This is a genomic window from Anaerococcus sp. Marseille-P9784, from assembly GCF_902500265.1.
Taxonomy (GTDB): Bacteria; Bacillota; Clostridia; order Tissierellales; family Peptoniphilaceae; genus Anaerococcus.
Genome location: NZ_CABVOZ010000003.1, coordinates 1 through 57,671, shown reverse-complemented (window position 1 = coordinate 57,671; position 57,671 = coordinate 1). Strand labels below are relative to the sequence as shown.

53 protein-coding genes, 1 tRNA gene and 1 pseudogene (1 of these 55 running past the window's edge) are annotated in these 57,671 nt (G+C 30.7%); 2 read left to right on the top strand and 53 right to left on the bottom strand.

The window, feature by feature from the left end; genetic code table 11:
• Positions 1 to 1,159 carry the 5' portion of a hypothetical protein gene (locus GAN53_RS06875; protein WP_151410374.1) on the bottom strand. The gene continues 38 nt to the left of window position 1, outside the view, so only the first 1,159 of its 1,197 coding nucleotides appear in the window; the start codon lies at positions 1,157 to 1,159; the stop codon falls past the left edge of the window.
• Positions 1,160 to 1,256: 97 nt separating this feature from the next.
• Between GAN53_RS06875 and GAN53_RS06870 the strand changes: the two genes are divergently transcribed.
• Positions 1,257 to 1,332: transfer RNA gene (locus GAN53_RS06870), tRNA-Thr, on the top strand.
• A 103-nt stretch (positions 1,333 to 1,435) separates the two neighbouring features.
• Here GAN53_RS06870 and GAN53_RS06865 read toward each other — a convergent pair.
• The 24 genes from GAN53_RS06865 to GAN53_RS06755 all read right to left on the bottom strand — a co-directional run bounded on the left by GAN53_RS06865 (position 1,436) and on the right by GAN53_RS06755 (position 23,609).
• Positions 1,436 to 1,744: a DUF4298 domain-containing protein gene (locus tag GAN53_RS06865; RefSeq protein WP_099320822.1), complete on the bottom strand. Its 309-nt coding sequence runs from the start codon at positions 1,742 to 1,744 to the stop codon at positions 1,436 to 1,438.
• 1 nt (position 1,745) lies between these two features.
• Complete coding sequence (locus GAN53_RS06860) at positions 1,746 to 2,696, bottom strand: serine hydrolase domain-containing protein (RefSeq protein ID WP_151410373.1); 951 nt, start codon at positions 2,694 to 2,696, stop codon at positions 1,746 to 1,748.
• 15 nt (positions 2,697 to 2,711) lie between these two features.
• Positions 2,712 to 3,884: an iron-containing alcohol dehydrogenase gene (locus tag GAN53_RS06855; RefSeq protein ID WP_151410371.1), complete on the bottom strand. Its 1,173-nt coding sequence runs from the start codon at positions 3,882 to 3,884 to the stop codon at positions 2,712 to 2,714.
• 203 nt (positions 3,885 to 4,087) lie between these two features.
• The gene (locus tag GAN53_RS06850) at positions 4,088 to 4,522 is read right to left on the bottom strand and encodes a hypothetical protein (RefSeq protein ID WP_151410369.1); all 435 of its coding nucleotides are present in this window, start codon (positions 4,520 to 4,522) and stop codon (positions 4,088 to 4,090) included.
• A 223-nt stretch (positions 4,523 to 4,745) separates the two neighbouring features.
• Positions 4,746 to 5,309 carry an alpha/beta hydrolase fold domain-containing protein gene (locus GAN53_RS09875; RefSeq protein ID WP_412835131.1) on the bottom strand — a complete coding sequence of 188 codons (564 nt, stop codon included), beginning with the start codon at positions 5,307 to 5,309 and terminating at the stop codon, positions 4,746 to 4,748.
• Between the two features lie 36 nt (positions 5,310 to 5,345).
• Positions 5,346 to 5,684 (bottom strand): hypothetical protein, encoded by a 339-nt coding sequence (locus GAN53_RS09870; RefSeq protein WP_225791845.1) that lies wholly within the window; start codon positions 5,682 to 5,684, stop codon positions 5,346 to 5,348.
• A gap of 68 nt (positions 5,685 to 5,752) precedes the next feature.
• On the bottom strand, positions 5,753 to 6,379 hold the full coding sequence (locus GAN53_RS06840) for an L-2-amino-thiazoline-4-carboxylic acid hydrolase (protein WP_151410368.1): 627 nt from the start codon (positions 6,377 to 6,379) through the stop codon (positions 5,753 to 5,755).
• Between the two features lie 27 nt (positions 6,380 to 6,406).
• Positions 6,407 to 7,015, bottom strand: a complete 609-nt coding sequence (locus tag GAN53_RS06835) for a class I SAM-dependent methyltransferase (protein ID WP_151410366.1) — start codon at positions 7,013 to 7,015, stop codon at positions 6,407 to 6,409.
• 423 nt (positions 7,016 to 7,438) lie between these two features.
• A complete protein-coding gene (locus tag GAN53_RS06830) occupies positions 7,439 to 7,690 on the bottom strand; it encodes a hypothetical protein (RefSeq protein ID WP_151410364.1) in 252 nt (83 codons plus the stop codon).
• A 697-nt stretch (positions 7,691 to 8,387) separates the two neighbouring features.
• Entirely contained in the window at positions 8,388 to 9,557 is a 1,170-nt protein-coding gene (locus GAN53_RS06825; RefSeq protein WP_151410362.1) for a M20 metallopeptidase family protein, read from the bottom strand.
• 662 nt (positions 9,558 to 10,219) lie between these two features.
• The gene (locus GAN53_RS06815) at positions 10,220 to 10,420 is read right to left on the bottom strand and encodes a helix-turn-helix transcriptional regulator (protein WP_151410361.1); all 201 of its coding nucleotides are present in this window, start codon (positions 10,418 to 10,420) and stop codon (positions 10,220 to 10,222) included.
• Positions 10,413 to 10,769: a DUF3796 domain-containing protein gene (locus GAN53_RS06810; protein ID WP_151410359.1), complete on the bottom strand. Its 357-nt coding sequence runs from the start codon at positions 10,767 to 10,769 to the stop codon at positions 10,413 to 10,415. Before GAN53_RS06810 ends, GAN53_RS06815 begins: the two co-directional genes overlap by 8 nt.
• Positions 10,770 to 11,337: 568 nt before the next feature.
• Positions 11,338 to 11,823 (bottom strand): NUDIX hydrolase, encoded by a 486-nt coding sequence (locus tag GAN53_RS06805; RefSeq protein ID WP_151410357.1) that lies wholly within the window; start codon positions 11,821 to 11,823, stop codon positions 11,338 to 11,340.
• A gap of 41 nt (positions 11,824 to 11,864) precedes the next feature.
• On the bottom strand, positions 11,865 to 12,284 hold the full coding sequence (locus GAN53_RS06800; protein ID WP_151410355.1) for a GNAT family N-acetyltransferase: 420 nt from the start codon (positions 12,282 to 12,284) through the stop codon (positions 11,865 to 11,867).
• Positions 12,285 to 12,500: 216 nt separating this feature from the next.
• Entirely contained in the window at positions 12,501 to 13,529 is a 1,029-nt protein-coding gene (locus GAN53_RS06795) for a S66 peptidase family protein (RefSeq protein ID WP_151410353.1), read from the bottom strand.
• 173 nt (positions 13,530 to 13,702) lie between these two features.
• Positions 13,703 to 14,443 (bottom strand): hypothetical protein, encoded by a 741-nt coding sequence (locus tag GAN53_RS06790; RefSeq protein WP_192574101.1) that lies wholly within the window; start codon positions 14,441 to 14,443, stop codon positions 13,703 to 13,705.
• A gap of 52 nt (positions 14,444 to 14,495) precedes the next feature.
• Positions 14,496 to 16,325, bottom strand: a complete 1,830-nt coding sequence (locus GAN53_RS06785; RefSeq protein WP_151410349.1) for a recombinase family protein — start codon at positions 16,323 to 16,325, stop codon at positions 14,496 to 14,498.
• 55 nt (positions 16,326 to 16,380) lie between these two features.
• The gene (locus tag GAN53_RS09940) at positions 16,381 to 16,515 is read right to left on the bottom strand and encodes a hypothetical protein (protein WP_263969952.1); all 135 of its coding nucleotides are present in this window, start codon (positions 16,513 to 16,515) and stop codon (positions 16,381 to 16,383) included.
• 304 nt (positions 16,516 to 16,819) lie between these two features.
• Positions 16,820 to 18,556 carry an ABC transporter ATP-binding protein gene (locus GAN53_RS06780; protein WP_151410347.1) on the bottom strand — a complete coding sequence of 579 codons (1,737 nt, stop codon included), beginning with the start codon at positions 18,554 to 18,556 and terminating at the stop codon, positions 16,820 to 16,822.
• A gap of 10 nt (positions 18,557 to 18,566) precedes the next feature.
• On the bottom strand, positions 18,567 to 20,282 hold the full coding sequence (locus GAN53_RS06775) for an ABC transporter ATP-binding protein (protein WP_151410345.1): 1,716 nt from the start codon (positions 20,280 to 20,282) through the stop codon (positions 18,567 to 18,569).
• Positions 20,283 to 20,306: 24 nt separating this feature from the next.
• Positions 20,307 to 21,698 carry an ATP-binding cassette domain-containing protein gene (locus GAN53_RS06770; protein ID WP_151410344.1) on the bottom strand — a complete coding sequence of 464 codons (1,392 nt, stop codon included), beginning with the start codon at positions 21,696 to 21,698 and terminating at the stop codon, positions 20,307 to 20,309.
• Positions 21,691 to 22,392 carry an energy-coupling factor transporter transmembrane component T gene (locus tag GAN53_RS06765; RefSeq protein WP_151410342.1) on the bottom strand — a complete coding sequence of 234 codons (702 nt, stop codon included), beginning with the start codon at positions 22,390 to 22,392 and terminating at the stop codon, positions 21,691 to 21,693. Before GAN53_RS06765 ends, GAN53_RS06770 begins: the two co-directional genes overlap by 8 nt.
• 24 nt (positions 22,393 to 22,416) lie before the next feature.
• Positions 22,417 to 22,998: an MptD family putative ECF transporter S component gene (locus GAN53_RS06760; protein ID WP_002841816.1), complete on the bottom strand. Its 582-nt coding sequence runs from the start codon at positions 22,996 to 22,998 to the stop codon at positions 22,417 to 22,419.
• A 17-nt stretch (positions 22,999 to 23,015) separates the two neighbouring features.
• Positions 23,016 to 23,609 (bottom strand): TetR/AcrR family transcriptional regulator, encoded by a 594-nt coding sequence (locus GAN53_RS06755; protein ID WP_151410339.1) that lies wholly within the window; start codon positions 23,607 to 23,609, stop codon positions 23,016 to 23,018.
• A 332-nt stretch (positions 23,610 to 23,941) separates the two neighbouring features.
• Between GAN53_RS06755 and GAN53_RS06750 the strand changes: the two genes are divergently transcribed.
• Entirely contained in the window at positions 23,942 to 24,283 is a 342-nt protein-coding gene (locus tag GAN53_RS06750; protein WP_151410337.1) for a plasmid mobilization protein, read from the top strand.
• Between the two features lie 321 nt (positions 24,284 to 24,604).
• Here GAN53_RS06750 and GAN53_RS06745 read toward each other — a convergent pair whose 3' ends face one another.
• From GAN53_RS06745 to GAN53_RS06605, 28 genes and pseudogenes are all read right to left on the bottom strand, one after another.
• On the bottom strand, positions 24,605 to 26,509 hold the full coding sequence (locus tag GAN53_RS06745; protein WP_148473912.1) for a UvrD-helicase domain-containing protein: 1,905 nt from the start codon (positions 26,507 to 26,509) through the stop codon (positions 24,605 to 24,607).
• Entirely contained in the window at positions 26,497 to 28,587 is a 2,091-nt protein-coding gene (locus GAN53_RS06740; protein WP_151410334.1) for an ATP-dependent nuclease, read from the bottom strand. Before GAN53_RS06740 ends, GAN53_RS06745 begins: the two co-directional genes overlap by 13 nt.
• Before the next feature lie 76 nt (positions 28,588 to 28,663).
• A complete protein-coding gene (locus tag GAN53_RS06735; protein ID WP_151410331.1) occupies positions 28,664 to 29,500 on the bottom strand; it encodes a nucleotidyl transferase AbiEii/AbiGii toxin family protein in 837 nt (278 codons plus the stop codon).
• Positions 29,497 to 30,084 carry a type IV toxin-antitoxin system AbiEi family antitoxin domain-containing protein gene (locus tag GAN53_RS06730; RefSeq protein ID WP_151410328.1) on the bottom strand — a complete coding sequence of 196 codons (588 nt, stop codon included), beginning with the start codon at positions 30,082 to 30,084 and terminating at the stop codon, positions 29,497 to 29,499. Before GAN53_RS06730 ends, GAN53_RS06735 begins: the two co-directional genes overlap by 4 nt.
• 372 nt (positions 30,085 to 30,456) lie before the next feature.
• A complete protein-coding gene (locus GAN53_RS06720) occupies positions 30,457 to 30,657 on the bottom strand; it encodes a hypothetical protein (RefSeq protein ID WP_151410325.1) in 201 nt (66 codons plus the stop codon).
• Between the two features lie 136 nt (positions 30,658 to 30,793).
• Positions 30,794 to 31,209 (bottom strand): annotated as a pseudogene (locus GAN53_RS06715) (sigma-70 family RNA polymerase sigma factor).
• A gap of 311 nt (positions 31,210 to 31,520) precedes the next feature.
• Positions 31,521 to 32,873, bottom strand: a complete 1,353-nt coding sequence (locus tag GAN53_RS06710) for an MATE family efflux transporter (RefSeq protein ID WP_019125103.1) — start codon at positions 32,871 to 32,873, stop codon at positions 31,521 to 31,523.
• A 26-nt stretch (positions 32,874 to 32,899) separates the two neighbouring features.
• Complete coding sequence (locus GAN53_RS06705) at positions 32,900 to 34,645, bottom strand: ABC transporter ATP-binding protein (protein WP_151410322.1); 1,746 nt, start codon at positions 34,643 to 34,645, stop codon at positions 32,900 to 32,902.
• Positions 34,638 to 36,428 (bottom strand): ABC transporter ATP-binding protein, encoded by a 1,791-nt coding sequence (locus GAN53_RS06700; protein WP_151410317.1) that lies wholly within the window; start codon positions 36,426 to 36,428, stop codon positions 34,638 to 34,640. Before GAN53_RS06700 ends, GAN53_RS06705 begins: the two co-directional genes overlap by 8 nt.
• The gene (locus GAN53_RS06695) at positions 36,418 to 37,887 is read right to left on the bottom strand and encodes an ABC transporter ATP-binding protein (protein ID WP_151410315.1); all 1,470 of its coding nucleotides are present in this window, start codon (positions 37,885 to 37,887) and stop codon (positions 36,418 to 36,420) included. Before GAN53_RS06695 ends, GAN53_RS06700 begins: the two co-directional genes overlap by 11 nt.
• Entirely contained in the window at positions 37,872 to 38,585 is a 714-nt protein-coding gene (locus tag GAN53_RS06690; protein ID WP_034439161.1) for an energy-coupling factor transporter transmembrane component T family protein, read from the bottom strand. Before GAN53_RS06690 ends, GAN53_RS06695 begins: the two co-directional genes overlap by 16 nt.
• Positions 38,575 to 39,171: an MptD family putative ECF transporter S component gene (locus GAN53_RS06685; RefSeq protein ID WP_019125108.1), complete on the bottom strand. Its 597-nt coding sequence runs from the start codon at positions 39,169 to 39,171 to the stop codon at positions 38,575 to 38,577. Before GAN53_RS06685 ends, GAN53_RS06690 begins: the two co-directional genes overlap by 11 nt.
• Positions 39,172 to 39,293: 122 nt before the next feature.
• A complete protein-coding gene (locus GAN53_RS06680) occupies positions 39,294 to 39,932 on the bottom strand; it encodes a TetR/AcrR family transcriptional regulator (protein WP_004835143.1) in 639 nt (212 codons plus the stop codon).
• A gap of 71 nt (positions 39,933 to 40,003) precedes the next feature.
• Positions 40,004 to 41,566: a recombinase family protein gene (locus tag GAN53_RS06675; RefSeq protein ID WP_151410761.1), complete on the bottom strand. Its 1,563-nt coding sequence runs from the start codon at positions 41,564 to 41,566 to the stop codon at positions 40,004 to 40,006.
• Positions 41,559 to 41,975, bottom strand: coding sequence for a recombinase family protein (locus GAN53_RS06670; protein WP_151410312.1), 417 nt, complete (start codon positions 41,973 to 41,975; stop codon positions 41,559 to 41,561). Before GAN53_RS06670 ends, GAN53_RS06675 begins: the two co-directional genes overlap by 8 nt.
• The gene (locus tag GAN53_RS06665) at positions 41,968 to 43,530 is read right to left on the bottom strand and encodes a recombinase family protein (RefSeq protein WP_151410309.1); all 1,563 of its coding nucleotides are present in this window, start codon (positions 43,528 to 43,530) and stop codon (positions 41,968 to 41,970) included. The genes GAN53_RS06670 and GAN53_RS06665 overlap by 8 nt, the downstream gene beginning before the upstream one ends.
• 59 nt (positions 43,531 to 43,589) lie before the next feature.
• Positions 43,590 to 43,799, bottom strand: a complete 210-nt coding sequence (locus GAN53_RS06660; RefSeq protein ID WP_151410305.1) for an SHOCT domain-containing protein — start codon at positions 43,797 to 43,799, stop codon at positions 43,590 to 43,592.
• 609 nt (positions 43,800 to 44,408) lie between these two features.
• Positions 44,409 to 45,773, bottom strand: coding sequence for an MATE family efflux transporter (locus GAN53_RS06655; protein WP_060458958.1), 1,365 nt, complete (start codon positions 45,771 to 45,773; stop codon positions 44,409 to 44,411).
• Positions 45,774 to 45,815: 42 nt separating this feature from the next.
• Positions 45,816 to 47,279, bottom strand: a complete 1,464-nt coding sequence (locus GAN53_RS06650) for an ABC transporter ATP-binding protein (RefSeq protein ID WP_151410301.1) — start codon at positions 47,277 to 47,279, stop codon at positions 45,816 to 45,818.
• A 2-nt stretch (positions 47,280 to 47,281) separates the two neighbouring features.
• Complete coding sequence (locus GAN53_RS06645) at positions 47,282 to 48,016, bottom strand: energy-coupling factor transporter transmembrane component T (protein WP_151410298.1); 735 nt, start codon at positions 48,014 to 48,016, stop codon at positions 47,282 to 47,284.
• The gene (locus GAN53_RS06640) at positions 48,016 to 48,597 is read right to left on the bottom strand and encodes an MptD family putative ECF transporter S component (protein ID WP_047199841.1); all 582 of its coding nucleotides are present in this window, start codon (positions 48,595 to 48,597) and stop codon (positions 48,016 to 48,018) included. Before GAN53_RS06640 ends, GAN53_RS06645 begins: the two co-directional genes overlap by 1 nt.
• An 80-nt stretch (positions 48,598 to 48,677) precedes the next feature.
• Entirely contained in the window at positions 48,678 to 50,411 is a 1,734-nt protein-coding gene (locus GAN53_RS06635; RefSeq protein WP_004838467.1) for an ABC transporter ATP-binding protein, read from the bottom strand.
• A complete protein-coding gene (locus tag GAN53_RS06630; RefSeq protein ID WP_000810928.1) occupies positions 50,405 to 52,150 on the bottom strand; it encodes an ABC transporter ATP-binding protein in 1,746 nt (581 codons plus the stop codon). The genes GAN53_RS06635 and GAN53_RS06630 overlap by 7 nt, the downstream gene beginning before the upstream one ends.
• A gap of 93 nt (positions 52,151 to 52,243) precedes the next feature.
• The gene (locus GAN53_RS06625) at positions 52,244 to 52,867 is read right to left on the bottom strand and encodes a TetR/AcrR family transcriptional regulator (RefSeq protein ID WP_010815642.1); all 624 of its coding nucleotides are present in this window, start codon (positions 52,865 to 52,867) and stop codon (positions 52,244 to 52,246) included.
• Positions 52,868 to 53,389: 522 nt separating this feature from the next.
• The gene (locus tag GAN53_RS06620) at positions 53,390 to 54,199 is read right to left on the bottom strand and encodes an N-acetylmuramoyl-L-alanine amidase (RefSeq protein WP_151410295.1); all 810 of its coding nucleotides are present in this window, start codon (positions 54,197 to 54,199) and stop codon (positions 53,390 to 53,392) included.
• Complete coding sequence (locus GAN53_RS06615; RefSeq protein ID WP_049690784.1) at positions 54,200 to 54,601, bottom strand: holin family protein; 402 nt, start codon at positions 54,599 to 54,601, stop codon at positions 54,200 to 54,202. It lies immediately after the preceding gene.
• A 1-nt stretch (position 54,602) separates the two neighbouring features.
• On the bottom strand, positions 54,603 to 55,979 hold the full coding sequence (locus GAN53_RS06610; protein WP_019125118.1) for a hypothetical protein: 1,377 nt from the start codon (positions 55,977 to 55,979) through the stop codon (positions 54,603 to 54,605).
• The coding region (locus tag GAN53_RS06605) for a hypothetical protein (protein ID WP_151410291.1) at positions 55,966 to 57,671 on the bottom strand (1,706 nt) is incomplete at its 5' end. The genes GAN53_RS06605 and GAN53_RS06610, both read right to left, overlap by 14 nt.

Here is a 57,671-nt window from a genome sequence, read left to right as displayed (position 1 = left end):
AATTCATGCTTATGTTCTTACCACCAACATTTGCATAATCCATTTGATCGATATCAAAAATATTTGATGGATCAAAAAATACAACTTTGCTAAAAGGTTTAGTTTTTGGCGAAATTTCTAGTTCAAACTTATAAGCATCTTTATCTTTGGCATATTCTATCAAGATGTCAATAAATCTACCATAATCGTATTCATTAAAAGTTTTAAATTCCAAGTCGATTTTGTATTGATCATTTTCTTGGATCTTAAATTTAGCCTTATCACTAGTATAAGAAAGTTTTTCTTTAGTAGATAAATTGGTAATTGTCATTGTTGTTAGATTAACGTACTGATCTGAATCCATAGAAATTATCTTTAGTAAATCAGTATTTGATAATTTGTTAATAAATTCATCTTCCTTAATTTTATTAATAGGAACTTCTATTTTTTCTTCTTCGTCGTCAATTTTTGATTTTAGGAGTTCTTCCTTGATTTTTTTACTGTCTATGGTATCTGTTGGATCATCGTCATTTTTGCTAAATTCGCTTTTTCTAATTCTCCTACCTTGATTTTTGGACTGATTAGAAGATTTTTTTTCTTTTTCATCTTCATTTAAGAAATCTTTGATCTCTTTAAAATTCATTTTTTCATTAATTAGTATATTATCCTTGCTTGATAAATATTTATAAGTAGAGTAAGTGGTTTTGAAAACCATATACAAAAAACTTAAAGACGTTGCTATTCTTATAATATCTTTGGGAATAAAATTCTTGTAATTTAAAATATTTATCACAAGCATTAGCATAAAAGGTGAGATTCCAGAGAAATTCAAAAAGTCCTTAAGCTTTGATTTTTTTACTTCTTCTTTTTCTTCACTAAGACTTTCTTTTTTTACTAGCATTTTAAATACTTTTACAAAAAATACTAGAAATCCTAAAACATAAAGTACAGTCACAGCATTATAAACTTGTGGATAATTATCATAGATATTAAAAGGTAATTTTTTTATAGTATAATCGATCCCAAAGGCAAAAATTAGCAGTAAAAGTCCTGTTTTTCTAAAGGTTTTTGATATCAAAAATATAAGCAAAAATAAGATAATTAAGCCCAATCCTATGTAAATCATATAATCATTAGCAGGTATTGCTTGTAATTGTCTTAAAATAAAAGAATAATCCATAATAACTCCTTGTATAATTATATCAAATTCGTTTAAGCTTACAAATTTATTTTAATATTTTTGGATTAATTATAAAAGAAAGTATAATAAAAAATATGCTTCAATAGCTCAATTGGCAGAGCAACGGTATCGTAAACCGTAGGTTGCAGGTTCAATTCCTGTTTGAAGCTCCAAAATCCAAAAGACCTAGATCTTATTTAATCTAGGTCTTTATTGTTTTAAAAACAATTTCATTTTGAATTTTTAAAGTCTTAGTATTTATTATTAAATCTTTTCCTAATTATCCTTATCTTGTATTATATAATTTGCCAAATCAAGCAAATCTTTTGCCATATAATAATTATCGCCCAAAAGATCGTAAATTGCATCTTCTGTTAAAATTCCTTGGTTTATATCTTCTGGAATTTTACCTTCGTTTGAAGCATCAAAATCATCCATAAAATCCTTAGAATAATAATATTTTTCCAATTTTTCTAATTCTTTTTGGTGGTTTTTAAATTTTTCCAAGGCTTGTCTTAAATTTTCTGTGATTTTGATATGGTCTTCGTAGATTTTTGTATAATCTTTAATGTGTTCGTAATTCATTTTATCCTCTTATTTCGTAAATTTTTTCTATTATTTGGTCAATATCTTCTTTTATCTTATGAGCTTTGCTCAAAGATCCACTATTTGTGGCAACAATTATTATATCCAAATTTTTCAAAAAAACAATTAATTGTCCACCAGTTCCTGATGCAAAAATAGTATTTTTATCAGAAATCCAAAGCCCCAAGCCATAATAATCTTCTGACAAAAATTTTCTTTGATTTTCATTGGTATTTTTTTCTATTGGCTTTTGCATTAGATCTACATATGATTTATCAATAATTTTTCTACCATTAAATATTCCATTATTTGCTATAAGCTTGCCAATTTTTAGCATGTCATAGGCGTTTAATTTTATTTTTGTAGCACCTGCTAGATATTTTCCATATTTTCCCCAAGATCTATCTTTTATATCCAAGGGAACAAGCAAATCCTCATTTATAAAATCAAAAAGATCATATTCTAAATATTCTTCCATAGTTGCGGAAAGCAAATAATATCCAGCATTAGAATACAAAAATTCCTTTCCAGGCTTAAAATAAAGTGGATAGTTAATGCAATAGTCAAAAAGATTATCATAGTCACTTTCTTTTAAATCCTTGGAAAAAAGCAGCAAATCTCTATATCCAGTAGTATGTGTCAGTAAGTGTTTTACTTTGACTTCTTTGAGATTTTTTAAATTTTTCTTATTGGTTAAATTGATTTTATCTTTAATAATAGGAAAAATTTCAGTTTCCAATGAAAATTCACCAAAAGTTTCATCAATTAATATCCCACATGCTAAAGAGAGGACAGTTTTTGATATAGATCTAACATCAAAGACCTTATCATTTGCTAAATCTAGAATATAGTCTGAATTATTATTATATATTATCAAACTTTCTGCTGAATTTTTATTTTCAATTATTTTATTTGCAAATTTTTCAATATTTTCCATAATTTCTAAATTCAAAATTTATCCAAATTGTTAAAAGGCTTTTTTATAGATATTTAAGACATCTTCTTCTACTAAATGTTTAAATCCGTTTATTTCTGGAGTTTTTCTATTATTCATGCAATTTTTTGCCATGGTTGGTAAATCTTCTTCGCTAAATGATTCATCTCTAAGCTTTGTAGGGATTCCAATAGATGAGAAAAATTCTCTTAGAGCTTCTATGGCTTTTTTTGCATCTTCATTGGTAGATTCGCTTTTTTCTAAGTTAAATACATTGTAGCCAAATTCCGCGATTTTTTCACTAGTTTCATCGTCTAAACAATATTCCAACCAATATGGAGTTAAAATTGCTAGTCCTACTCCGTGGGTTATATCTCTTAGTGCTGATAATTCATGTTCCATCGCATGAACTGACCAAGCAGTTGATTTTCCAGCATCCAACAAGCCATTTATAGCCCAGGAATTTGCCCACATCAAATTAGCGCGAGCTTCGTAATTTTCTGGATCTTTTATTGCTATCGGCCCATATTTTATACAAGTTTTTAAAATCCCTTCAGAAAATCTATCTTGCAAATAACATCCGTCATTTAAGGAAAAATAATTTTCCATAGTGTGACTCATAATATCAGCTGTTCCAGCAGCTGTATGGTAAGAATTTACAGTATAAGTGTACTCTGGATTCATAATTGCAAATTTTGGTCTTACAAATTCTGAACCCCAACCCAATTTTTGTGAAGTTTCTTCATTGGTTATTACAGAAGATGTATCCATCTCAGAACCTGTTGCTGCAAGTGTTAGGATACTGCCTATAGGAAGTGCGTTTTCTACTTTTGCTTTGCCAATTACAATATCCCAAGGGTCATTTTCAATTAAAGCTCCAGCTGCAACAAGTTTTGCAGTATCGATTACAGAACCACCACCGACAGCAAGTATGAAGTCGATTTTATTTTCCTTTGCAATCTTTACTCCCATACGAACTTTGTCTATTCTTGGATTTGGAACTATTCCTTGCAATTCGAAAGATTCAATCGAATTTTCAGAAAATATTTTTATTATTTGATCATAAAGACCAATTTTTTTTATGCTTTTTTGTCCATATATTAAAAGCACTTTGCTTCCGTATTTTTTTATCTCTCCTGCTAAATTTTTAAGTTGATCTTTGCCAAATAAAATCTTTGTTGAAATGTCAAATGTAAAATCTTTCATAAACTCTCCTTAATTGTAAAATTACCTTTATCTTTTAATTTCTACCCTACTTTCAATAATAATAAGCAAAAAATAAAAAAGCATGGATCTTTCTATATATGAGATTTCCCATGCTCATAGGTTAAAATTAATTTTCTAATCAAATATAAAATCTCTCTTATACATATGAAAGTAATTTTATTAAAATTAAATCGAAATTTATCTTAACTATTTATTATTTTAAGTATTTCATCTTTTTTGGTTTTGCTATAAGTTTGAGTAAACTCATTGCCAAAGACTCTTATTTTTATCTTAAATGAATTTTCATCTTTGCTATTATCGGTAAATATTTCTTTGATTTCACTAAGTTCTACTAGTTTTAATAATGGAGTAGAACCCATAAAAATAAGTACCTTCCCATTAGCAATTCCAGGAAAAAAGACAATTGAATATACAAGTAAAATTGTTGAAATGGCAAGAGTATATCCAATAAAATTATTATAATATCTATAGGCCATATAAAGAACAATTACTGCATAAAAAACTAATATACCAATAATAATAGGCTCTTTTTCCACATAATAAGTTACTTTTCTTTTCAAATTATAGTTATAAATAAAGGCAGAAATAAATACTAATAATAAAATAATTTTCGCCACAAAATCTCCTAACTTAATTTCTAAACTTCTTTTATTGGAAACAAAAACTTTTTAAGTGTATTATCTTTTGAAATTGCTTAATAATTTCAATATCTTCTATATTATATCAACTTCCTTCTATTATCCCAAAATTTTATGCTTGTGTTATTGGATCGTCTCTAAATTTCCAGTAGAGAAAGTGATTAAAAATAAGTAATTTAATAAAATATAAGTTATTTTAATACTATTGTTTTAACAATTCAATAATTTCATCTTGTGCATTTCTTCCTTCTCTAAAAAATCTTACCAATGGATAACAATGACACATTCCCTTGCCTACAATAATTTCATATGGAACATGATATTTTTCCATTGCTTTTTTAAATTCGTCAGCAAAGGCATAGAGGCATTCATTTTCGCCGTAATAAAAATATGTTTTCGGAAAGTCGGTATAATCTCCAACCGTTCCGTCTAGCATATATTCAGGTATGTCTTTATCTCCTTTTGAGATTTCTCTTGCAGTTTTAATATACGTAGGTTCAATCATTATGTCATTGTGGTTAAGTTCTTTTAATTTCTCCCAAATTTCTTTGTTCTCATCGACAGTTACATCCGGAATTCCTCCCGGAGAAACTGAAATAATCTTGCCTGGCATTGGAAGCGGTCTTCCTAAAGCATTATTATTTAGAAAAATCCCTAGTGATAGACAAGCTCCCGATGAAAATCCGAGAACACTTATGTTTTCGGCCTTATAAGTTTTGGTCATAAGTCTATAAGTTTCAAAACAAATTTCATATGTCTTATCTATCTTTACATCTTCTGAACAAAGTGGATAAAATAAAAACTATACATCTTTTCCGGTTTGTTGCATTATTCTTTCCGACAAAGCAAAGTCCAATTTGTCCGGTTGTGTTATCATTCCTCCACCAAATAGATAAAGAACTGCGCCTTCTGAAGGAATTTGATTTTTTTGATATGAAATCAGTCTGTAACCCATAACATCCCTGTCATAAAGATAGTAATTTTTTCTCGTAGCTCTTTTCTTTGCCTTTTCTAAATCAAATACTATTTTTGCATTTTCACCTTTTGCATACTCAAGTATCTCTTCCTTGTTCTTTAAAAACATTTTTTTGACTCCGATAAGTCTTACAATTGTCGATGCAATTTTATAAGTTAAGCTCATTTTATTCTACTCCAATAATAATAAATTAATCACAAACTATACCAATTTCTTATTCATATAACATTGGTTCATTCTCTATCACCTGTGATAAAATAATCACAACAATCTGCTCCATTTGCTATCGTGCCTTTTCTATGTAAAACTCCATGTTGAAGACTTATCATAAGCTCATCAAGTTCACAGAATAGCGGCATTAATTCATGTACCCCAAGCTTTTTAGTGTATGTACAAATAGGACAACGAGTAATTCTGTAATAACAAGCGCCCTCATATGGTTCTCCCTCAAAATCGACCTTAAATGATGTGGGATAGAGTTTTTCTTTTTCTTCTGTATACCATTTATAATACTTAACTATATTTTTCTTATTGGCTTCTTTTCCTCTCTTAGTATTTAGATTAGTTAATGAAAAAAACCATTTGACAAAATACAGAGAGCGACGCATCATTTCCTGGATGGTCTCTGGTGCAATTTCTTTTTCGCTTGCTAAATATGGTGCAACAAATACAAGAGCGAACATCTCATTGTATGCCATGGGATTATCATTGCCGATATCATCCGCTTCTTCTACTAGTTTTCGATAAATTATTTTGCTTTTTTTGAGGATATTCTTGGCATACTCCTTTCCATATTTTTCCACCAAAACTTTTTTCATAGGATGTTGAAACTGATAGAAATAAAAACTGTGATATTTCATTTTATCCTTTGCCTTTCTTTATCTTATCTATTTTCTTGCGATGAAAACGACTTGTTTTTTTCTGTCCAAATGATATTGACAATTAAAGCCCAATTTTTCAAGCATTTTTGTTAAGTCGTCGGGTGTGTATACTTCCATTTCTATCATATGCGCTAATTTTTTTACATCTCTTCTTTTCATAGATGATACTTCATTGCATATTAAAAATTGTCCGCCTTTTTTAAGCACACGATAAATTTCTTTAAAACATTCTTCTATTTCATTCCAAAAATATATAGTTTCAAAAGCAGTGACGATATCTATAGATTCATCTTCAAAAGGAAGATTCTTTACATCTCCCAGAAAAATCTCGCATCTTCCTAACTCAATCGCTTCTTTATTTATCTCACTTGACATTTTTACACTTGTTTCTGAATGGTCAATACCGTAAACTTTTTTTGCTTTAGTTAAAAAATATTCTATGTTGGCTCCACCACCACAGCCCAAATCTAATACAGTATAATCTTTATCAATATTTAAGTAAGATCTTCCCCACTTAGCTAATTTCTCATGACCGCTATTCATACTTTTTAACATAAATCTTCCGCCAAAATTGTCTTTAGGCTTTCTAAAATTTTCAAAAAAACTCTTAAACATTTCCTCCTCCCATTGATACTGATTATCATTTAAATTATATCATGTTTACTTTTAAAATTAAATATTTTTAGTAAAAATGTGCACTTTTTATAAATTATCAATATCTAAACACCTTAATGAATTCATATCTATCATTTATAACTCTTATTGTTCTATAAAAGGCTATATTTGTGTCGATTAGCCATTTAAGCTTTAATGAAAAATTTTTTTCTACATTTTTTGTAATCTGAAAATATTCGTATAAAATTATTAACTATCGTCCACTTTTAAAGCTGGAACCTCAAAAGATAATTTTTAAAGACTTGACTGCCTAAATTCTTTTTAGTTAACACATATCACCTATATCTCTGCTTAATGAATTTTACACAAAAGAAAAGCACCTATCATTTTTTGATAGATGCTTAATTAAATCGCATACTTATTTTAGCCACAACAATATCCTATATCACAGGCGATACTCACAATAGGCTCTTCATTAAAATAAGCTAAGGAAATATAAGTACTATAGAATTCAATAGTGTCATCAGCAAGCTTTGAAGAATATTTCCAGGGACATAACATCAACCATCTTTTAATATCAGACTTATATTCTTCTAGAGATTGCCCTTTTTTGAAAACTCTACTACCTACATCTAAAAACTCTAACTCTTCTTTACTTAAATCATTATCTCTCAAGACTTTACTCCTCTTATAGATTAATATTACTATTTGATTTTACTATACCATTAACCTATTTAATAAGAATCCATCAAAATCATCTTGAGTAGCTACTTCTTTGTATTTGTAGTCGTCATTATTCTTTTCTGTAAACATTTCGTTTACTAGTCCAATCGTTAGTAGGGATAAGACAGAATATGTAAAGTTAGCTTATGAGTATTTTATTTTTTTGAAGAATGAAACCTATTTAATAAAAAAAAGAGCAGCCTTTTAAGCTACTCTTGTTGAAAGTACAAATGCAGAATTACTGAGTTTATTTCTTTGGTATCAACGCCATAGTCTCCACATGTCCTGAAATTACAGTATGAATAACTTAAAACATTTTACAGAAGTCTCATATCTGGAATTTATCAATTTTCTATTTTCCTTATAATTAAGCTTTTGCATCCACGAAAGGCATCTAAGTCTTATTTTAATTCATTTTGTTTTTCTTTATTCAGCCAAGATACAAGCTTTAGTTGAAACAAAAAGCTCTTGTGGTCTATTTCATACTTATACTAGAAGCGTTGAAAAGCTATTATTTTAGATACCAGACCTGTGGTTGCAATTTATTGATATCATTGAAAAGTTTTAATGATTTCCTAGCATCAGCTTGTTTCTTTTTCAATTTTAAGCTTGAAATTACTTTATCAACACTTTGATCTGTTGGAGCAAATTAGTTGTTGTTAAGCCAGTTGACAACGGCTGTAAGCATTAGTCCCAGCCCAATCGGCATCATATTCTCGTCAAAATTTACTTTGGGATTGTGATGGCTAAAATTGTTGCCTGGCAATTTACAGTTGACATTGAAATATGCGGTTGGAACTTTTTCAGCTACAAGAGCCATATCTTCGCTTGCCATTACTTGTGTGTCTGGAATGAGCTCGCCATCAAAATCACTATTTTTTATATATCCCACAATTTCTCTTGTGAATTCTGGATCTGAATAAAGACTTGGAACTCCGGTGAAGAAGTCAAGATCTATTTCAGCTTTTGTTGAAATCTTTAAACCTTCGATAATTTCAAGCATTCTTGTTTTTAATTTGTTTCTAACTTCTGGATTGTATGAACGAAGTGTTCCTTGCATTTCAGCAATTTCTGGAATAATATTTGAATTTGAGCCGGCACTTAGCATCCCAAATGTCAATGTGTTCGTTTCTTGAGGTGGAGATTCACGGGCGATTAACTCTAAGAAATTTGTGTAAATATTTACAGCCACATTTATTGGGTCAATTGTAGTGTGAGGATATGCGCCGTGGCCGCCTTTACCTTTAATTGTAATTTTAAAGTTATCTGAGCTTGTAGCAATATAGCCTTCATTGTAACAAATTGAACCTGTTTCTCTGTCAAGAGCGGTGTGAAGTGCAATTGCCCTATCAACTTTAGGATTTTCTAATAATCCATTTTCAATCATCATTCTAGATCCAGCAAAAATTTCTTCAGCTGGTTGGAACATAAATTTAACTGTACCTTTGAAATTTGCCTTTTCTTCTAATAAAATTTTTGCAGCAGTTAGGGCAATAGCAGAGTGAAGGTCGTGTCCACAAGTGTGGGCAGTATTTCCAGTTGAAGCAAATGGCAAACCACTTTCTTCATTCATTGGAAGTGCATCCATGTCTGCCCTAATCATAATGCATTTTCCTTGGCCTTTTTCACCCTGAATAAGGGTAGATAAACCAGAAGAACCGTATTCTTTTACTTTTAGGCCAAGTCCTTCAAGTTCACTCTTTACATATGCTTTTGTTTTTGGTAAATCTAGTCCAACTTCTGGAATTTGGTGTAAGGCTCTTCTTTTTTCAATAAGCTCGCCTTTGTATTCCAAAGCTTTTTTAAAATAATTATTCATAATTCCTCCTTACATAATTATACTATTATTTGTTATATTGCGTTTCTTTGTATATTTTTAGTTAATATTGGAATGACTTTGCTTGTTAGCACCACGCCAAATGAAATTTGTGCAAGCACAACGCTTGCAATTTCACCTACACTCAGGTCAATTGTAGCACTTATAGTAGGTACTCTAACTAATAAGCCTACGATAGATATGATTCCAATATTGTAATTTTATCTTCTTTTAAAACCATTATTTCAAAAATCCAAATTAACAGACCCTAGTGCCTATCAGTCCTTAATACGTGATATCAACACTACACTCTCAACATGGATTGAGTGGTCAGTATGGATAAAATTTAATATTTCAAAAGCCTTGTATGTGGGAATATATCTATATAAATTTTTGATAGTAAATTTATTCTAAAATATTACTCACAATTTGCCCTCTATGAATATATTTGCATTTATACATAGAATAGTCAAAATCTGACTTAATCAGTCTTGAATCATACCTATTATAATCTTCTATTTTATCTACTTTTATGTCTTTAAACTCAATCAGAAGTCCAGCTGATAATACAAAAACTGACTATCAAAAACAAGTCCGAAGAAACCAAATAATCCTATCCATTTAAGATATGATGTTAGTTTAATAAAAATCCTCACAAATATTCCCTATTCATCTATAACGTTAAAAATATCTTCAATACTCACATTAAATATCTTGGCAATATTCCAAGCCAATTCCAAAGATGGGTTATAACGGCCATTCTCTAAATTTCCTATAGTTTCTCTTCTAACACCCACTAATTTCGCCAAATCAGCTTGTGTAAAATTATACTTTGCCCTATATTCTTTTATTCTATTTTTAATCATAGTTAATCCCTTTGGATTCTTTCCATTCAAAGTATGCGATAGCTATTGTGAATACAAATATTCCAATTGAGAAGCAAAATCCAAATGCAATCTCAATATAGTTTTTATATCCGATAATACCTAGGATAAATAATGATGGAATAAGAGATATCATTTGGCTAAAAAAAGCTAATGCTGCAGATTTTTCCACATATCTAATAAAAGATTCATCAGGTAAGATCCAAAAGTATCTTAAATAATATAGAAATCCCAAAAATCCAATCCATCCAGTATTATTTGTAATAAAAGCTAACACTGAAATTATAGAGAGCAGTGATAAGAATCCTAAAAAATTTATTCTTCTTTCCATATAAATCCTCCTTTATGTGATTTATTTCTATCATTATGATAAAGTTATACCACATCCGCGAATGTAAGACAATTAAAATCATCCTCTTTATAGTTCAATTAATCTAAGACCTAATAAAAATTAATAATAATATAAATTTTAATATGTTTAGCTCCATAAATCATTCTGAGCATAAAAATAGTCTTTTAGATTTTAAAATCAAACCCTAAAAGACTATAATTTCACTGCATCTTCTTTCTATTTATATTTAAATAAAAATCATCTATTTTCTATTCATACTATCCCATGCCTTTAAGCAAATTAGATAAATCATCAAATCTAATTTATGAGATCATATTTTATTCTATTCTATAAAACAATAAATTTATTACTTGCTTGCATTTGTGGGATATTAATGAGGTTTCCTCACATTATTTCTCCTTATAATCAAATGACCCGACTTGGTCCGCATTATATTAAGAGGCGTGTCGGGTACTGTTAATTATCATAATATGCCATTGGCGGTTATTTGTCAATTTTTATGAAATAACATTTATGGAACAATCTCTTGCCATAATAGTGGGATTAATTAATATCTTTCATCTGAAATTATATGCTCTATTCCACTATGCTCCGATTTAAGATATTCTTTCATAAATGTCGGGTATGCTTTGCATTTATCGAGCCCATCTATCGGCACCCAATGCATTGTCTCTTTAGCGCCTGATGCTGTAGTGCTTTTGCTCGTAAAATTTCTTTTGCCCATGGGCTTCATTATGTAGTAGAGTGTAAGCTCATGAAAGTCCACTCCTTTTATGCCAGAGCTGCCGATGAAGAAGTTCTCGTGTATCAAGGCAAGTTGATCGACTTCGTAATTAAAACCTGTCTCTTCAAATACTTCTCTCTTGACTGCTTCTTCTGATGTCTCGCCCATGTGAACCGCTCCGCCAACCGAGTAGTAATAGTCGTCCTCATCATTTCTTGCAAGAAGCACAGAGTCCTCTTCGACTATGATGGCTGCTGCTCTATATCTAAATGCTTTTTTATCGTTAATAATAGCGCAATTATGCTCCATAGTTTTCTCCTTTATATACTTTCTCATCTAAGAACCGTAACTTATGGTTCAAATGCAAACAGGTTTCCAAGCTGAATTGAAAATCCAAGTGATTTATACATTTGTATATCGCATTGTGCACAAGCAACAGTCATTGAACTTATAGCACTTGACCTATATGCAAATTGGACTAGCTGGCGTGCTATTCCTTTATGACGAAAGTCAGGACATATGAAAAAATCTTCAAATATTCCACTTGGCATATAGTCAAAAGTTGAAAAACCAACTGTTATTGAACAGCAGCCTACCAACGCATCACCTTCCCATGCTCCGAAAAATAATATTTCCCCTTTGCTGATTGCATCTTTCAGACGTTTCTTGGATATATCATTCGGTATATCCTCTCCTATTTCTGCTTTATATTGCTTTTGAAGTTCCCACAAAAGATCAATTTGTGAAGCGTATATTTCCTTGTAATCCATTCATAACCTCCAGATAAACTCCTATTATATTATAAATTCAAATTCTTATTTTCTTGTACAATAATGCTATAGTCTACACATGGCTTGGTGGTCAGTATTGATAAAACTAACAAATTTTAAAAGCCTTATATGTGGATGCCAATCAATAAACATCATATAATTAACTATATCATTCTAAAGAAGAAAAAAACAGCTCATGGCTTAGCTCAATTTTGTTTAATAATTAAAGGAGATTGTTTGTTTGCTTACATGTACTTCTGCTTCTACCCCAAAAGGAATTATACATCTTGGAGTTGAGTGTCCAATATTTATATTATAGACAATAGGTAAATCTTTATTAGTAATTTCTTCTAATAAAATAGATTTATACTCCTCATAATAGATTTCATTTTGAGGTTTCCCTACTAGTATTCCCGATAATATATCAAACAAGCCGTAATCTTTTAGAGCAAGTATCATTTTTCTATATAAATCTGGTTTTGTTTTTTCTTCACTTGATTCTATAAGTAAAATCTTATTCTTCCATGCCTCAAGGCTTGGAAATAAATCATATTTGCTGCAAATTTCTACTGTATCTTCAAATCTAGAATTATCGAACATATCATATATTGATTCTATGCATCCGCCTAAAATTTCTCCACTAAATAAAGGATTTCCTCTTAAAAGCTCAAAGCCAGTATTAGTATGACTTTTCATTTCTACTCCAATAGCCTTCTCGCTAAAATCTTCCCTTGCCTCATACCAAACTTCACTTGGATGTATCTCTTTTATTTTCCCCGTTTTTATAAGCTCTAAAAAGTATTTTTCTGTATAAGCTAACATATTATCAGATAGTTCGCATACATCCGACAAGAAAGCCTGACCATAAAATGTTTTTATGCCAAGCTTATTTAGCATAAAGTGATTTATTGTTGAGTCAGAAAAGCCTAAAAAAAGTTTTTGATTAACAATATTTTTTAATCTATCTCCTTCGAACAGATAAGGCGCTAATCTATAAGTATCTTCTCCACCAATAGCACATAAAATCATATCAATAGTGTCATCTTCAAAAGCAAGTAGCAAATCATCTGCCCTAGCTTCTGGATGATTTTTTAAAAAATCAATGCCTTTCAGAGAATTAGGTAAAAACTCTATCTCTACTCCTAGCTTATTTAATCTATCTAATCCTATTTTTACTTCATGCTGAATAAAACTTTCCCCCAAAATTCCACTGGATAAACTAACAATTCCTATTTTCTTTATCATTATTTCCTCCAAATTCTTAAATAAAAATAAATACCTTATAAATTTTGTATTCTTATTTCCTTGTCATAAATACTAAAGTCTCGACATGGAACTAGTGAACACTAAGTACGTCAAGGAGTTCTGTCTGTTGTAGAATATAATTCTGATTATTTAAACAAACCGAGTATTCTAAACTACAAAATCTTTGACATTAAATGTAACTTGCAATAATCATCTTCAAACACAATTGCTTCATCTTTATAATTATTCTTAAGAAAGAAGTCTAAATTTCCATTTGGAAAAATCCCAATTTCATCTGAAATTACAAGTACTTTTTTATACTTATTTTTTAAATAATCTTCTAAAGCCATTAATGGTGCAGACTTATAATCATAATCTTCATTTGATAAATAAATACATGTTATAAATACTGTTTCGCCACTTCTAGGAATGTCGTAAGGTACTAGATTAGACGGAACAAATTCAACCCCACCAAGTAAGCTATTACCATTAACATTCATAAATCCATATATACCTTCATTTATTGAATCATACATTTTAATCTTCATTTCACACCCCAGACAATTGACCCTAGATGTGCATTGAGACGCAATATTGTAATTTTCTTTTGTAATTGCTTTTATAGTTTTTGTCACACTTTCAGTGCCTAGTTTAGGAATATATGGCTTTTCTACTGGGATTATCCCTGAAGCAAGCTCTTCCATAAATTTATCATTAATTGGCCCATAATATCTATTAATATCATTAATTATAGTTAAGAATGGAAAATATATTTTTTTATTTTTACAAGCTGATAAATCATTAGATATTTCATAAGTATTTATATTAACTTTAGCTTTATATCTATTAATCACATCTAATATTTCTGCACTAATTGGGCACATACTCACCCAATAATAGAAATCTATTTTCATTTGGGCACCTCCACAAGTTTCTAAATTATACTAATTTAATAAATAACAATTTTTAAGCCAAAAATAGTTGGAGATATAACAAATTTATCATTTCACAATATTGTATCTTATCATCAACACCAATGTCTCCACATGCATTGTCTTTTGCTTGGGAACATAATTTTTTATCCTCGTCATTCTTGTAGGAGCACAATTTATCAATATAATTGTCTTTGGCGTTTTTTCTTTTATCTTTGTAATCATTAGAATTTTGACTATCTTTAATTCCTGTTTTGAAATAGAATGTTAAGTCATAAGGATGAACTGTTCCGTCTTTATCAATTCTACCCACTACGACTTTATCAACTATGCTTTCAAATACTGGTCTATTAAATTCCTCTATAATTTCTCTATTTTCTAAGACCTTTTTAAATTGCTTTAGTCTTTCTTTAATAGAATTTTCATCTTTTATTGTTAGTTCCAGTGTTTTCTTTTCATCAAGTAATTCTTCTTTTTGTTTTGTAAGTTTTTTATACTTTTTAGCATAAACTTCTTCGTCTATACTATCTTCTAAATGAAGATCAACTAACTTTCTTTCTTGACTAATGATTCTATTTAATTGATTTTCTAACTTTTTCAAATCTTTGACTAAAGTATTATCATTTATTTCTTCTTCTACAATTTTTAAAAAGTTATCTATTACTGTTGAATCCGCATGGCATAATTGCCTATAGCTTTCAACAAATGCTTTTTCTATTGCTGCTTCTTGTATTCCTTTTGAATGAGGGCAATATTTTTTACCTTTTTTTGTTGACCTTACACATTGCCAGTTAATTTTTTTATAAATTGAACTTGTGTGCCAAGTTCTTCTTGAAAGTATTTCTCCACAAAATCCACATTCCAGCATACTTGAAAAAGCGTATTGTCTTGATAGTTTTTCTCTTTTTCTATCCTTGTTAGCAATGGTGTTTCTATTTTGTGCTCTCCTTAGTCTAATCTCTTGTGCCTTTTCAAAATCTTCTCTTGATATAATTGGCTCGTGATGATTTTCAATGTGGTATTTATCAGATTCACCAAAGTTTGCTAGTCTTCTTTTTGTTATGGGATCAACTGTAAAGGTCTTTCCCATTAGTATATCACCAATATACTTTTCATTTTTAATTATCCCCAACACTGTAGTGTCAGACCATTTCGTTTTACCTCTAGGAGTGAGATATCCTTGTTCTTCTAATTCCCTGCCAATGACTGAACCACCATTACCCTCTAAATATCTTTTAAAGATATATCTAACAATTTTAGCTTCCTCTTCATTTATAGAGATACTTTTTGTTATAGGATCATAATCATATCCAAGGCAACCTTGAAAACCAATAAGTTCCCCTTTTTCCATTTTCATTTTCAGTCCTTTTTTCACATGGGCTGAGGTATTTTCTACTTCTTGTTGAGCTACTGAACTTAATATTGTTAGTAATAGCTCTCCATCCATTGTCAAAGTATCTATATTTTCTTCTTCAAATACTACACCAACATTATTTTCCTTTAAAAGTCTTACATATTTCAAAGTATCTAATGTGTTTCTAGCAAATCTTGATATAGATTTAGTAATTATCATGTCTATATCCCCATTTTGGCAATCACTAATTAGTCTCATGAAATCCGCTCTTTTAGTGGCAGTTGTTCCTGTTGTTGCTTCATCTGCATATATACCAGCCAGAGTCCAGTTCTTATTATTTTTTATTAGATTTGTGTAATAATCAACTTGCGATTTATATGATTCAAGTTGGTCTTTACTATCTGTACTTACTCGACAATATGCTGCAACTCGTTTTAAATCTAAATGTAGTGCATTTCTATTTCTAGCTCCTGTATTTGAAGCTTTTATTAATTTTACTTTAGTATTCATTTTACCTCCTTCCCATTTTGTATCTTTCTACAGTGTTATTATATCACAAGATTAATTACTTTCTATTCTTCTTATAATCATTTTCTATTCTAGTCTTTATTTTGGTGAATTCTTTATCATTTATTAGTTTGAGTTCATAAATTCTACAGAGCATAGCAACTCTCATGCTATAAATCTTTATTGCTTGCATTTTAACCTCCTATGTAAATTATTTTTTTGCATTGGTAAGTGGATTAAATTTGAAATATACTAATCTCACATAATCAATTTCAACAATATTGGCACTTCAAAGTATTTTGATTTTTATAGAAAGATGACAAAATACCCCTCACTTTATAAAGTGAATTTTGCCCTCTTTGGTAACCAAAATTTTTATTTTTTTAGTATTTTTGAGTTTTAATGATTAATTTGAACATAAAAAGAGGACTTATGCTATTAGCCATAAATCCTCTAATCTAAATTTTCCTGTTCAAAGACTTTAATATTTCTTCCTATCAATTATTTAATTTCCATGATTCTGCCTTAGCTTTTGCATTGATAAGGTCAGAATAAAGTCCATTATTTTTAATCAGTTCTTCATGATTTCCATGTTCTACTATTTCTCCATCTTTTAAGACTAAAATCTGGTCTGCATTTCTAATGGTTTTTAGTCTATGGGCAATCATAATTACTGTCTTATTTTTTGTTAATGATTCTATTGCTTCTTTAAGTTTATCTTCATTTTCTGGGTCTACATTTGCAGTTGCTTCATCAAAGATAATTATATCTGCATCTTTTAGCATGGCTCTGGCTATGGAAATTCTTTGTTTTTCTCCGCCAGATAGACTTGCTCCACCTTCTCCGATGATAGTGTCATATCCTTCAGGTAAAGCTTCTATAAATTCATGGCACCTTGCCTTCTTTGCAGCTTCGACAACTTCTTCATGGCTTGCATTTTGTTTTCCAAATTTTATATTGTTTTCAATTGTATCTTCAAAGAGATATACATCTTGGAAAACTGTACTTATTAATTCCATAAGTGATTCTAACTTATATTTTCTTATATCTATTCCACCTATCTTTATACTTCCTTTATCAACGTCCCAAAACCTGGAAATTAGATTGCACATAGTTGTTTTCCCTGAACCTGAAAGTCCTACAATTGCAGTCATTGTATTTTCTTTAATTTTACAAGATATGTTTTTTAATATTTTTTTATCCTCGTAGGAAAAAGAAACTTCATTAAATTCTATATCACATTTTTCTGGATCTATGTTTTTGCCATCTATATCGATTTTAGGCATACTCATAGTTTTTTCAACTTCTTCAATAGAACTTGTTGCTAGTCTTAAAGTTGCTAATACGCTACCCGTTGATTTTATATGATTAAAAGCTAGAAAGGACATTATTATACCCATTATCCCGTCTGAAATATTCATACTTCCCTTAAAAAATAATTGCAATGATGTTGCTATCATAATAACACTAAAGAAAGCTATAATAATATCTTGAATTATGATATAGGGAGTAAGACTTTCTTCCATATCTAAGTTTACTTTTTCATTCTTAGTAATAGACGATATTATTTCCTTATCTCTTATACCTTCAAGATTAAAAGCTTTTATTACAAAAAGCCCTTGTATATATTCTAAAGTTCTTTGCACAAGTTCTGATTGAGATTTTTGCCTAGCAGCAGAACTGACTCTTGACTTCTTTTCCATATAGGATACGGCGCACAAGTATAATAATGTTCCTATAAAAACAATACATCCTAGTTTAAATTCAAAAATAAAAATCATTAAAGTAAAAACTATTGAATTTATTAAACCACTTAATACACCTACTAGAATAAATGGTGCAGTATTTTCTATATCATCCAATACTGAAGTAGTTATTCCTGTTATATAAGCAGTATTATTTCTATTAAAATATCCCATAGGTACAGTTTTTAAAAGTTTCCCTATTTCTACTCTTTTATTAGCTACCATAAAATATCCTGCGTGTACCTGTTTAAGTTGGGCAAGAGAATTAAAATAGCTTCTTCCAATAATACTTAAAGTTAGTAATATTAAAACTATTAATGAAACTTTCATATTTTTATTATCTGAAAAGATTGAGTTTAATACAATGTAAATTGCTACAATCTGTAACATATTAAATATGGCGTAAATAAACTCAAAGACCACAGAGACATTTAAATTAGATTTCTCAAGATCTGCAAAGTTCCAAATTTTTTTAAGTCCACTAATCATTTTGCACTCCTTATTTTTTTAGATTTGCTCTCCACATATCTTTATAAGTATTGCTTTTATTTAGTAATTCTTCATGATTACCAGCACAAGATATTTTTCCATCTTCAACTAGAAAAATCTTATCTACATCAGTTACAGTAGATAGCCTATGAGCAATAATTATAACAGTTTTCCCCTCTATCAATTTAGAAATTGATTCTTGTAACTTAACTTCATTTTCCGGATCTATATAAGCTGTTGCTTCGTCTAATATAAGAATTGGTGCATTTTTAAGCATAGCTCGAGCTATAGTAATTCTTTGCCTTTCTCCCCCAGATAAATTACTTCCCCCAGAACCTACTATCGTTTGATATCCTTTTTCTAATGACATAATAAATTCATGACAACCCGAAGCTTTTGCCATTTCTATTACTTCATCATCACTAGCATTTACCTTTCCCATTCTTATATTTTCCATCACAGTATCATTAAAAAGAAAAGTGTCTTGAGATACAAATGCTACCAAATCATATAGTTGTCTAAGTGGAATATCTAATATATTTTTATCTCCAATAGTAATTACTCCATCACTAATATCCCAATACCCAGCAATAAGCTTTGCTATAGTGGACTTCCCAGAACCTGAAGGTCCAACTAAAGCATTAACTGTATTTTCTTCTACAAATAAATCTACGCCCTTTAAAATTTCTTTGTTTTCATCGTATGCAAAATGTAAATCCTTAATCTTAATATCATAGTTCTCAAAATAAGTTATATTATCGCTATGAATCTGTTCATCAGCTGCTAAAATAGAATCTATTCTATTAACTGTTGTTCCTACTTGTGCTAAACTGTCAATAAAATTAATTGCGGCTAATAAAGGACCTGCTACTCCTAATGAAAGTATTATGACCATTATAAAACTACTAATTTCTAGGCTACCACCTATATACATCAAAAAACCTATAGGCAGTATCGTTATCAAAGTAGTAGGTGATATTGCTTTAGATAACGACATAGAAAATTGAGTCTTCTTCATCCATTTATAAAAATATTCAGCATTTGCATAAATACTATTCTCATATTTAGAATAGGAATTCTCACCCTGATTAAAAGTTTTTATAACCTCAATTCCATTGATATATTCAACAATTGACTTATTCATATTAGTATTGACCTCAACAGATTTAGCATAATCACTTGCGTAATCTTTCATAATTAAACCCATAAACATCATACCAACTGGAATTGAAACTAAAGAAAGAATTGCCAATCTCCAATCAATGATTAATAAATAAATAATGATAAATAGCGGTCCTAATATATTTGCCGTCATTTCTGGAAGCAAATGAGCTAATGGTCTTTCCATTTTTTCTACTTGGTCAACAATGGTTGTTTTAAATTCTCCACTACTTGTGTCTATAATCTTTCCTAAAGGCATTCTAGGAAGTTTTTGAGCTATACTTATTCTTAAGTTCTTTAAAATTGAAAAGGTTGCTTTATGAGAAATTTTTAGTGCAAATGAATATAAAATTGATTTTAAGCTATATCCAAGAAATATAAATAGACATAGTAACATGTAATATTTAGTATCATGATTCCTTTGAATTAGATTATTTATAATGCTGCTAGCAAAAATATATGGCATAATTCCACATAAAACCCCTATACTAGAAAGGAAAATAGCAAGTTTAATCCACTTTTTCTCTGTTTCTGCATATTCCCAAATGCGTTTTAAATAGTCCACAACACTCCTCCATTCTAAAATATTTTATTTTGAAAACTCATAAATATTACCCCCACAGTTTTTTATAAACTCATAATCGTGTGTAATAATTATAATGAGTTTTCCTTCTCTCTCCATAGCGTGTAGGAAATTAATTAATGTATTCATCTGTGGTTTACATAATCCACTTGTAGGCTCATCTAAGATAATAATAGGTTTATTACTAAGCCTTGCTATAGCAATCAACAATCTTTGCTTCTCTCCTCCCGATAAACTTTGAGGATGTTTTTCAAGCTTTGATAATAATCCCATCTTTTCCAACATTTTTTCATTTAGGCTTTTATCTTCACTTACTGTTGATACTTCCGATAATACACTTTCTGTAAAAAGCTGGGAGCTAGGATCTTGCATTACCATAAAAATTTCTTTATTTTGTTTTGTAACTTTTTTTTGATTAACAAATACATCTCCGTGACCTTTTGTAGTACCGGTCAATAATTTAATGAAAGTACTTTTCCCTATTCCATTTTTTCCAATGATAAAATTTACTCCCTTATTAAAGGAAATACTAAAGTCAAAAATTTTATTCTTTTCATATTTTTTCTTAAAATTATGACATGATAAATCTCCATTGCTAAAATTATTTTTATCATCCAATAAATTCACTTTATAATATTTATTAATCTCTAAATCACTTTTCTCTATTTTATTAAATGTTCTAAGTCCATATCCTTCTGCAATAGCTTTCAAATTATAATCATTTAAATCTTCTTTTTCGTATGAAATTAAAGACTCATTATCAATAATACAGAGCCTATCCATTATATCTTTTAAATAAAATAATCTATGTTCCACAACAATTATTATCTTATTTAATTCTTTTAATTTCACTAAGGCTTTTTTTAACCTTTCTATAGATTCATTATCTAATGATGAAGATGGTTCATCTAATAAAATAATATCATTTTCAGAAATTGCACAAGCTGCAAGTGCTATCATTTGCTTTTCTCCACCAGATAAATCAAATATATTTTTGTCTAATAAGTATTCTATATTTAAGAGTTTTGAGTATTTCTTTATTCTATTGATTATCTCTGACTTGTCAGTATTTCTATTTTCTAGCTGAAAGGCTAACTCCTCAGTGGAATTCATACAGTAAAATTGAGATTTTGGATTTTGAAATACATTTGAAATAATACATGATCTTTCAAATATATTTTTACTAAGTAAATCTAGGCTGTTATATTTTATTTCTCCATTAATATTAGCATCAAGGTATTCAGGTATTACTCCATTAATTGCTTTTAATAGTGTGCTTTTTCCACATCCAGAATGTCCTGTAATAACTGTAATTTCACCAGCTTTACATTCAAAATTTAGATTTTTTAAGATATTTTCATCATCAAAAGATAAATCAAGCTTTCTTATTTTAAGCATATTTTCTACCTCTTATATAAAAAAATAAAACTAAAATAGAAACAAAAAAAATTAAATAGTCAGCAAATGTTAACTTTGCTTCTCTAATATTTGATCTATTTTGATTGACAGCAAGACCCTTAGTTAATGAAGCTACTGTCAATTCATCAGCAGAATTTGATAGGGTCATCAATAGTGGGATTATCCTATATTCAATTAATAAAATAGGATTCTTTAAAAATTTCTTAAAACTTATACCCCTCAAATAAATAGCTTGTTTTATTTGTCTATACTCAATTCTTGTTGCATAAAAATATCTAACCATAACCGCAACAGGAATGGCTATCTGATCAGGACACTTCACCTTTTTTAATGAACAAATTGCTTCTCCTACACTAGTCGTTAAAATTATATAATTTCCCATAACCATAGGTGCAAAAACTCTTTTTATTATAATTATAAGTATGTGTATAAGTGATAATATTATAGAATCATTTAATTCCCTAATATTAATTTCTATAATATTCAATATTATAAAAAGTATGATTGATTTAATCCCGGATTTTATATGTCCAGATAAAAATAATAAAAAAGTAGGGAGCATACATATTAATACATAATATATAGGATTTAGGCTTTGAATATTTCCAATTGTCATAATAAAAGAAATAACCATCATTAAAAATAATTTTGCTCTAAAATCTATCCTTATCATATCTAATAACCCGCTCCCTAATTCTTACTTACCAATTTTTGAAAAATGTTTTTTCAAAAACACAATTCCTAAGCTACAACCTACAAAAGCACCAATAAATCCTAAAATAGCCATAACTATTAAAATCCAATCAGGCATAACTTTCATCATTGTGTCAATAAATTCTTGATTATAACCTTGATTTAAAAGCCCTTGTGCATACTCATTTCTTGAGATGATAATCGGAACATAGTTTCCTAAAGTGCAAAGACTTGAAAAAGAAAATGCTAATCTAGATTTTCCTTTACTGTCATAAGAGCCTGATTTTAATATTATTTCTCCAATAAATCCTGCAATTGCTCCTGTTAAAAGTGCCCATGGACCATGACCCATGATGACATAAGCTAAAGATATTAGCATTGTTTGAATAAAAAGCATTCCTGGCTTCTTAATTTTTGTTGAAAAAAGCATGTTACTAGGTCCAACTAAAATTCCCTGTACTAAGGGAACAATTGGCATCAAAACAGGAACCATAGCTGTAAATGAGCCTATTAGCATAAAAATAAACCCAAGTACTGCAAACAAACCAACATTAATTAAATCTCTAACTTCTAATTTTTTATTCATTTCTGAAACCTCCTTAGTTATCTATTTTTTTCTAAATCTAAAATATAATTTAAAATTGTATCTTTTAGATATTTCCTATTCTCATCATATGAATCTCTTGCATTAAGAACTTGCGAGCTTAATATCATTCCATTTATATAATTTACTAAAAAACCATCTTCAAAAATCTTTGAATCAATTCCTAATTTATTAGATATTGAATCTAATTGATTTACTGTTTCTGTTTTCAAATCTTGAAACATCTTTTCTAAATCTTCATTATATTTTTTTGATTGTAATAAAAGAGAATAAACCTTAGTAATATCTGTATCTGGTAGACACTTATCCACTAAAATTTCACTCATCTGTTCATATTTATCTTGACCTATGTGAGCTTCTAAATAATTATCAATTAAATTATTTCTATACTGATTTCCATCAAGCATTAAATCTTTAAGCATTTCAGCTGTGCTTTTATAATGATGATAGACACCACCTGTGCTCATGCCAACTTCTTTAATCACATCTTCCATTGTTGTATTCTGAAATCCTTTATTCAAAAAACATCTCATTGCTGCATTTCGAATTTCTTTTTTTCTTATTTGACCAACTTTTAATTCCTTATCCTTCAATAAAAGACCTCCTCACATTTGATGATTTTACCGAGGTATCCCTCGGTTTTTATTATAGCTTAATTGAAAGTTATTTTCAATATCAAACAAATTAATAATTTGGATTTAATCTACCATATACTTCTTTATTAATTTCTTTAAATGCGGTATAATTAACCATAACTTAATATACGCTTAACGCTTATAACTTTAATAGCAAGCACAGTAAGTGTACGGACACTTACGAAAAAATTAATGGAGCAAACCTTTACGGAATGCTCCATTTTTTTTAATTTTTACCTTGTTAGGGATAACCCTAAGACCCCGAAATATATTTTATAAAGGAGAATAAAATGGCAAATAGATTTAGAAATGAAAGAATAGAAATAAAACTAACTAAGGAAGAAAAAGAAGTTTTTGAAAAGAAAATGAGACTTGCAAATTGCAAAACTATGTCCCACTTTCTTAGGAAATGTGTATTAGAAAAAGAAATTTATGTAGTAGATTTAGAACCATTTAGAAATCTACAATGGCTACTTTCAAATGCAACAAATAATATAAACCAGATTGCAAAAGCTACTAATACAACTGGTGTTATTTACAAAAATGAAATTGAAGCAATGAATAAAGAAATAGAAAAATTATCAAGAGAAATATTGCAGATTCATTCCCTACTTCTTAATAAATCAAAATGAAATTTATTATATAAATCAAAATTTAATTTATAAATACATTAAATACCAGCTGAGAAATTCTACATTTTTAATAAAAACTAGGTACATCAAATACTGCATTTTTCATGAATATAATCATGTTTTTATTTTTCAAATCAATCTACATGATTTGAAAAATATCTTTCCGAACTTAAATATAGTATTCTAGTAAATACAATAAAAAAAGAATACCCTCATGCAAGAGTATTCTTAAAATAAAAATAGTAATTATCTTTTTTCATTCTATAGAATAATATTAAAAAGCAGCATAAAACATAAGTAGAAATAGTACCTACTTTTCAATTAAATCGAAGAGAGATCTATAACATTTTCTTCTCCAAAATACTCTTTAGCTTTTTCTAATATGTCAGAATCATCAGTAGGCATATATATTATTAAATTCTTTTTTGCTCTTGTTATACATACATAAAATAATTTTTTTGTACGTTTCTGAACATTAGAGTTCGGAGATCCTTTACCAAATAATGTTCTAAAGTCATATTTATTCCAATCAGACTCTAATACAAGCAATACATTGTCATATTCACTACCTTTAACACTATGTTGAGTACAAATTGGTGAAAATTCTTTTAAATATAAAACGCTTTTTCTATATTGATTAAATGTTATCTTTTTTATTCTCTCCCATAAATAAAACCCTTTATTTGAAATATAATCACTAAACAATTCATCTTCTTTGAGTAACCCTTTTACTTCCGCAAATTTTAATACATTTTCTATCGTTTGATTATCTTCACTTACAAGATAATCAATTGCTTGCTTAAGGCAAATCTTATCATTCCTATTATGAATAGAAAATTTTGTTATTCTCAGAAAATCATTAAATCTATTAGCCTCATATAATTCAATAATCTCCTCTAATATATCTAATCTGCGTAAAATCCTATCTCTATAAGAATTAGCTTCATATCTACCACTCATTCCATTTAATTTATATGACATGAGTGATTCCTTAGTGATTCTACATTTTTCGTAAGCTTCTTCCCATGACACATCTTCTAAAACACTATATATTGACTGATAAATTTCATTTCCGTTAATTTGATCTAACAGCTCCACTTTGTTATATGTCGGTTTTACCTCTAACGCTATTTCTCCCAAAGTCTTATTACAGTCTAAATTTCCCTTATCAATTTTTTTCTTTATCTCACTTATAAGCTTAGTTATCAAATCAGCATTATATAGATCATATAAGTCTTTAAAGCCAGTCATTTCAGCATTATATTTATGTGTTAGCCTTAACTCTTTTGTTTGTTTTCCATCAGAAAAATCCCAAGATTCAAAAATATTCTTCCCCTTTACACTTATAAAATCATTTATTTCAGTTCCATATAAAAATTTAATACTACCTTCTCTAATAGTACCATTTTCCATATTAGGTGCATTTATATCTTCTGAAGGTCTTTGCTCAATATCATCATCTCTAAACTTATTGGCTACTTCGATTACAACTCTTGGATTTCTTCGGTTTTGCGTCTTTACTATTTTAGTTAAATTATATTGATTTAAATTACCAACTCCGTCGTCATATATAGACTGCATTGAATCTCCAAAAAAACCAATTACATTTTTCTTATCGCTTTGCTCAAGATGCTTTAGTAAAATATCAGCAACTAAAGGACTTGTATCCTGATATTCATCAACAAAAATACAATCTGCAATATCCTTTAAAATGTCCGCTATTTTTTTATATTTCTCAAACATTTTCTCTGCAACAATCAAAATGTGATTATGGCTGATTTTCACTCTATTTTCTTCATTTGGCGTTACAGAATAATACTCATCATAATCCACATAAAGATTTTCGAAATATTCTTTAGAAATTAAATCCTCAGAAAAATCTTTTGGCTTTTTAAAGTTCTTTTCATTATCATCGTTAATAAGCTCAACTAAAATATTTTTTATTTCATTCTGATATTTTCTGATAAGAGACCATATAAACTCATGTATTGTTGAAACCCAAATATTCTCATTTTCTATTCTTGATAAAATTTCGGCAACTGCATTATTTGTATATGTAATGCATACTATCTTTATATCTGGTAATTCCTCTGTGAGTGCATTTATTAAGGAAATTAAGGAGTATGTTTTTCCACTACCTGCTCCACCTTCTAAAATAAAATTTTCACCATTTTTTATACATTGAAGAGCTTCTAATACTTCTTTTTCCAATGTTAGCGTATCCATAATAAGCCCTCCTCAATATAATGTGGAACTGCCCATTTTTCATCTTCTTCGCCATTCTCATTATCAAAATACAATAAGCTTGATGCAAATGCCGATTTCTTTTTCACATTATTCAAAGCAAAATTATAATAATCACCATTTTCTATTTCATCATTCGAAAAATCTTTTAAAGCTCCATATTGATAAAATCCTTCTTTGTTTTTTAATATAAAGTCTTTATTTAGTGCTATAAATGCATCTTCAAAACTACTCGCTTGATACTCACCATAAGATTCTGGTATTTGATAGGCCATTCTCATATTATCTTTAATTTTATCCTCAGCATTTTTCCCTACAAGTTCCTTAAATTGATTATTCGATGTATCAATTCCAGTATCTTTAAAAAATTCTTTTATTGATGCGTTACTTGTATGTGTTCCCTCATCGGGGTGACAACTCGTATATACAGTTCTTTCTTTTCCATTTTTATCTATTTTCTTTTCAGCTTTAACAGAGTCAATATCCGTAACAAACAAAACTTTTGTTCCTAAAAAGGAAAATAAAGGCATAAATATATGAGAATGCGCTCCAACTTCTATTATAGAAATATTCTGTGATAATAGTGGTATAATATCTGCTCTTGGCTTTTCTTTATTATCAATTTTATGCATCATCACTGGCATTAAAATTCGTTCGGTATCTCCTTCTATACAAATAGCTTTATCCGCAAAGAAAAGTTCACTTCTATTCATTGTCAGATATTGTTTTACAAACTTAAATCCTTTCTGTTCATCTCCACCATACTCTTCTTTTAAAGAATTAAAGCTCTTAGCTATGACCGTATTCCCGTTTTTCTTCAAATATATAATGTCATCAAAGTTACATTCAGAAACTATATGTGATGAATGCGAAGTGATTAAAATCTGCAACTGCTTATTCTTTTCTTTCAACAACTTATTTCTATGTGCTTTGATATGAGATTTAATATTCCTTATAAATATATACTGTAACTGAGGGTGTGTATGTGCTTCAGGTTCTTCAATATATAAGAGATTTATATCTGCTGGTTGTTCAAACAATTCCTGTATATTGGTTTCAATCTCAAATAAAATACCAATTAAATTCAAATACCCCAATCCATTATATGTTTCTGGAAGCGAATAATCTCCCCCTTGTCTATAACTTAAGTTTGTATTATCTGACAATAAATTTTTCTCTGAAATAGATGACTCTATTGCTATATCAATTCCATTTTCTGCACCACCATAAGTTTTAATAACATCTATAACATCACTAAAAATACCATCAATGGGTTCTTCACCTTCACTTTTTTCTCCATTGTAAATCTTATATAATTCTTTATCGGCTTCCTCCAATTTTTCTTCAAGTCTTGTAAATACCGATTCACTTTCATCTTTTGCAGCTTTATAAGAACTGAAATATTTACCAGTTAAACCTGATAAAACATGATTACGATCATCATTAGAAACCGCTCGATCAGCTCTTATTCCTGCCACTTTAATGACTTTTTGAATATCTTTATTATCAATTTCTTCTGATCTATCTTGCGTTGTTTTTTTTGCTTCAACATCAAACCCTCTTGAATATTTTTTCGTTTCAAAGAAGTTTGCAAAATTCTTACTCATAAATTTGGAAAATGATTTAAAATCTTCAATATTTTTTTCACTAATAATGTTTTTTAATTCTATGATTTTTTTTGCAGCTATTACCGAAATAAATTCTAAAACTATTATGTTATTATCTGGATTTAAGTCCATCATGAATTTTTGAATATTCTCATATGAATCATTATCATTATACTCAATGAATAATTGCATATTAATAGTTTCTAATAATTGAACTTCATCCAGCTTTGTTATATCAAAACCAATTATTTTTTTATAGAGATCTTTCTGGCATTCTAAATTTATATCTTCCCAAAATAATTTAGATGAATTTAGCATTTTATCTAAAACAATAATAGATGATGTTTTTCCACAATTATTTTTGCCTATAACTAGCGACAATTCATCTTTAAAATTTAACTCAAAATTTTTTAATAATCTAAAGTTTTTGACTTTCATCTTTTTTAAAATCATTTTAATACTCCTCTTTACCTTCTAAATCAAACTTTTTTTTATATTTATTTTCCTAAAAATCCTTTGTCTACTTACATCAACTTGTTGTTTTCGAAACGATTCTCACTACATCAACAACCTTATCAAAGCTCAAATCCCCAATATACTTATTTTCACTGAGATATACTTCCCACAAGGATCTTAGGTATGAATCTTCTTTTATGTCCTCGATTATTTCCTCATAGTCTTGCATTATCTCCCAGCTTTCTCTTTTGTTTAAGGTTCTCTCTACTGCTTCTTTTAAAATTTCATAGTTTATCTCATCTTTCTTTAGTTTGTAGAGGGTGTATAGGTCGTAAAAGTCTCTCATTCGTGTCGTTGCTATATTTCTTCTGATTATTGTTTCATATTTTTCTGCGAGAATTGTTTCTAATGGGTATGCCATTATTTTTATATTTTCTTTGCTAAAGATACAGGGATAGGTATATTCTATTTCCCTTGGTGTTATTGCATCTCCTGTTGTTAAGTCTAGTTTCATCGGATTTTTAGTCTTTCCAACATTTGCTATTAGTGAAACTCTAAAGTTCTCGTACTCGTCTTCTTCTCTAATATAAGAGATGTCTTTTATTTCAAATCTTATTCCATCATCTACATTTATATTTATAATTTCTTCTACGATTTCTTTTATTTTTTCCTCTTTTAGGGGTATGCCTTTTATGGTTGTGTCCATATCCATAGTTGTTCTATTTTCAATGCCGATTAAGGATGATATGAGGAATCCTCCCTTTATTACAAAATTATTTTTGTACTTTGATTTAGATAGTCTTTCTAAAAATCTTTCGAAAAAATATATTTGCAAAACTTCTTGCGACTTTAGATTTTTCTTCTCTGCCATGCTTCTTATCTTGCCCTTTATACTCTCGATATTAATCACAATAATACCTCCATATATTTCCTAATTTCATCTTCTATTTTAAATAGTCTACTGTATTTTATGAGTCGTCTTAGATTTTTATTTGGTGATTTAAAGTATCTTTTTAAGGCTTCTGTAAAAATCTGTTTATCTATTTTTTCACTGTCGATTATGATGTCGCAAATTGTTCGATCTATATCGTAAACTGGAACAAGGTTGCCTTGTGGTGATTTTATTTCTGTCTTGCCAATCTCGTACAAGTCTTTTTTTACATAGTGAACTTGGAGGTCTTTATATCTATTTTTGATATGACTTGCATTATAGCCTTGGGGTACAGATATATGAAATACATTTGGAGTTCTGTCTGATATGTCGTGGAGGTATAGGGCTGTTTGCTGGGAAAATATAATTCGATTACTATTTGATGATATTAAAACAAAATCGTCTATTACTTTTCCTTTTAATTGATATAGTCCTGGTCTTAATCTTTCTAATTGTCCACTCTTTGTTAATTCTGATAAATTATGCCTAGTATATCCAAGCTCTTCTGCTTCTTTGTTGGTGATTACTAAATTTTCTTGTATATATTCTTTAAGTGTATTCATAGTTTACCTCCTCTCGTTTACGCTTTTATTATATGTTATAAAAGCGAAGATGTAAAGTTGGCTTGTGAGTTGTCCATTTTTAAAAAAGGATGTAACGAATCCTTACTCCCTTTCTAAAATTATTCTTTCTTAACTCAATATTACTAATATTATTATAGTTACTCTCCGATATTCGGAGTTCTTGAAATCCATTATTCAGAGTTCTTGAATTCCGATTTTCGGAAGTCTGGACTTCTGCTTTTCGGAAATCAGATTTTGTATAATTAGTAATATTTAAAATTTATATGTACCTACTTTTTAGAAAAAAAGAGTAGCCTTTTAAGCTACTCTTGTAGAAAGTACAAAATGAGTTATTATATTTTTTGTGTTTCCTCATACTAGTCTCAAAACTACTCTTACGTCCATGTAGTTTTTTTGAGTCTTTTTAACATATCCCTCTTCATCTTTATCGAAGACAAAATGCTTATAAAACTGCTTAAAATGCAGGATTTCTATATTTACATCTTTTGTATCAACGCTATAGCCTCCACGTGGCTTGAGTGGTCTGTATGGATAAAATTTGAGATTTTTCAAAAGCCTCGTATGTGGGAATATATCTATGATATAAATTCCTTCTCTCATTACATAATATACTATTAATAAGCAAAGAAAAATAGCCCTATATCACCTTTACTTTATAATGGAAAATCTGCCCTTATCTACAAGTCGATTATCTTAAAAAATCTTCTAATAACAACTTCAGTTTTTTCAATATATTATTCTTACGCCATTGTATAGCTTGATAACTCACTTTCTTTATTCTTGTAATACTCGAAAGAATTTCATCCTGAAAGTACAAACGCTCAATGATGCCCCTTTCTTCTGCATTGAGTCTTGAAATTGTATTTCTGACTGCTTCAATCATCATCTGTGTTTCAACAATCTTTTCTACATCAACACTTTCATCAACAATATTATCTACAAAATGTCCGTCATGATCCAATGATGAAAAAAGAGCAAGTGGTTTTTTCTTTCCACCTGCTCCAAATACTTTTCGTGTTCTCTTTCTCGCCAGTAGACTTTATAAATATCTTCACTGACTTTGACATTTTGTCCGTTGATATAAAGGTAATATTTTTTTGGCATATATGCTTCCTCCATTTCTTTTTGTCTGCGTTTTAAAACAAAAAAAGGAGGACTCCTGCACCTTGGCATAAGAAGTCCTCTAAAACGAAAGAAACTTGTTCTTCCTTTAATTATATTTAATTGTTTAGACGAGCATATGGAAAGACAAACAGCTATAAAGCTTATAGGAAAAAGGACTATTTTTATTGTGGTTTATTCTTTCAAATAAATATATAGACTTTTCCATTTCTATCCCTCCATTTTATAGCTAACTATTTTCCATAAATTAAGTCCTTCTAATGTTTCAAATTCTAAACACCTAATAAGAAATTTTACGCTTGAACTTTTTCTTTCCCCATTTTATTCAGTTCCCCAATCATCATGAAAACGCCAACAACAATCATAATGAAATCAACAAGTGGCTGTGTAAACCAAACAGCTTTTACTCCAAATATCATTGGCAATAAAATCATGGCAGGAACAAACAAAAACAGTTGTCTAAGCATTACGATTATCCCAGCTTTCTTTCCGTTTCCGATTGATTGGAAGAAAGTAACAGTCATAACCATTACTCCATACAAAATAAATACGGAATAGAACAATCTAAAGTTTCCAACACCCTGTGCAATGATGTTTGCTTCTACACCGAATAAAGATAGTATTTGACTTGAAAGCAATAAAGACGGAATCCAAAAGATTGCTGCAAGAACTAAACCGCCAATAGAAAAGACCTTCATAGCCTGTCTTACTCTGTCATACTGCTTTGCTCCAAAGTTTGTTCCAACAACAGGTTGTAAGCCTTGACTCATTCCCCAAAGAGGAATAAATGAAAAGGCATATACACGAAGTGATGCCGCCATCAAAATTCCATTGGTATCTCCGCCATACTTAAATGCCATTTTATAGAGCATAGTCTGTTGAATCATAAACAAAAGCTGCATCATCATAGCGGATGAACCGACAGAAAACATTTCTTTTTTAATTCCCGCATCAGACTTTATCTTATGGATTTTAACAACTTTACTCTTTTTCAAGAAATAATGTAGTGTTGCCACTGCCTGAACAAATTGTGCTGTGATGGTTGCAAGGGCAGCACCTTCAATCGCATATTCACCCATAACTGTCATTAAAATCGGATCAAGAATGATATTCAGTAATGCTCCAAGTCCCATAATCGTCATAGCTTTTTTCATCAGTCCTTCGCCACGCATAACCATGTTTGCGGACTGTGTGAAGTTTACAAATAGAGAACCTATAAAAATTACTCTAAGGTATCTAATACCATAGGCTTTGATTTCACCCGTTGCACCGACCATATCTAAAAAATGCGGAGCAAGAAGTATTCCTCCAACTGTAATAATTACAGAGAAGAAAATCACCCAATAGATTAGGTTACCCATAATTTTATCTACAGTTTTTTGATCCCCTTTACCGATTGCTCTTGAAAGTACAGATGCAGAACCTACACCAAGTAAAGTTGAAACACCGCTGTTGAAAAAGGTAAGTGGCATTGCGACACCACAGGCAGTCATTGCTGTCTGTCCTATAATTTTCCCTGCAAATATTCCGTCCATTAACGGATACAGACCGATAACAATCATTCCGATAACTGCCGGAATAGATAACTGAAAGAGTAAATCTATCGGTCTTTTTGTTAATAATTGTTCTTTCATATCTTGTTTCATTGCCTTCTCCTCTCTTAGACCAATTTTTATATAATTTTTAGTCCTTTATTTTTTTCTTGGAGCTCTACCATATTTTTATAAATCCCATTTAAAGCAATTAGCTCATTATGGGTTCCTTGTTCTGCAATATTCCCTTCCTTGATTACAATAATACTATCGGCATCTCTAATAGTATTTAATCTATGGGCGATAACTAATAATGTTTTATTCTTTACCAATTCACTGATTGCTTCCTGTATATAGCTTTCATTGTCCACATCAACACTTGCTGTTGCCTCGTCAAGAATTACAATAGGAGCATCTTTTAATATGCAGCGAGCAATAGAAATTCTTTGTTTTTCACCACCGGATAGAGTTGCTCCGCCTTCTCCAATCATTGTGTCAAATCCATCAGGAAGTGCCATAATAAAATCATAGCATCTTGCTTTTTTTGCAGCTTCTATAACTTCTTCTTTCGTCGCATTTTCTTTCCCCATGGCAATATTGTTAAAAATCGTATCTTGAAACAAATACACTCTCTGGAAAACCATACTAATTTCCGACATCAATTCAGATAGCGAAACATCCTTTATATTCACCCCTCTAATCAAAATTTCACCGGAGTCTACATCCCAAAATCTTGCCAAAAGATTTGCTACTGTAGATTTTCCTCCTCCGGACTGTCCAACTAAAGCTGTCATTGTATTCTTTTTCATTTCAAAATTCATATCATGCAAAACCTCTTTTTCTCCATAAGAAAATTTCACATGATTAAAACTAATTTCCGGCTCACCAAACTTAGCCTTTAAGAGATGTTTTTTACCTGTATCCTGTAGTTCTGTTTCATTTAATACTTCTTCAATACGATCTAAAGCAGCATTCATAACTGTTAGCCTGCTTGCTTCTCCATAAAGAATTTTTAATGGACTGAATAAGTCAAATACAAATAGTATCAGTCCTAACACATAAGGAAGTTTCAACATTCCTTGTAAATGAAGATACAAAGCAAGTGCCAAAATAAAAGTAATTCCGATACCATAAATAATGTTCAATCCGCTTGTCCAAGGTGTCATCTTCTTTTCAAACTTTATAGAAGTGTCTCTTGATGAAGCAAAGCTATCTGTAAGAGCCTTTGAATTGTCTCCTAAAAGGTTATAGCTTTTGATTACACTAATTCCTTCTGCAAATGACAAAACTGCATCTGTTAGCTTCTCTCCTTGCTCTTGCCTGATAACAGCTTCAGATAAAGACATTTTATTCATTCTGCTTGCAAGTAATGTTGCTATTAGAGTTACACACACAGACACAAGACCTATTCTATAATCTAAAACAAACATGAATATAGTAAGCACAACGGTTGAAAGCACATAACTCATCATATTAGCTATGGTGCTCATGGATACTTCCTCAATGAATGACATATCTGAACTTAAAACAGAATTGATTTTTCCTAAATTTCCTGATGTGAAATATCCCATAGGAAGTTTTCTAAGGTGATTTCCAAGCTCCATCCTTTTATCTGCAAAAATCAGAAAGCCAGCAGCACTTTGCAATTTATCGCTTAAAAAATGAACCAATGCCTGTACCAACACTACCAAACCAAGTCCTATTCCTACATACAAGAATGTTTTCGGTGATATTGTCTTTTCATAAAATCCTATCAATACAGTAAATGCAATAAAAATAGGCATTTTACTTAAAACAGATTCAATAAAGGCAAAAACAAATGCCCCTTTAATTCTATTTTTATACTTTCCTGACAAGTTTAAAATTCTTGATATTAGTTTAAACATTCATTTCACCTTCCTTTCTGCTGATTTTCCAATCTTTACTAAATAGTGTCGCATCCCATAATTTACGGTAGTCTGCTGATGATTCTAACAAGTCATTATGTTTTCCATTTGCAACTAAACGACCATGATTCATTACCAATATTTGGTCTGCATCTACAATTGCCGGAAGTTTATGAGCAATTACAATCAATGTTTTTCCTTTTACAAGTTCACGAATAGCTGCTTCCATTTTTTCTTCATTTTCCGGATCTGCGTAGGCTGTTGCCTCATCAAGTACAACAATCGGAGCATTTTTCAAAATAGCTCTCGCTAATGATATTCTTTGCCTTTCTCCACCTGATAACATCTTTCCTGCCTCGCCAGCCAAAGAGTAAATACCATTTGGGAGCTTATCTAAAAATTCCATACACTGAGCTTTCTTTGCAGCTTCTATCACTTCTTCATCGGTAGCTGACAAATTTCCGATACGAATATTTTCTAAGAGTGAAGTATTAAATAAATATTGGTCTTGAGACACATAAGAAATCTCTTTATTCAGTGCCTTAAGACTCATATCCTGTAAATTTTGTCCTCCAATGCTAATACTTCCCTCTAAAACATCATAGTAATGAATTAAGAGTTTCGCTAAGGTGCTTTTACCTGAGCCTGATTCTCCAACAATGGCTGTCTTTTCTTCAACTTTTGCTGTAAAGCTCACATTATGAATCACATTTTTAATGTATGTTTCAGGTTGTCCATTCTCTCCCATCTTGCTTAGTTGATAACCAAATGTAACATTGTCATAGGAAATAGTATGATCTATACCTTTAAACTTGTTTTCACCTTGTTTTAATGGTTCTATATTTAAAGCATCTTCCAATGCAGATATTTTATAATTAAGCTGTGGCATCGTTGGTAAAAATCCCAAAGCCTTTAAGAGTGGTAAGCCAATACTCAAAGATAGGCATAATACCAATATCAAATCAGAAAGACTAACATAGCCCATGTAAGCAAAGTAACCTCCAAGCGGCAATGTTAATATAATCGTGCATGGAAGTAAGGCACTGTATAATGCCATCCATGGCCATGCAGTCTTATACCAAGCGAGTGCATAATCTCTATAATCTCCAACATCTTTAGAAAATCTTTTATATGATTCCGTTTGCTTGTTAAACACTTTTACTACTTCCATACCATTCACATATTCAATAATGGTATTATTCATTTTTCCACTCGCCATATAATATGGTCCCATTTTTTTCATTCCTGCGGAATACATAATCATCATAGCGACAATGCTTAGTGGAATGGATGCCAAAGACATAAGTGCCAGTCTCCAATCAACGAAAAACATTGCAATATATACCATTACAGGCACAATTAAATTGGCAATTCCTTCAGGCAATGAGTGTGCCAAAAGAACTTCCAAACTACCAATATCATCTACAAACATCTTTTTAATAGCACCTGTTCCCTTTTCTTCAATAGCTCCTAAGGGAAGATTCTCCATCTTTTTTTGTAGAGATGTTCTAAGTCCAAATAATGTGTTATATGCTGCCTTATGGGACATATTAAGACCCAAACCACCTAATAATGCTTGCAAAACCAAACATATCAAAATACCGGCAAGCAAAATAACTAACCTTGTGAATTCCAAATTTTGTCCTAAAATCAAGGGATTTATAATCTGATAAGCAAATAGAAATGGCACAACTCCCATAATGACACTTAATAGCATAATAAAACTCGCTAAATGTATTGTTTTCTTATGCGAACCAGCATACTCAAAAACCTTATTTAACATCATTCTCCTCCTTCAATAAATTTCCTTTTTTATCCATAAAATCCATGATTAACGCTTCATTTCCCTTTACAGATATTTTTTTATAACCATTATCACCGAGCATTAAGACGGAATGACAGGTTTTAAATAACAGTTCTAAATCATGAGTAATTATTATAATTGGAATCTCCTTTGCTTTTTCTGTAATTAAATCGGACATAATTTTCATACTTTTATAATCAAGTCCCGATGTTGGTTCATCCAAAATTATCAGCTTACGACCGGATAAAAATGAAGTAATAATTGCCAGTCGTTGTTTTTGTCCACCGGATAGTTTCTGCGGATGATTGGTTTTTTTATGCCACAGGTTTGTATCTTTCAGATATTCTCGTATCTTTTCTAAATCATTTTCCGAGTTTTTATCTTTACAAAATATCAACTCATTTTCTACTGTGTCTAAAAAAATCTGAGCATCTACATCTTGTAACACGCAATATGAATTTCTAAGTCTTTCTCTTTGTTTCTGTCCATAGCTGACATCCAAATATTTTTCAGATAAACCACATAATGCTTTTGCCAAAGTACTTTTCCCAATACCATTAGAACCGATCACTCCCATTATTTCGCTTTCTCCAAGCTCAAAAGTTAATTCTTCTATCAAAGTTCTTTTGCCTTGATGAATGCAGGCTTTATTTACTTTGATACAGCTTTTAGCCACAATAGGTTCTTTTTCTGATATCAATTCTCTTTCATTAAGTGTCCTTAACTCAAGTTCCTTACATTTATCATTACTAAGACTACCATTCGGAAAAACATCACATATTGTACCGTCTTTTATATAAATCAATCTGCTAAAAATCTCTTTTAAATAATAGAGCCTATGTTCCGCTATAATTATTGTCTTTCCCATCGTCTTCAATCTGATAAGTATTTCACTGAAATGTTTTATACTATCGTAATCAAGGCTACTTGAAGGTTCATCGAAAAAGATAATGTCTGTATCATAAATAAGTGTTCCTGCTATCGCCACCTTTTGCCTTTCTCCCCCTGATAATTCAAAAATGGATTTTTTGCTAATATGATTTATTCCTAACAAGTCCATTGCTTTTTCAACTTTTTCTTTTATGGTGTCCCTGTCTAATCCCAAATTTTCACCTACTAAAGCAATTTCATCTTCAACTACATCACAAAAAAATTGATCCTTAGGATTTTGAAATACATTGCCAATATATTTAGCTAACTCTCCCTTTTTATAAGTAGTTATATCCTTCCCTAAAATCTTAATTTCGCCGTCCAAATCACCGTCATAAAATGACGGAATAAGCCCGTTTAGTAGTCTTAAAAGTGTCGTTTTTCCGCATCCTGAAAGACCTGTTAAGACTATAATTTCGCCTTTCTTTACAGACATTTTTAAATCTTTCAAAATCAAATCTTCTCCATAATGAAAGGATTTGATTTCTGCCTCTAAAATATTTTCCATAAACTCGCCCCCAACAAAATCATTCCTCCGATCATCATTGCTATATCAATAAATGTAAATCTCACCTCATGAAAACTTGTTTTTTGTCCATCATATTCAATACCTTTTGATATGATTGAACAAGTTAAGGTATCGCTTATATCTATGCACTTATACATAAGAGGAACAAAATATAATTCAAATGTTTTAATTGGTTTGAAAATACTTGCTTTAAATCCTCTAATTTTCATGCCATTGTTTATTTCCTTCATCCTAATAGAGATTTCCGGAATAAAACGAAAGAATACTGTAATTCCTATCCCTATTCCACCATCAATTCCAATTTTTCTAAATGCAGCCATTAGATGCGAAGAACTATATGAGGACAGAACTTTTCCCAAAATGAAAAGTGGAGCAAATTTCAACACTATAAGTAGCATTGTATATATAGAACCAACCAAAACATTTCCTAAGTGTGGTTTCAGCAAATAAATAAGCCCCCATACTATAAGCAATGAACATATCGTTCTAAATGCCTTTCTTATAGAAAATAAGAATAATAGTCCTAAGACAAAAATAAGGGAAAATAAATATTGTGATTGCTCTCCAACAGTTAGAATAACTGAAAATAGTAAAATCAACCCAACTATAGTAAGCGGGTTGATTTTATCTGATAGTTGGTATTCGTTTATATTATTTTTTTCACCTTTACAAAACACTTTTTTTCTTCCTGTTGCTAAAGAATTTGTTGTAAATATATGTTCCAAAATTAGCACCAATAATTGATGCAACGATTGCGATCACTACGCAAATTGCAATGTTTTTAGGGGTGTAAAAATTATAAAGAAATGTTGCATAGTCTGTTGTAAACATCTTAGGGAATTGTTTTGTAAGACCTTCTACACCAAATACGAATGTGAAATACATCGCATGAAGCGAATATATAAACATACCAGCACCAAAACCAAGACCTACTTTCATAGTTTTGTCTGAGTAATTTTCCTTTTTACCAATCACAAGCTCTGCTAATATTCCTGCAATTGCACAAACTACTATTACAGGCCACATTCCCATAAGAGCATAGAACACGCCGAGTAATAAGAAATATAAGAATGCTGTTCCTCTTTGTGCGACTTGTTTACACATTATTACAAAAACTGGCGCGGCAATTATTGTTGGAAGTGCCGATGATAAATACAAACTCGGAATCATTCCAAACGATCCTGTCAAAAGTCCCAATCCCATTGTTAATACAAAACCAATAACAGAAAATACTGCTATTTTTACAATACTTTTTAAATTCATTTTTCTCCTCCTTGAATACATATAATATTTTTTATCTGCTTATAAAACAGCATGTTGCCAATTTATATAAAATTAAATCTTTAATATAACTAAGTTATATTTGATGCAAAAATTTTTCCATTTTACAAACCTCGTATTTTGCCCCATCCTTCATTAAAGAATTTTGAAATTAGTTTGGCATTTAATTCTACTTCTTCTCTGCTTTTAGAATGAACAGCAACTTCAGATAAAGCATAATAATATGCATGGTTAATTAAGTGAATTCCCATATCGGTTATTACACTACCGACACCATCTTCACCATAAATCATGCTTAATATTTTGATGTGATTTTTATCTTCTATTTCCACGAGTTCATCTAAAAAATTACTGTATTTTGTTCCATAAGAACCAAACACTAATAACTCAAATGCATCTTTATTTTCAAAAAAATACAAGACCATCTTAACAGCACCATGTGCTTTAGAGTCTAAAATTTTATAAATGGTTTCTTTCCCAAGTGGAACTTCCTTTTTATATGTCTCAAAACTCTCATCCTCATACATAGCATAGTATTTTCGTATTTGGCTTACAATCGGCTCAACTAACTCAGAAAAAAGTGCTTCCTTATCCTCAAAATGACCATAAAACGCCCCAGTAGTAACACCTGCTTCTTTGCAAATAGCTCTTAAATTTGCCTTTTCAAATCCTTGTTCTTTGAAAATTTTCTTACCGCTATTAAGAATCCTATTATGAGTTACTTCATAATCTCCGTTTGCCACGATTTGCCCTCCTTTCTTCAAATATAACTTAGTTACATTGTAGCACATGTTATATTTGAAAGTCAAGATATTTATACACATACATTGACTTCAACTCCTGACTTGAGCACTATCTTTAGTTCCTCATCATATACAACTACCTTATCTACAAGTTTCCTTACCAAGTCTTCATCGTAGCTTTCTATTTCCAATTCCTGATTATCTAAAAACTCTTCTAATTCCTTTAGTCTGTTTTGTTCATTCTTCTCTTCCGCTATATTTAGAAGTATCTTTTCTTTTTCATTTCTTAACTCTTCCACCTTGTCTGCAAGGTCTGTATAATCTTTCTTGGCATTTGCGACTTTTAAAAGTTCTTCTTGAACTTTTAGCATTTCTTTGTCTATTTCTTCAATTCTGCTACTTACATTCCATGTTATTACTTGTTCTATATTCTCTTTTATTATTTCTTTTAATTGACTGCTTTCAGATATAAGCTGATTGATTGCTTCTACAACTGCTTCTTGTAGGTCTTCTTCTCTTATGGTTCTTGCTTCACATGCTTCTGGTCCATGGGTTACTCTTGTGCAGCATCTCCAAACAGTATATTTCTTTCCTCTGTTGTTCCATGCTATTCTTCTGTAAATATCCCCACATTTAGAGCAGTAGACAATACTTGAAAGTGCGTATTTGCTTGAATAAATTCTTCTTTTTCCTTTGCTACTTACCATATTAGCTCGTCTGTACATTTCTTCTCCAACTCGCATAAAGATTTCTTTTGGTATGATGGCTTCGTGGCTATTTTCTACATAGTATTGAGGTGCAATTCCATCATTCTTTACTCTTTTCTTATTTAGAAAATCCACTGTATAAGTCTTTTGTAATAGGGCATCCCCCATATATTTCTCATTGGTTAATATTTGATTGAGGTTTGATACATGCCATTTCTTATTTCCTGCTCCATTTACTATCTTATCTTTTTCAAGTCCAACCTTTATGTCTCGTAGGCTTGCTCCTTCCAAGTATTCTCTGTAGATCCTTTTTACTATTTTTGCTTCTTCAGGAACGATGACAAGTTTTCCCTCTTCGTCTTTTGTATAGCCTAAAAACCTATTATGGTTTACTTGGACTTGTCCTTGTTGAAATCTGTATTGAAAGCCTAGCTTCACATTTTGTGATAAGGACTGACTTTCCTGTTGAGCAAGAGATGCCATAATGGTAAGTAGGACTTCTCCCTTGGCATCCATAGTGTTGATGTTTTCTTTTTCAAAATAGACTGGGATGTTGTTTTCTTTTAGTTTACGAATATACTTTAAACAGTCTAGTGTGTTTCTGGCAAACCTTGAAATGGATTTAGTAATGATGTAGTCGATATTTCCTTCCATGGCTTCTTCAATCATTTTATTAAAGCCAGCTCTTTTCTTGGTATATGTTCCACTGATTCCTTCATCAGAAAAAACTCCCGCAAATTCCCAATCTGGATTTTTCTTTATATAATTTGTGTAATGGTCTACTTGAGTGTCATAAGAAGTTGCCTGTTCATCGCTATCTGTTGATACCCTCGCATAAGCTGCCACTCTCAGTTTCTTCTTTTCTGATTCCTTGATGGAATTTCCTTTTTTCTTCTTCGCTGGTATGACTATAACCTTGCTATTCATCATCTATCACCTCGATTAACCTATACTTATAACTTGCTCTCTCAAAAGGATCTAGAGGCAAAGTCTCTTCTTTCTTATATCTAAACTTACAAGGAACTTTAATAATCTCTTCTTCTTTTTCCCAAACTCGTCCCATGGTCACTGCCCTTTCCTTTAACATTTGACCTGCCTTTTCAAAGCTTTCTCCATCTATTATCTTGGGATAGATGTCATTGCCTAAATACTTTTTATTGGTTAATATTCTTTTAACACTAGAACTATTTTTCTTTAAGCCTGCAAGGTCTGCTGACTTTATAAGAGCATTGCCATCAAGATAGTTTTTAAAGATTTTTCTTATATTCTCAGCTTCTTTTTCCTGAACTTCTAATCTTCCGTCTCTTATGGTATAGCCATAGCATAACCTAGACATTATTTTGCACTTCCTCTCTTAATACAAGTCCACACTTTAAATGAAAATCAAGAGTCTCTCTATTGACAACTTGTATGTGGGCAATGATTTCTTCAAACAAGTCATCTTCAAAGTGATCTATCATTTCACTTTTATCTAAGATTCCTATTAGCTTTTCAAGCTCTCTTATTTCTTCATCATTTACAAGGATGGCTTTTTTACTTCTTTCCTTTTCTTTGAGTAGATAACTTTCTTCACTTGAAATTTCACTGCTTTCTTTTGCGTATATACTTGCATCTAAAACTCCTGAAGTTATTAGTTTACTTAGAACCTCTTTTCTTTCCTTTAGTTGTTCTAAGCTTTCTTCTATTTTATTTATCTTCGCAACTTCTTCCTTGCTGTCCACTCTCTTTAAGGATTCTAAGAGTGGTGTAAAAATACTATCTTTTCCGAAGATTAGTTTGTTTACTAAAGTCACAAAAGCTAGTTTTATGTCCTTGTCTTTAATAAACTTCATAGAACATTTATTAATATCTTTAAGGTGTTCACTGCAAGTCCAAGCTATATATTTTTCTTTGCCATTATAGTGATGTCTTCTTTTAAAGCTTGAACCACACTCGCCACACTTTATTTTCCCCGATAGGCTATATCTATTTTGGTATCTTTTAGTGTTTTCTCCATTTCCTTTTGCTATAGCCCTTATCCTTATTAGGTCTTGAACTTTCTCAAAGTCCTCTCTACTTACAATGGCTTCATGGTTGTCTATTATCTTATACTGGTCTTCTTCTCCCTTATTCTTGTGTCTATTATAATTTTCATCTGTATAGGTCTTTTGGTAGATGACATCGCCTATATATTTTTCATTTTTTAAGATTCCGTTTATAGTTGACCCATGCCAGCTTGCTCCTTTTTGTCCTTTAATCTTTCTTTTATTTAAGTCATCTGCTATTTTGTGTGTTCCCTTACCTGAAAGATACTGTTCAAATATTTCTTTTATGATTTTTCCTTCTTCTTCATTCACTACCATCTTTCCGTCTATATTCTCATAGCCATAGGGTGGGCTTGATATAATAAACGTTCCATTTTGAAATCTTTTCTTTATGGACCATTTGTTATTTTTTGATATAGACCTGGACTCACTTTCTGCAAGGGATGAAAGTATGGATAACATCAACTCGCTTTCCATGGTCCTTGTATCAATGTTTTCTTTTTCAAAATAGATGCCAATATTTAGGTCAAGGAGTCTTCTTACGATTTCCAAACAATCTGTCGTGTTTCTTGCAAGCCTTGAGATAGATTTGGTTAGGATAAAATCTATCTTTCCATTCTCACAATCTTTTAGCATTTTTAGAAGACCGTCTCTGCATTCTTTCTTGGTTCCAGTGATGCCTTCATCAAAGTATAGACCTGCAAAAGTATATGACTTGTTCTCTGCTATCATCTTTTCGTAGTGTGCTTTTTGCGTTTTAAGGCTTACAAGCTGAGCGTCTTCATCAGTCGATACTCTTGCATAGGCAGCAACTCTTAATATGGATCCTTCTTTTTGATTCGCTTCTATTTTTGTTATCTTTTTCATCGTCTCACCTCTCTTTCTCTTAGTGCTATATTCCCGTACAAATGAGTATATATCAAGTCTTATAGCATTAGTTCTGAAAGAATAGGTCTGAATTTTTTAATGTTTTCTCTTCTAATTTTCCTATATTCTTCAAGGCTAATTTCATCTAACAGAAATAGGTCTTGAATGAATTTATCCGATAGATAGAAATTAAGCTCTGCCTTTAAATCCCTTTCAGTATATTCAGTCTTTATAACTTCTTTTTCACCTTCAAACTTCTCTACTCTCATACTCCACCTCCTATATCACAGGCAAAGAAATTAAGGCTATTTTTAACCCTAATATTCTCTCCTCTATATCCCTTAGGACAAAGGGAGTGTTTTTGAGTAAAAATTAAATAATTAAAAAATTTAGATGAAAAAAGACCTATCAGTATTCCTGTACGAATACCAATAGGTCAAATATAATATTTGATTTTTATGTAATGATTCTGTTCTTTAAGGAGGGTCTCAAACTTTCTCTATTTGGATACAATTTAATGCTTTATTTTTAGAATGAATTTTTGTGATTTTGCACATCCCTTTTTAAAAGTGTTAAAAGGTATGTAAAATATTGATTTTTATCTACCAATATCAGATGAGTATTCTTTTACTATAAGGTTTTCTGTTTTTCAGTCTTCATGTATGCTTGTAAGTTCAAGGAACAAAAAAAGAGGACTCCTGCTCTTGGGCATGGTTAGTCCTCTAAAATGAAAGAAACTCTTTCTGATAAGAATTATATTTAATTTTTTAACTGAGTTATCTAGCTTATAAACAGAATAAACCAAAGAAAAAAGGTAAATTTACTTTAATTATCATTATTTGCATATTTTCCTCCATTCTTTTAAATAAACCCACTTATTATTCATTACTTGAATTTTTCAAACTAATTTTATCCATCCTATTTAATTCACCAAACATCATTACTACACCAGCTATTATCATAATTAAATCTACAAGGGGTTCTGCAAACCATACTGCTTTAACTCCAAATATCATTGGTAAAATAATCATGGCAGGTACGAATAAAAATAACTGTCTTAGCATTACTATTATGCCGGCTTTTTTAGCGTTTCCTATTGATTGGAAGAATGTTATAGTCATTACCATTACTCCATATAGGATAAAGATAGAATAAAATAGTCTAAAGTTTCCTATTCCCTGAGTTATAATACTTTCTTCTACTCCAAATAAAGACAGAATATTCTTTGAAAATGCTAATGCTGGTATCCAAAATATTGATGCAAGAACTAATCCTCCGATAGAAAATACTTTCATAGCTTCTTTTACTCTGTCGTATTTTTTCGCTCCAAAATTTGTACCAACTACAGGTTGTAAACCTTGACTCATTCCCCAAAGTGGAATGAATGAAAAGGCATATATTCTAAGTGTTGCTGCCATCAAGATAGCATTTGTATCTCCGCCATATTTAAATGACATTTTATATAGCATTGTTTGTTGAATCATAAATAAAATTTGCATCATCATAGCAGATGACCCTACGCCAAACATTTCTTTTTTTATTTCCTGATCAGGTTTGATTTTATTTATTTTTACTGCTTTACTTTTATATTTGAAGTAATGGAGCGTTATTATCGCTTGAACAAATTGTGCTGTAATAGTTGCAAGTGCAGCCCCTTCTATTGCGTATTTTCCCATTAATTTCATTAGAATTGGATCAAGAATTATGTTTAAAAAAGCCCCTAGCCCCATAATGAGCATTGCTTTTTTCATTAATCCTTCTCCACGCATAACCATGTTTGCTGATTGAGTAAAGTTTACAAATAAAGAACCAATGAAAATTACTCGTAAATATCTGATACCATATTCTTTAATTTCTCCACTTGCTCCAACCATATCTAAAAAATGTGGTGCAAGTAAAATTCCGCCTATTGTAATAATTGATGAGAATAGGATAACCCAAAAGATTAAATTCCCCATAATTTTATCAACTGTTTTTTGGTCACCCTTTCCTATAGCTCTTGATAAAACTGATGCTGAACCTACACCTATGAGTGTAGATACTCCACTATTAAAAAAGGTAAGTGGCATAGCTACACCACAAGCTGTCATTGCAGTTTGTCCTATAATATTTCCTGCAAAAATTCCATCCATTAGTGGATAAAGACCTATTACTATCATTCCTATTACAGCAGGGATAGATAATTGAAAAAGTAAATCTATAGGTCTTTTTGTTAATAATTGTTCTTTCATATCTTGTTTCATAAAATTACCTCCTTTTTTTCATCCAGATTTTTTTAGCAAATTTTAAGTTTGATCGAAGAATTCCCTAATTTTTCCCATATTCTTTTCATCTTTAATACCATGCCATTTGACTTTTCCATTCTCCATAAACATAAAATAATCACAACAACATTCTACTAATTCCGGATCATGTGTGATAATAAAAATAGTTTTTCCGTCCTCTTTAAGTCTTATCATTTCATTAGAAACTTCTTTCATATTCTTAAAATCCAAACCACTTGTAGGTTCATCCAAAATCAGTATTGTCCTATCAGAAGCGATAGCACTTGCAATTGCAACCCTTTGTTTTTGCCCTCCGGATAATGACATTGGATGGCAATCTATAAAATCCATTAAATTTAACTTTTTACATATTTCATCGATCTTTTCTTCTTTATTCTCATCGTTCTCTATACTCAAAAGAATTTCTTCTTTAACTGATTCGGTAAATAATTGATGATTAACATCCTGCATCACCATAAAACATTTTTTTAGCCTTTCTCTTGTAGCATAACTTTCTGTTTGTATATTTAAAGTTCCTTTTGCTTTTTCTTCAACTCCACATAAGCATTTTGAAAAAGTTGATTTTCCAGAACCATTATTTCCTAAAACAGCCACAATAGATTTTTGAGGTAATACAGCATCATTAATTTCAAAAAACGGCTCTTTTCCATAACTAAACATAAAATTCTTAATCTCTATTTGTTCCTTAGATTCTATATTTTTTATACGGCTACTGGTATCAATAGGGTGTATGCTCCTTAACCCCATATTATTTAAAATGCTGTTAGGTAATTTCTTGAACTCAACACGAGAAAATTCTTTGTTAATTTTTCCATCTTTCATATAAATAAATCTATCTGCAATATCTATTAAATATTGTAGTCTATGCTCTGCAATAACCACAGTTGACTTTTTTTCTTTCCATTTTTTTATGATATATTTTAACATTTTTATAGTTTGTATATCTAAATTAGAAGATGGCTCATCTAATACATAGATTTCAGGCTCCATAACAGCAGCAGAAGCACAAGCAATTTTTTGTTTTTCTCCTCCTGACATAGAAAACAAGCTCTTATCAAGCAAATCTTTTATATTTAATTCTTTTGTTACCTTGCCAATTCTTCTACAAATTTCTTCTCTTGAAATCCCAAAATTTTCACAGGCGAATGCAATTTCGCTTGTTGAATCTACATTGAAAAATTGAGTTCTTGGATTTTGAAATACTGATCCTACATATTGACTCAATTCATTAATAGAATTTTTAGAAATTTCATGTTCATTTACAATAACGCTACCAGTCAAATTTCCGGAATAATACCCGGGAATTAACCCATTTATCAACCTACTTATTGTAGTTTTTCCGCAACCGGACTCACCACAAAATACAACTACTTCACCAGCATTGATATTTAAATTAATATTATAAATTCCAGCATTCTTATTCCCGCTATCATAAGTAAATGACACGTCTTTAAATTCAATCAATGCTATCCCCTCCTATATAAAAATAGTCCTGTAAAGGCAATTGAAAAGAGTAAAATGAGCAAATCATATATATTAAACTTTACTTTTACCACAGTAGTTCTCTTTTTCAAAGCTCCCAATCCTCTACTTATTGCCGCCGCCGACAATTCATCACCTATTTTTGCAATAGAAACGATTAAAGGTATTGTTACATATTCCAAGTATAAGCTTGGATTTTTCCACGCCTTTTTATTTTTAAAACTAATTCCTCTCATTTTCATAGCAGTCTTAATAGAGTTGTGTTCTTCTTTCAAAGTTGGAATAAACCTGAATGCAACTGCTGTTGGAATAATAAATGCATTGGGAATTTTCCACTTTACCATGGCTGCTATAAACTCGCTCGTTTTTGTGGACATTACAACATAATATCCCAACATAAAAATTGGAAATAGTCTTAAAATCAAGGCATTCAACAATACTGAAATTGTATTTATGAGTGTAGGCAATGTGTACATATCTTTCGTAAAGTGTGCCATAATAGCCAAGGTAAATAGCCCTCCATAAATGAAAGCTATCTTAACTTGTTTATTAGATAATAATAATGCTATTGCCACAATGGCGGATATAAGGCTAACTAAAATATCCTTATATCCGACAGACATTATGGTTGTTATAAATATCATAAATAAAATTTTAGTACGAGGATCTAAGAAAAAGCCCTTTGGTTTATTCGGTTCGTATACCTCATACTCTTCCATTAAATGATACCCGCTCTCTCAAAGTGTTTCTTAAGCATTTTCCTCCCTAAATTTGCACCAATAACTGAGCCGATAAAAATAATTCCAAATGCAGCAACCCCCATCCAAGAAGGCATATATTTTGCGAGTGCAAGTGCATATTGTTCTCCCATTTGTTGCTTAACACCTTCCATATAGGTATCTGCCATTACCCACATTGGCATTTGACAACCTATCATTCCGCAAGAAAATAGCCAAAATCCAATAACATTCTTTTTAAAACTCTTAAAACCACCTGATTTCATAACCAGATCACTGATAATTCCAAATGGAATATATCCCACTAACGCTAACCATGTATAGCCCATAAAATACCAAAACACACCAATAATAATTGACATAATCGTAACCATGCCAAATTTTTCTATTTTGGTTAAAAACAACATAAATGGAATTCCTGTGACTATAGGAATGAGAAGATAGATAGCTGGGTATAAGATAGGAATTGCATTCATCATCCCTACTACAAAAAACAGAACTAAATAAATAGCTGTATAAATTCCTACATTGATTAGATCTTTAGCTGACAATCCTTTTTTCATTTTTTTAATCCTCCTTAAATTAAAATAATATAAATCTACATGAGCTATATTTGAATAATTCTCATATAAATCATTTTCACTTATGACAATTTCCAATTAACTGCCTTTTGTCGTGCCTCAACAAAATTTTTATAGATACCTTCTGCTTGAATTAGCTCTTCATGTGTGCCTTTTTGATTTATTTTTCCATTTGCTAAAACAAGTATTTGGTTTGCATTTTTTATTGTCTTTAGTCTGTGTGCTATCATTATTACTGTTTTATTTCTTGTGAGTTCCTCCATAGCAACCTGCAATTTATCCTCATTTTCAGGGTCTACATTTGCAGTAGCTTCATCGAAAATAATAATAGGTGCATTCTTTATCATTGCTCTTGCAATTGATATTCTTTGTCTTTCTCCACCAGATAGACTTGCACCTCCCTCTCCTATAACTGTTTCATATTGTTCAGGAAGCTTCATAATAAATTCATGACAACACGCTTTCTTTGCAGCTTCTATAACTTCCTCATGTGTAGCATCTGGCTTAGCAAACTTTATATTGTTCTCAATAGTGTCTTGAAATAAATAAACATTTTGAAAAACCATACTAATTTGTCTCATTAATGACTCCAATGAATATTCTTTAATATTATGTTTACCTATGCTGATTTCTCCTTTCTCTACATCCCAAAATCTCGCTATCAAATTGCAAAATGTAGTTTTTCCAGCTCCTGAAGGTCCAACTATAGCTGTCATTTGGTTTTGTGGTATCTTGACCGAAATATCATCAAGGATTTTTTTGCCTGAATAAGAAAACTCTACATTATCAAAAGAAATATCGAAAGTAGTAGGCTTTATGTCTTTTCCATCAATATCCATCTGTGGAAATTTCTCTAACTTCTTTGTTTGCTCAATAGATCCACTAACAACTCTGAGAGAGGTTGTTGCACTTCCTGCCAATTTTATTTGAGAAAAAGCAAGAAAAGAAATTATAATCGTCATAACTGTATTTAAGAATGAGAGTTCTCCATTGATATAAAAGAAAATACCTGCACCTATTATCAAAATGCTAAACAAATCCAAAAGAATATTTTGCAAAATCGTATAAGGTGTAAACAGTTTTTCACAATCAAGATTTATTTTTCTACTATTTTCAATAGCACCTCTGACTTTTTCATCTCCTTTCCCTGTTAAATTGAAGGATTTTATAACAGACATTCCTCCAATTTGTTCTAAAATGGCATCAACTAATTTAGCAGATGCTTTTTGTCTTTTAGGAAGAACACTCCTTGATTTGCTTTCCATTTTTGAGAGAACAAATAAGTACAATAGGCATCCAATTGCAACAATAAAACCTATTCTCCACTCAAATGCTAAAATCATTATTGTAAATATTATCGTGTTTATAAAACCTGATAATGTATTTACCATAACCATTGCTGCGGTATTTTCTACATCTTCTAAAACAGTTGTAGAAATTCCAACCACTTCACCAATATTGTTTTCATTGAAAAATCCCATAGGTATTTTTTTTAACATTTCACCTATTGCTACTCTTTTATTTGCCACCATGAAATAACTTGCATGGCATTGCTGTAATTGTGAAAAATAATTTGTAACACTTCTTCCGATTATGCTAATAACAAGAAGTATTAATGCGATCCACGCGGGCATCATGCTCATGTCTTTTTGGACAATTGCTTTCACTATAAAATAAATAGCACTGATTTGAAGCATATGAAAAATCGCAAACAAGAAACTTACCCATATAGAGTGATATACATTTTTCTTTTCATCACCTGAGAAATCTAAAATCTTTTTTAAAGCACTTAACATTTCATCCCACCATCCTTTGTTCCTATATGAGCGTTCCACATATTTCGGTATAATTCACAACCTTTTAATAATTCATCATGCTTACCGTATGAAACAAGTTTTCCATTCTCAATTAAGAATATTTGTTCTGCATCTGTTATAGTTGATAATCTATGAGCAATAATAATCACCGTTTTATCTTTTATAAGCTTTGATAAAGCTTGCTTTATAATCACTTCATTTTCAGGATCTATATATGAAGTAGCTTCATCAAGTATTACAATAGGTGCATTTTTGAGCATTGCTCTCGCTATTGATATTCTTTGCCTTTCTCCACCAGAAACATGGCTCCCACTACTTCCGACAACCGTATCGTAACCATGTTCCATTTTCATAATAAAATCATGACAACCCGATTTCTTAGCAATGTCTTCTACTTCTTTATCACTGGCACTTGGATTACCCATTCGGATATTTTCCCTAATACTTTCGTTGAACAAAAAATTATCCTGCGAAACAAAGGCAGTTAAACTATATAATTGCTTTAATGGAATTTCATTAAGATTGTATCCACCAATATTTATATTTCCTTCCGTAATATCCCAATATCCAGCTATTAATTTTGCTAAAGTTGACTTGCCACTTCCACTTGGTCCAACAAAAGCCACTGTTGTCCCTTCTTTTATGTTTAGGGATATTCCATGAAGAATTTCTTTTTCTTCTTCATATCCAAACTTTACATTTTGTAAATCAATATTATATTGCTGGATAGTTACTTCTCTATCAGAATGCTTTTGTTCTTTTCCTTCTAAAATTAAGTTAATAGAATTAGCAATAGTTCCTATCTTAGCAAGACCATCAACAAAATTGATTGTTTCAAGTAAAGGTCCTGCAATACCTAAAGATAGAATAATTACAGATATAAATACTTCTGCACTTAAACTGCCGCTAATGTAAAAATACCAACCAAATGGAAGCACTGTTATCATTGTAGTAGGAGATATATTTTTAGATAAAGATACAGGTAACTGACAGCTCTTCATCCATTCATAAAAGTATCTTGCATTTGCAATGACTTTATCTTTGTACTTTGCGTACGATCTCTTGTCTTGATTAAATGTTTTTATCACTTCTATTCCATTGACATACTCAATAATTGCAGAATTCATTTCTCGATTTACCTTTACAGATCCTTCATATTGAACAGCATAATTTTTCATTACGAGTCCCATAAAAAGCATTCCCACAGGAATGGATACTAATGATAAAAGAGCCATTCTCCAATCAAGAAATAATAAGTAAATAAATATACTCAAAGAACCTAAGAGATTCGATGTCATTTCAGGCAACAGGTGAGCGAGCGGTTTCTCCATACTTTCAACCTGATCCACTATAATCTGCTTAAAGTTTCCGCTTGGAACAGAGATTATTTCTCCTAATGGCATCTTTGGAAGTTTTTCAAGCATTCTTAAACGAACATCTTTCAGTACACTAAAAGTTGCTTTATGGGATACAGATAAAGCCATAGAGTATAAAAATGATTTTAAGATGTAGGATAACAATCCTATTCCTAACCATAAAGAATAAATTTTAAAATCCTCATTTCCCTTTAACAATTCAACTAAAATACGACTTGCTGCAATATATGGAATAATCCCTGCAATAACACCGATACTCGCTATAAATACAGATGTTTTTAACTTTGAATGTTCCTTTTTTGCAAGCTCCCACAATATAGTAGCAGGACTTTTTTGTTTCATAATCAACACCTCCAAATGAAATAACTTAATTAGCTAACTTAGTTATCTATATTTTAAAAAATATAAGGCCGTTTAATACCCTTTCCCTTATATTTAAAAACATCGCAATTTCTCCCATCCATCATAAAAAAACTTCGAAACTATTCTTGTGTTTAACTTTACTTCTTCTTCTGTTTGAGAATGTATTATAATTTCACACAATGCATTAATATAAGCATGGTTTAACAAATGCATTGCATCTTTAGGGACTTCTGATTTTATATTCTTTTTCTTTGAAATAATCTGAAACGCTTTATGTCTGTTTATATCTTCCTTTTCCACAAGAAGCTCTATAAAATTATCATATTTCGTACCATATGATTTATATATTAAAAGATTAAATAAATCTTTTTTGCTAAACATATATAATGCAGATTCAATTGACCCTTCAATGTTAATTTTTGATAAATCTTCTCCACAATTTTTTTCTATGTTTTGAAAAGATTCCTCTTCAAACTTGCTATAAAAACCCAAAAGTTCGTTTGCCAATGGATCAACTAAACTGATAAATAAATCTTCTTTATCATTAAAATGCCTGTAAAAAGCACCTGTTGTAACTCCAGCATCTTTACAAATTTTTCTTAAATTAGCTCGTTCATAGCCATCATTTAAAAAATTAACTTTACCACTATCCATAATCTTTTTATGTGTTAAATCATAACCAGTAATTTCTGTCATATCCTCACCTCCTCTACTAATAGCTCAATTTATAATTTTGTGGGACAATGATAACTTTGTTATCATTGTATACTCTTATCTTATTTTTGTCAATATGAACAGTAAAAAATCATACTTAATTATGATATAATTACTAATAATTAAATACAGGCTTAACGCTTATAACTTTAATAGACCAACTAAGGAAGTCAATAGTTATTTTAAAAATTTTTCAAAAAAATTTTTAAGTCACAAAACTTAAAAATGTGCATAGCAAATAAACCTCATATATTTTCATTTTTTGAGGCAACACTTTTAATAGTTTATGCGACCAACTTACTCTTTTCTCCTACTTTCAATTTTTTATCATTCAAAACTTTATCTCCTGTCAGTAAATAATTCCGACGCTACAGTCAGTTTTATTTTGACTCAGTAGATAATTAATTTCAATACACTGGTCGAAAATAGGGTTTTATCATTTTTAAAAAAGCAAAAGCCTGATAAACTTCTAAATTAGAAATCTATCAGGCTTTAATTATTGTATTAAATTAATTCATTTACTCTTTTTTGAATAACATAATAATCATATCCAGCATTAGTTAACCTTCTTTTTCTTTCTTCTCCATTTCCCCATTTTCCACTTATAACTTCTCTAGCTAATTGGTCGATTGTCTTTCCAACTGGATAAACTATCTTGCCATTGTCATTGAAAACTTTTAATCTGAATCTATCGGCACATCTTTTAGCATTATCTAAATTCTTAAATGCACCTTTCTGACTTTTGGTATCTGACCAAGATTTTCTAACTCTATATAATCCACTTGTTGGTTTGCTAACAGTCTTATCGCCTCTTAGTCTTTTATTAACTTCACTTGCTATATATGGAAACTTGCTACCAAGATATGGTCCTGGACAATTAGTGTTTTTATACCATTCGTGTTTTTGAAGGACACCATCTTTGCCTCCAGTATAGGTACAAGGATAGATTCCATTTCTTCTGCAGATGTCTGTCACCAAATCAATTAGTCTATTTAAAACGTAATCAGAAACTAACCACTGAGGCCCTTTCGTAGAGTTACCTACTTCAATAGTTACCGCTCTATTGTCACACCAGGAAGATGAGGTTGTCCAGGCTCTGTTAGATTCATCAACTCCTAAAACAATGACTCCATCGGATCCTAAGTTATAGTTAGCTGATGCACGTCTTGACCTTGGCACAAATACTCCAGCAAGATTTCTACCATTTATAACTCCAGCAGCATGGTGTATAGCTATTTTAGTAATCTTTTGATTCCTTCTTCCACTATGGTTAGGTGAGAGAATTGTTGCTTGTACTAATGGACTATTACTCATTTATTTTTCCTCCTTGAATTGTTTTAAAATCGCCTTTAGTTTTTCTGGTACTGGCAAGCCTAGTGCTACAGAATTTTCCAAAATAGAAAGCCCCTCATTTGCAATATAAAAAAAGATGATGGCTGTTCTTATCATTGTTCCATCACCTTTAATTAAATTTACATCGCATAGGTTTGCTATTCCTACAACTATAAAAATCATAATCTTTTTAGCTATCCCTTTAAATCCTATGGATGAGGATAGCTTTCTTTCAACCCCTGCTCTTAAAACCCCTGTTAAATAGTCAGCTATTACAAAAGCTAGCAGCGTATAAATAAAAGCATCTACACTTCCAAGATAAAATCCCAACCATCCTCCGATAGCTGTAAAGCATACTTTTAATATTTCTAAAAACTTATTCATTTTATTCCTCCTCTGTTAATGTATAAGTTATTTTCATTGTCTTATCTGCCGTTTTTAATATTGGACTTGATAAGTTATTAATTGTTCCAAGATACGGAGTGTGCAAATATAAATTCTTATAGAGATTTCCCCTAAAAGACCCATATCCTACCCTAAACGGCCCTAATTCAATTGATGGAGTCATCATGTCATAAAAAGTTGCATTGCTCGTTTGAATGATATTATCGTCTCCATCAATCACAAACTTATATCCCAGTATATAGTCACCCCATTCATAAATGCCTAAACTTGTACTTTCTCCAGATGTGTATTTCATTTCAAAATCAACGGCTATTTCTGAAACATCAACTGGATTATTTGCATTAATTTTATAGATTTTATTACAGTCATTATTAGGGACGTATAGATATCCATTCTTTAACAAGCTATAACCATTTTTATAGGCACTATCAGAACTTGATGGGTATGATCCAATTCTATAGAGTCTAATATTATTTAATTTCCAATGATCTATCTTATAGCTACAATCATCCTTTTTTATCTTTATCCTGTTTAAGTCAGTATAATTGTTTTCAAGATTTCTTATGAAGCCATAGTAATAGCCATCTTTACCATCAAAAAACCCCGATTCATACCAGTCATACGTTCCGATATTTTTATAAAAGTCTTCTATAGAGATTGTCGTCTTTTCTATATTTTGAGGAGCATTTTTAAAGATTGGATCATTTAATCCAAGACTGGTTAATGGTTCTTGCATTTTTAATATTTCTAATGTTTTGTTTTCCAATGGCCAAACAGAAGTAATTGTATTGTGAACAGCATCAGCTTCTACCATACCTACGTAAACTTTCAAAATTTCATTATCTATGGATGTATAGGTGTAATTTAACCTTAAGCAAGACTGCCTACCATAAGCATCTCCATAAAAATATCTCCCTCCTTTATAATGAGTTAGTGCAAGAGCAGATATTCTTCCATTGGCTTGCGATGTTGAAAAATCCCAAACAAATTTATATCCGTTTTCTATAGAAGTAGATTCAGTTAAATTGGCAGAGCCTCTTTTTGGTGCATCTGTTGAATTAACATCATTCGATGCATATCCAATTATCTTATTATTTGCAGGTGCTATATATTTATTTGAATCTTCATCGAGAGGAGCTTCAAATAATAAAATACCCCCATAACACTTATTTGCTATTGGGAATATTTCTTCCTTGTATTCCTCTGCATTGGTTTTAAATATCGGATACATAAGCCCTGATGGATTCAGTCTTAATAAATCTGGGACTGCATTAGTTATTAGGTTTTCATCTTCATAAATCTCCTTCTTATTTGTCCTCACATCGGTTAGTTCAATGACTGATTTACCCTTGAGCATTTTCTTCCTCCTTATCTTTAAATTCTGTAGTAATTTCTTCTTTATATTTTCCAAGCATTAATCCTTGATATTTGAATCTTCCTACCTTTTCATTAAATACTAGTGGTCTTGGGACTTGTCTTTCTACTTTGTATTCAGCTTTCAATTTCCTAAGCAGGAATGAATGACTAAGTTCTACTCTCTTCCAAGATTCATCAATCTTAAGCTTTCCATCCCAAGCTTCTGTAGAACCAAGAGACTGACCAGATATAGCTGCGATAGCATTATCTTTTCCAATCATTGCTTGACCAGACTCAAGTCGTATTAAAACTGAAAAATTGTTCATTGTCTTTTCCTGAAGTTTAGTTAGTGGATAAAAAAGATTTAGAATATGGTCACCACTTAAGTAGGTTTCTTTTGGAATGTGATGTTCTATTTTTGTATCATTAAAAACATAAGTAATAACTATCCTTGTTGGTATTTCTATGTTTTCAATAAAGTCTAATTCTTCTACTTCCTCTTTTTCTTCATACTTTGGAGGATCATAGGATTTTCCATCTTTATTTAATACCTCTACTTGCTTCTTGACACTCCTTGAAATCTTTCTTGTCTTTTCTTCGGTATCACAGATGATATTTAACAAGATAGATGCATTAAAAATTGCCTCCGTTTCTTTATTGGAGGCAAATTCTATACGAATTATTGGTGTATCCGTTATGGAAAGATTAAAGGCAGAATAGTTTGAATAGGCATGAACTACTAATTTTTCAGATTCAATTTGATTTAACAGTCCTACTATATTCTTATCATTCTTGCTTTTAGCCCTAGATAAGTATGGGTTCTTCCCTACACCAAGAATTCTATGTTTTCCATTTATCTTGTATTCAATGTCAGTGATAAGACCTTCAATCTTTTCTTCTGCATAGGATATAGCTATCCTATCTCCTACATCAAGACTTGGGTCTCCTATGGTCACGATATCAAAAGGTGTGTGGTGAATCTTACAAATTTCATTAAGAAGAACCTCGCACATTCTTTTTCTTTTTTCTGGAAGTCCTAATTGCATAAGTGGATTTATTCCAAGATTCATGGTTAGGCCATCATCATTTTCTAAAGAATAGTATTCAGCTATTTTAGTCTTTGCATTTGTTGAGTTGATAGCTGTATATCTTGTCTTAAAATCTGATATTGATGAAGAAAATCTTTCTCTCGTTTTAATTTCTGTGGATATACTCTCTGCATATTTCTTTAAAATTAATTTCCCATCACGACTAATCCCCGCAAAAGCACCTAGGGTCGATGCTATATAGTGAATAAAGTCTCTATAGGTTTCTATATCATGGTCTTGATAAATTGCCAGAACTTCCTCTCCATTTACAAAAGCTTTTACCTCATCTTCTGTCATACCTAGTTCTACCTTGCACTTCTCACATGAGAGACTTAGTAATTCAAAGGCTGTACCAAAGGTATCTGTTACTGGGAAATTCTTATCAAATCTAAGCATATAATCATAGCCTTTTAATTCTAAAATCTTCTTAGACCTATTTGCCTCAGTAACATCAAATATTCCCATTGGTATAGTTTCTATCTTTTTATTTTCTAGTTCTTGATTATAAAAAAGTTCTAGCTTTGAATCCTCTAGAGAATACCTATCTATATTTGAAAAAAGGCTAATTCCAAACTCTCCAGCATAAACTGTACCTATTTCAAGTT

Coding starts and splice junctions, on each gene's coding strand:
- GAN53_RS09870 (WP_225791845.1), bottom strand. CDS start 5,684: ATGAGCTTAACTTATAAAATTGCATCGACAATTGTAAGACTTATCGGA.
- GAN53_RS06800 (WP_151410355.1), bottom strand. CDS start 12,284: ATGGATTACAAGGAAATATACGCTTCACAAATTGATCTTTTGTGGGAA.
- GAN53_RS06805 (WP_151410357.1), bottom strand. CDS start 11,823: ATGGAGCATAATTGCGCTATTATTAACGATAAAAAAGCATTTAGATAT.
- GAN53_RS06660 (WP_151410305.1), bottom strand. CDS start 43,799: ATGAGAGTAGAGAAGTTTGAAGGTGAAAAAGAAGTTATAAAGACTGAA.
- GAN53_RS06730 (WP_151410328.1), bottom strand. CDS start 30,084: ATGAATACACTTAAAGAATATATACAAGAAAATTTAGTAATCACCAAC.
- GAN53_RS06700 (WP_151410317.1), bottom strand. CDS start 36,428: ATGTTAAATAAGGTTTTTGAGTATGCTGGTTCGCATAAGAAAACAATA.
- GAN53_RS06615 (WP_049690784.1), bottom strand. CDS start 54,601: ATGAATAAGTTTTTAGAAATATTAAAAGTATGCTTTACAGCTATCGGA.
- GAN53_RS06670 (WP_151410312.1), bottom strand. CDS start 41,975: ATGTCTAGGTTATGCTATGGCTATACCATAAGAGACGGAAGATTAGAA.
- GAN53_RS06760 (WP_002841816.1), bottom strand. CDS start 22,998: ATGAATAAAAAATTAGAAGTTAGAGATTTAATTAATGTTGGTTTGTTT.
- GAN53_RS06855 (WP_151410371.1), bottom strand. CDS start 3,884: ATGAAAGATTTTACATTTGACATTTCAACAAAGATTTTATTTGGCAAA.
- GAN53_RS06675 (WP_151410761.1), bottom strand. CDS start 41,566: ATGAATAGCAAGGTTATAGTCATACCAGCGAAGAAGAAAAAAGGAAAT.
- GAN53_RS06765 (WP_151410342.1), bottom strand. CDS start 22,392: ATGATAAGGATAGATTTTAGAGCAAAATTATTTTTAATGATGGTTATT.
- GAN53_RS06630 (WP_000810928.1), bottom strand. CDS start 52,150: ATGAAACAAAAAAGTCCTGCTACTATATTGTGGGAGCTTGCAAAAAAG.
- GAN53_RS06610 (WP_019125118.1), bottom strand. CDS start 55,979: ATGCTCAAGGGTAAATCAGTCATTGAACTAACCGATGTGAGGACAAAT.
- GAN53_RS06815 (WP_151410361.1), bottom strand. CDS start 10,420: ATGATTAAAAATAGAATAAAAGAATATAGGGCAAAGTATAATTTTACA.
- GAN53_RS06620 (WP_151410295.1), bottom strand. CDS start 54,199: ATGAGTAATAGTCCATTAGTACAAGCAACAATTCTCTCACCTAACCAT.
- GAN53_RS06750 (WP_151410337.1), top strand. CDS start 23,942: ATGGCAAATAGATTTAGAAATGAAAGAATAGAAATAAAACTAACTAAG.
- GAN53_RS06655 (WP_060458958.1), bottom strand. CDS start 45,773: ATGAAACAAGATATGAAAGAACAATTATTAACAAAAAGACCTATAGAT.
- GAN53_RS06840 (WP_151410368.1), bottom strand. CDS start 6,379: ATGAAATATCACAGTTTTTATTTCTATCAGTTTCAACATCCTATGAAA.
- GAN53_RS06810 (WP_151410359.1), bottom strand. CDS start 10,769: ATGGAAAGAAGAATAAATTTTTTAGGATTCTTATCACTGCTCTCTATA.
- GAN53_RS06825 (WP_151410362.1), bottom strand. CDS start 9,557: ATGAATAATTATTTTAAAAAAGCTTTGGAATACAAAGGCGAGCTTATT.
- GAN53_RS06695 (WP_151410315.1), bottom strand. CDS start 37,887: ATGGAAAATATTTTAGAGGCAGAAATCAAATCCTTTCATTATGGAGAA.
- GAN53_RS06740 (WP_151410334.1), bottom strand. CDS start 28,587: ATGATTTTAAAAAAGATGAAAGTCAAAAACTTTAGATTATTAAAAAAT.
- GAN53_RS06790 (WP_192574101.1), bottom strand. CDS start 14,443: ATGAAAATAGATTTCTATTATTGGGTGAGTATGTGCCCAATTAGTGCA.
- GAN53_RS06640 (WP_047199841.1), bottom strand. CDS start 48,597: ATGAAAAAAGGATTGTCAGCTAAAGATCTAATCAATGTAGGAATTTAT.
- GAN53_RS06635 (WP_004838467.1), bottom strand. CDS start 50,411: ATGTTAAGTGCTTTAAAAAAGATTTTAGATTTCTCAGGTGATGAAAAG.
- GAN53_RS06745 (WP_148473912.1), bottom strand. CDS start 26,509: ATGGATACGCTAACATTGGAAAAAGAAGTATTAGAAGCTCTTCAATGT.
- GAN53_RS06625 (WP_010815642.1), bottom strand. CDS start 52,867: ATGACAGAAATTACTGGTTATGATTTAACACATAAAAAGATTATGGAT.
- GAN53_RS06780 (WP_151410347.1), bottom strand. CDS start 18,556: ATGATTAGTGGACTTAAAAAAATTTGGAACTTTGCAGATCTTGAGAAA.
- GAN53_RS06665 (WP_151410309.1), bottom strand. CDS start 43,530: ATGAAAAAGATAACAAAAATAGAAGCGAATCAAAAAGAAGGATCCATA.
- GAN53_RS06645 (WP_151410298.1), bottom strand. CDS start 48,016: ATGGAAGAGTATGAGGTATACGAACCGAATAAACCAAAGGGCTTTTTC.
- GAN53_RS06710 (WP_019125103.1), bottom strand. CDS start 32,873: ATGAAACAAGATATGAAAGAACAATTATTAACAAAAAGACCGATAGAT.
- GAN53_RS09940 (WP_263969952.1), bottom strand. CDS start 16,515: ATGCAAGCAATAAAGATTTATAGCATGAGAGTTGCTATGCTCTGTAGA.
- GAN53_RS06865 (WP_099320822.1), bottom strand. CDS start 1,744: ATGAATTACGAACACATTAAAGATTATACAAAAATCTACGAAGACCAT.
- GAN53_RS06835 (WP_151410366.1), bottom strand. CDS start 7,015: ATGTTTAAGAGTTTTTTTGAAAATTTTAGAAAGCCTAAAGACAATTTT.
- GAN53_RS06770 (WP_151410344.1), bottom strand. CDS start 21,698: ATGCTTAAAATAAGAAAGCTTGATTTATCTTTTGATGATGAAAATATC.
- GAN53_RS06685 (WP_019125108.1), bottom strand. CDS start 39,171: ATGAATTTAAAAAGTATTGTAAAAATAGCAGTATTTTCTGTTATTGGT.
- GAN53_RS06785 (WP_151410349.1), bottom strand. CDS start 16,325: ATGAATACTAAAGTAAAATTAATAAAAGCTTCAAATACAGGAGCTAGA.
- GAN53_RS06705 (WP_151410322.1), bottom strand. CDS start 34,645: ATGTTTAAACTAATATCAAGAATTTTAAACTTGTCAGGAAAGTATAAA.
- GAN53_RS06795 (WP_151410353.1), bottom strand. CDS start 13,529: ATGATAAAGAAAATAGGAATTGTTAGTTTATCCAGTGGAATTTTGGGG.